52 protein-coding genes and 1 tRNA gene are annotated in these 55,906 nt (G+C 65.1%); 24 read left to right on the top strand and 29 right to left on the bottom strand.

The features are described from left to right. Nucleotides 1-131 precede the first annotated feature (131 nt). Nucleotides 132-2,123: a bacterio-opsin activator domain-containing protein gene (locus tag ACFQO4_RS18130; RefSeq protein WP_500262259.1), complete on the top strand. Its 1,992-nt coding sequence runs from the start codon at nucleotides 132-134 to the stop codon at nucleotides 2,121-2,123. Between the two features lie 27 nt (nucleotides 2,124-2,150). Here the strand turns inward: ACFQO4_RS18130 and hutH are convergent, their stop codons facing one another. After that, nucleotides 2,151-3,800, bottom strand: coding sequence for a histidine ammonia-lyase (gene hutH / locus ACFQO4_RS18125; RefSeq protein ID WP_500262263.1), 1,650 nt, complete (start codon nucleotides 3,798-3,800; stop codon nucleotides 2,151-2,153). A 94-nt stretch (nucleotides 3,801-3,894) separates the two neighbouring features. Between hutH and ACFQO4_RS18120 the strand changes: the two genes are divergently transcribed. Further along, on the top strand, nucleotides 3,895-4,248 hold the full coding sequence (locus tag ACFQO4_RS18120) for a DsrE family protein (protein WP_500262258.1): 354 nt from the start codon (nucleotides 3,895-3,897) through the stop codon (nucleotides 4,246-4,248). 77 nt (nucleotides 4,249-4,325) lie between these two features. Here ACFQO4_RS18120 and hutI read toward each other — a convergent pair whose 3' ends face one another. Genes hutI through hutU form a run of 3 tightly spaced genes read right to left on the bottom strand, consistent with a single transcriptional unit; the run spans nucleotide 4,326 to nucleotide 8,460 of the window. Further along, nucleotides 4,326-5,672 carry an imidazolonepropionase gene (hutI, locus tag ACFQO4_RS18115; protein ID WP_500262262.1) on the bottom strand — a complete coding sequence of 449 codons (1,347 nt, stop codon included), beginning with the start codon at nucleotides 5,670-5,672 and terminating at the stop codon, nucleotides 4,326-4,328. Continuing rightward, nucleotides 5,660-6,604 carry a formimidoylglutamase gene (hutG, locus tag ACFQO4_RS18110; RefSeq protein ID WP_500262257.1) on the bottom strand — a complete coding sequence of 315 codons (945 nt, stop codon included), beginning with the start codon at nucleotides 6,602-6,604 and terminating at the stop codon, nucleotides 5,660-5,662. The genes hutI and hutG overlap by 13 nt, the downstream gene beginning before the upstream one ends. Further along, nucleotides 6,601-8,460, bottom strand: a complete 1,860-nt coding sequence (gene hutU, locus ACFQO4_RS18105) for a urocanate hydratase (protein WP_500262256.1) — start codon at nucleotides 8,458-8,460, stop codon at nucleotides 6,601-6,603. Before hutU ends, hutG begins: the two co-directional genes overlap by 4 nt. An 83-nt stretch (nucleotides 8,461-8,543) precedes the next feature. Here hutU and ACFQO4_RS18100 point away from each other — a divergent pair, with 83 nt between their 5' ends. Then, nucleotides 8,544-9,224, top strand: coding sequence for a helix-turn-helix domain-containing protein (locus ACFQO4_RS18100; protein WP_500262255.1), 681 nt, complete (start codon nucleotides 8,544-8,546; stop codon nucleotides 9,222-9,224). Between the two features lie 313 nt (nucleotides 9,225-9,537). Here ACFQO4_RS18100 and ACFQO4_RS18095 read toward each other — a convergent pair whose 3' ends face one another. The 7 genes from ACFQO4_RS18095 to ACFQO4_RS18065 all read right to left on the bottom strand — a co-directional run bounded on the left by ACFQO4_RS18095 (nucleotide 9,538) and on the right by ACFQO4_RS18065 (nucleotide 16,927). Continuing rightward, nucleotides 9,538-10,608 carry a Gfo/Idh/MocA family protein gene (locus ACFQO4_RS18095; protein ID WP_500262254.1) on the bottom strand — a complete coding sequence of 357 codons (1,071 nt, stop codon included), beginning with the start codon at nucleotides 10,606-10,608 and terminating at the stop codon, nucleotides 9,538-9,540. 4 nt (nucleotides 10,609-10,612) lie between these two features. After that, nucleotides 10,613-10,816 (bottom strand): DUF8005 family protein, encoded by a 204-nt coding sequence (locus ACFQO4_RS18090; RefSeq protein ID WP_500262253.1) that lies wholly within the window; start codon nucleotides 10,814-10,816, stop codon nucleotides 10,613-10,615. Beyond that, entirely contained in the window at nucleotides 10,809-12,062 is a 1,254-nt protein-coding gene (locus ACFQO4_RS18085) for an ABC transporter ATP-binding protein (RefSeq protein WP_500262252.1), read from the bottom strand. Before ACFQO4_RS18085 ends, ACFQO4_RS18090 begins: the two co-directional genes overlap by 8 nt. A 28-nt stretch (nucleotides 12,063-12,090) precedes the next feature. Further along, the gene (locus tag ACFQO4_RS18080; protein ID WP_500262251.1) at nucleotides 12,091-13,119 is read right to left on the bottom strand and encodes a carbohydrate ABC transporter permease; all 1,029 of its coding nucleotides are present in this window, start codon (nucleotides 13,117-13,119) and stop codon (nucleotides 12,091-12,093) included. 1 nt (nucleotide 13,120) lies between these two features. Continuing rightward, the gene (locus ACFQO4_RS18075; RefSeq protein ID WP_500262250.1) at nucleotides 13,121-14,143 is read right to left on the bottom strand and encodes a carbohydrate ABC transporter permease; all 1,023 of its coding nucleotides are present in this window, start codon (nucleotides 14,141-14,143) and stop codon (nucleotides 13,121-13,123) included. Continuing rightward, the gene (locus ACFQO4_RS18070; protein ID WP_500262249.1) at nucleotides 14,140-15,627 is read right to left on the bottom strand and encodes an extracellular solute-binding protein; all 1,488 of its coding nucleotides are present in this window, start codon (nucleotides 15,625-15,627) and stop codon (nucleotides 14,140-14,142) included. The genes ACFQO4_RS18075 and ACFQO4_RS18070 overlap by 4 nt, the downstream gene beginning before the upstream one ends. 223 nt (nucleotides 15,628-15,850) lie before the next feature. Continuing rightward, nucleotides 15,851-16,927, bottom strand: a complete 1,077-nt coding sequence (locus tag ACFQO4_RS18065) for a TrmB family transcriptional regulator (RefSeq protein WP_500262248.1) — start codon at nucleotides 16,925-16,927, stop codon at nucleotides 15,851-15,853. Between the two features lie 123 nt (nucleotides 16,928-17,050). Here ACFQO4_RS18065 and ACFQO4_RS18060 point away from each other — a divergent pair, with 123 nt between their 5' ends. Then, nucleotides 17,051-17,956, top strand: coding sequence for a DUF8054 domain-containing protein (locus ACFQO4_RS18060; protein ID WP_500262247.1), 906 nt, complete (start codon nucleotides 17,051-17,053; stop codon nucleotides 17,954-17,956). 44 nt (nucleotides 17,957-18,000) lie between these two features. Here the strand turns inward: ACFQO4_RS18060 and ACFQO4_RS18055 are convergent, their stop codons facing one another. After that, nucleotides 18,001-18,609 (bottom strand): DUF6663 family protein, encoded by a 609-nt coding sequence (locus tag ACFQO4_RS18055; protein ID WP_500262246.1) that lies wholly within the window; start codon nucleotides 18,607-18,609, stop codon nucleotides 18,001-18,003. Between the two features lie 121 nt (nucleotides 18,610-18,730). Between ACFQO4_RS18055 and ACFQO4_RS18050 the strand changes: the two genes are divergently transcribed. After that, a complete protein-coding gene (locus ACFQO4_RS18050) occupies nucleotides 18,731-19,060 on the top strand; it encodes a transcription factor S (RefSeq protein WP_500262245.1) in 330 nt (109 codons plus the stop codon). Nucleotides 19,061-19,172: 112 nt separating this feature from the next. On the opposite strand, the gene ACFQO4_RS18045 is transcribed toward ACFQO4_RS18050, so the two are convergent. Next, the gene (locus tag ACFQO4_RS18045) at nucleotides 19,173-19,685 is read right to left on the bottom strand and encodes a hypothetical protein (RefSeq protein ID WP_500262244.1); all 513 of its coding nucleotides are present in this window, start codon (nucleotides 19,683-19,685) and stop codon (nucleotides 19,173-19,175) included. A 336-nt stretch (nucleotides 19,686-20,021) separates the two neighbouring features. Here ACFQO4_RS18045 and ppc point away from each other — a divergent pair, with 336 nt between their 5' ends. Both ppc and ACFQO4_RS18035 read left to right on the top strand, forming a co-directional pair. Beyond that, entirely contained in the window at nucleotides 20,022-22,712 is a 2,691-nt protein-coding gene (gene ppc / locus ACFQO4_RS18040; protein ID WP_500262243.1) for a phosphoenolpyruvate carboxylase, read from the top strand. A 133-nt stretch (nucleotides 22,713-22,845) separates the two neighbouring features. Next, nucleotides 22,846-23,301: an SRPBCC family protein gene (locus ACFQO4_RS18035; protein ID WP_500262242.1), complete on the top strand. Its 456-nt coding sequence runs from the start codon at nucleotides 22,846-22,848 to the stop codon at nucleotides 23,299-23,301. Nucleotides 23,302-23,454: 153 nt separating this feature from the next. Here the strand turns inward: ACFQO4_RS18035 and ACFQO4_RS18030 are convergent, their stop codons facing one another. Next, nucleotides 23,455-24,405 (bottom strand): AAA family ATPase, encoded by a 951-nt coding sequence (locus tag ACFQO4_RS18030; RefSeq protein ID WP_500262241.1) that lies wholly within the window; start codon nucleotides 24,403-24,405, stop codon nucleotides 23,455-23,457. A gap of 218 nt (nucleotides 24,406-24,623) precedes the next feature. On the opposite strand from ACFQO4_RS18030, the gene ACFQO4_RS18025 reads away from it, so the two are divergent. Next, nucleotides 24,624-24,708: transfer RNA gene (locus ACFQO4_RS18025), tRNA-Ser, on the top strand. 351 nt (nucleotides 24,709-25,059) lie between these two features. On the opposite strand, the gene ACFQO4_RS18020 is transcribed toward ACFQO4_RS18025, so the two are convergent. Both ACFQO4_RS18020 and ACFQO4_RS18015 read right to left on the bottom strand, forming a co-directional pair. Then, on the bottom strand, nucleotides 25,060-25,791 hold the full coding sequence (locus ACFQO4_RS18020; protein ID WP_500262240.1) for a universal stress protein: 732 nt from the start codon (nucleotides 25,789-25,791) through the stop codon (nucleotides 25,060-25,062). A gap of 1 nt (nucleotide 25,792) precedes the next feature. Continuing rightward, on the bottom strand, nucleotides 25,793-27,223 hold the full coding sequence (locus ACFQO4_RS18015) for an APC family permease (RefSeq protein WP_500262239.1): 1,431 nt from the start codon (nucleotides 27,221-27,223) through the stop codon (nucleotides 25,793-25,795). Nucleotides 27,224-27,683: 460 nt separating this feature from the next. Between ACFQO4_RS18015 and ACFQO4_RS18010 the strand changes: the two genes are divergently transcribed. Further along, on the top strand, nucleotides 27,684-27,899 hold the full coding sequence (locus tag ACFQO4_RS18010; protein WP_500262238.1) for a hypothetical protein: 216 nt from the start codon (nucleotides 27,684-27,686) through the stop codon (nucleotides 27,897-27,899). A gap of 22 nt (nucleotides 27,900-27,921) precedes the next feature. Continuing rightward, nucleotides 27,922-28,470, top strand: a complete 549-nt coding sequence (locus tag ACFQO4_RS18005; RefSeq protein ID WP_500262237.1) for a GNAT family N-acetyltransferase — start codon at nucleotides 27,922-27,924, stop codon at nucleotides 28,468-28,470. Between the two features lie 6 nt (nucleotides 28,471-28,476). Here ACFQO4_RS18005 and ACFQO4_RS18000 read toward each other — a convergent pair whose 3' ends face one another. The 3 genes from ACFQO4_RS18000 to ACFQO4_RS17990 form a co-directional block, all read right to left on the bottom strand. Next, nucleotides 28,477-29,157 (bottom strand): DUF7978 family protein, encoded by a 681-nt coding sequence (locus tag ACFQO4_RS18000; protein WP_500262236.1) that lies wholly within the window; start codon nucleotides 29,155-29,157, stop codon nucleotides 28,477-28,479. Between the two features lie 152 nt (nucleotides 29,158-29,309). Continuing rightward, nucleotides 29,310-29,924: a GNAT family N-acetyltransferase gene (locus ACFQO4_RS17995; RefSeq protein ID WP_500262235.1), complete on the bottom strand. Its 615-nt coding sequence runs from the start codon at nucleotides 29,922-29,924 to the stop codon at nucleotides 29,310-29,312. A 141-nt stretch (nucleotides 29,925-30,065) separates the two neighbouring features. Further along, nucleotides 30,066-31,721 (bottom strand): outer membrane protein assembly factor BamB family protein, encoded by a 1,656-nt coding sequence (locus tag ACFQO4_RS17990; RefSeq protein ID WP_500262234.1) that lies wholly within the window; start codon nucleotides 31,719-31,721, stop codon nucleotides 30,066-30,068. Nucleotides 31,722-32,073: 352 nt separating this feature from the next. On the opposite strand from ACFQO4_RS17990, the gene ACFQO4_RS17985 reads away from it, so the two are divergent. Next, entirely contained in the window at nucleotides 32,074-33,666 is a 1,593-nt protein-coding gene (locus ACFQO4_RS17985; protein WP_500262233.1) for a replication factor C large subunit, read from the top strand. A 107-nt stretch (nucleotides 33,667-33,773) separates the two neighbouring features. On the opposite strand, the gene ACFQO4_RS17980 is transcribed toward ACFQO4_RS17985, so the two are convergent. Beyond that, on the bottom strand, nucleotides 33,774-35,096 hold the full coding sequence (locus ACFQO4_RS17980) for an aminotransferase class I/II-fold pyridoxal phosphate-dependent enzyme (protein WP_500262232.1): 1,323 nt from the start codon (nucleotides 35,094-35,096) through the stop codon (nucleotides 33,774-33,776). 239 nt (nucleotides 35,097-35,335) lie between these two features. Here ACFQO4_RS17980 and ACFQO4_RS17975 point away from each other — a divergent pair, with 239 nt between their 5' ends. Both ACFQO4_RS17975 and trxA read left to right on the top strand, forming a co-directional pair. After that, on the top strand, nucleotides 35,336-36,202 hold the full coding sequence (locus ACFQO4_RS17975) for a hypothetical protein (protein ID WP_500262231.1): 867 nt from the start codon (nucleotides 35,336-35,338) through the stop codon (nucleotides 36,200-36,202). Nucleotides 36,203-36,264: 62 nt separating this feature from the next. After that, nucleotides 36,265-36,690, top strand: coding sequence for a thioredoxin (gene trxA, locus ACFQO4_RS17970; RefSeq protein ID WP_500262230.1), 426 nt, complete (start codon nucleotides 36,265-36,267; stop codon nucleotides 36,688-36,690). Between the two features lie 66 nt (nucleotides 36,691-36,756). Here the strand turns inward: trxA and ACFQO4_RS17965 are convergent, their stop codons facing one another. Further along, nucleotides 36,757-37,179, bottom strand: a complete 423-nt coding sequence (locus tag ACFQO4_RS17965) for a universal stress protein (RefSeq protein ID WP_500262229.1) — start codon at nucleotides 37,177-37,179, stop codon at nucleotides 36,757-36,759. A gap of 130 nt (nucleotides 37,180-37,309) precedes the next feature. On the opposite strand from ACFQO4_RS17965, the gene ACFQO4_RS17960 reads away from it, so the two are divergent. Beyond that, nucleotides 37,310-38,506, top strand: coding sequence for an AI-2E family transporter (locus tag ACFQO4_RS17960; protein WP_500262228.1), 1,197 nt, complete (start codon nucleotides 37,310-37,312; stop codon nucleotides 38,504-38,506). Nucleotides 38,507-38,697: 191 nt separating this feature from the next. Continuing rightward, nucleotides 38,698-39,567: a cytochrome c oxidase subunit 3 gene (locus ACFQO4_RS17955; protein WP_500262261.1), complete on the top strand. Its 870-nt coding sequence runs from the start codon at nucleotides 38,698-38,700 to the stop codon at nucleotides 39,565-39,567. Between the two features lies 1 nt (nucleotide 39,568). Here the strand turns inward: ACFQO4_RS17955 and ACFQO4_RS17950 are convergent, their stop codons facing one another. Both ACFQO4_RS17950 and ACFQO4_RS17945 read right to left on the bottom strand, forming a co-directional pair. Next, complete coding sequence (locus tag ACFQO4_RS17950) at nucleotides 39,569-40,252, bottom strand: hypothetical protein (RefSeq protein ID WP_500262227.1); 684 nt, start codon at nucleotides 40,250-40,252, stop codon at nucleotides 39,569-39,571. Nucleotides 40,253-40,254: 2 nt separating this feature from the next. Next, nucleotides 40,255-42,525, bottom strand: a complete 2,271-nt coding sequence (locus tag ACFQO4_RS17945; RefSeq protein ID WP_500262260.1) for a DUF6789 family protein — start codon at nucleotides 42,523-42,525, stop codon at nucleotides 40,255-40,257. 277 nt (nucleotides 42,526-42,802) lie between these two features. On the opposite strand from ACFQO4_RS17945, the gene coxB reads away from it, so the two are divergent. Further along, nucleotides 42,803-43,576: a cytochrome c oxidase subunit II gene (gene coxB / locus ACFQO4_RS17940; protein ID WP_500262226.1), complete on the top strand. Its 774-nt coding sequence runs from the start codon at nucleotides 42,803-42,805 to the stop codon at nucleotides 43,574-43,576. Nucleotides 43,577-43,580: 4 nt separating this feature from the next. Here the strand turns inward: coxB and ACFQO4_RS17935 are convergent, their stop codons facing one another. Both ACFQO4_RS17935 and ACFQO4_RS17930 read right to left on the bottom strand, forming a co-directional pair. Next, nucleotides 43,581-43,796, bottom strand: a complete 216-nt coding sequence (locus ACFQO4_RS17935; protein ID WP_500262225.1) for a DUF8142 family protein — start codon at nucleotides 43,794-43,796, stop codon at nucleotides 43,581-43,583. Nucleotides 43,797-43,894: 98 nt separating this feature from the next. Next, the gene (locus ACFQO4_RS17930; protein WP_500262224.1) at nucleotides 43,895-44,455 is read right to left on the bottom strand and encodes a metal-dependent hydrolase; all 561 of its coding nucleotides are present in this window, start codon (nucleotides 44,453-44,455) and stop codon (nucleotides 43,895-43,897) included. A gap of 136 nt (nucleotides 44,456-44,591) precedes the next feature. Here ACFQO4_RS17930 and ACFQO4_RS17925 point away from each other — a divergent pair, with 136 nt between their 5' ends. The 3 genes from ACFQO4_RS17925 (at nucleotide 44,592) to ACFQO4_RS17915 (ending at nucleotide 45,803) form a co-directional block, all read left to right on the top strand. After that, nucleotides 44,592-44,837: a DUF6684 family protein gene (locus ACFQO4_RS17925; protein WP_500262223.1), complete on the top strand. Its 246-nt coding sequence runs from the start codon at nucleotides 44,592-44,594 to the stop codon at nucleotides 44,835-44,837. An 8-nt stretch (nucleotides 44,838-44,845) separates the two neighbouring features. After that, on the top strand, nucleotides 44,846-45,121 hold the full coding sequence (locus tag ACFQO4_RS17920) for a DUF7410 domain-containing protein (RefSeq protein ID WP_500262222.1): 276 nt from the start codon (nucleotides 44,846-44,848) through the stop codon (nucleotides 45,119-45,121). A 352-nt stretch (nucleotides 45,122-45,473) separates the two neighbouring features. Beyond that, nucleotides 45,474-45,803 (top strand): DUF7344 domain-containing protein, encoded by a 330-nt coding sequence (locus tag ACFQO4_RS17915; RefSeq protein ID WP_500262221.1) that lies wholly within the window; start codon nucleotides 45,474-45,476, stop codon nucleotides 45,801-45,803. 131 nt (nucleotides 45,804-45,934) lie between these two features. Here the strand turns inward: ACFQO4_RS17915 and ACFQO4_RS17910 are convergent, their stop codons facing one another. Then, nucleotides 45,935-47,257, bottom strand: a complete 1,323-nt coding sequence (locus tag ACFQO4_RS17910; RefSeq protein ID WP_500262220.1) for an outer membrane protein assembly factor BamB family protein — start codon at nucleotides 47,255-47,257, stop codon at nucleotides 45,935-45,937. Between the two features lie 353 nt (nucleotides 47,258-47,610). Here ACFQO4_RS17910 and ACFQO4_RS17905 point away from each other — a divergent pair, with 353 nt between their 5' ends. Then, the gene (locus ACFQO4_RS17905; protein WP_500262219.1) at nucleotides 47,611-47,790 is read left to right on the top strand and encodes a DUF7501 family protein; all 180 of its coding nucleotides are present in this window, start codon (nucleotides 47,611-47,613) and stop codon (nucleotides 47,788-47,790) included. Nucleotides 47,791-47,839: 49 nt separating this feature from the next. On the opposite strand, the gene ACFQO4_RS17900 is transcribed toward ACFQO4_RS17905, so the two are convergent. After that, entirely contained in the window at nucleotides 47,840-49,504 is a 1,665-nt protein-coding gene (locus ACFQO4_RS17900) for a gamma-glutamyltransferase family protein (RefSeq protein ID WP_500262218.1), read from the bottom strand. A 227-nt stretch (nucleotides 49,505-49,731) separates the two neighbouring features. Here ACFQO4_RS17900 and dinB point away from each other — a divergent pair, with 227 nt between their 5' ends. Together dinB and ACFQO4_RS17890 are read left to right on the top strand one after the other, a co-directional pair. Beyond that, nucleotides 49,732-51,156 carry a DNA polymerase IV gene (dinB, locus tag ACFQO4_RS17895; RefSeq protein ID WP_500262217.1) on the top strand — a complete coding sequence of 475 codons (1,425 nt, stop codon included), beginning with the start codon at nucleotides 49,732-49,734 and terminating at the stop codon, nucleotides 51,154-51,156. 164 nt (nucleotides 51,157-51,320) lie between these two features. Then, nucleotides 51,321-52,676 (top strand): J domain-containing protein, encoded by a 1,356-nt coding sequence (locus ACFQO4_RS17890; protein WP_500262216.1) that lies wholly within the window; start codon nucleotides 51,321-51,323, stop codon nucleotides 52,674-52,676. Between the two features lie 27 nt (nucleotides 52,677-52,703). On the opposite strand, the gene ACFQO4_RS17885 is transcribed toward ACFQO4_RS17890, so the two are convergent. Next, the gene (locus tag ACFQO4_RS17885) at nucleotides 52,704-53,336 is read right to left on the bottom strand and encodes a uracil-DNA glycosylase family protein (RefSeq protein WP_500262215.1); all 633 of its coding nucleotides are present in this window, start codon (nucleotides 53,334-53,336) and stop codon (nucleotides 52,704-52,706) included. Between the two features lie 268 nt (nucleotides 53,337-53,604). Between ACFQO4_RS17885 and ACFQO4_RS17880 the strand changes: the two genes are divergently transcribed. Then, nucleotides 53,605-54,498, top strand: a complete 894-nt coding sequence (locus tag ACFQO4_RS17880; protein ID WP_500262214.1) for a bifunctional methylenetetrahydrofolate dehydrogenase/methenyltetrahydrofolate cyclohydrolase — start codon at nucleotides 53,605-53,607, stop codon at nucleotides 54,496-54,498. Between the two features lie 20 nt (nucleotides 54,499-54,518). Here the strand turns inward: ACFQO4_RS17880 and ACFQO4_RS17875 are convergent, their stop codons facing one another. Next, complete coding sequence (locus ACFQO4_RS17875) at nucleotides 54,519-55,247, bottom strand: DUF7117 family protein (protein WP_500262213.1); 729 nt, start codon at nucleotides 55,245-55,247, stop codon at nucleotides 54,519-54,521. A 191-nt stretch (nucleotides 55,248-55,438) separates the two neighbouring features. Between ACFQO4_RS17875 and ACFQO4_RS17870 the strand changes: the two genes are divergently transcribed. Then, nucleotides 55,439-55,810, top strand: coding sequence for a hypothetical protein (locus ACFQO4_RS17870; protein WP_312907800.1), 372 nt, complete (start codon nucleotides 55,439-55,441; stop codon nucleotides 55,808-55,810). Nucleotides 55,811-55,906: the final 96 nt, after the last annotated feature.

Genomic DNA, 55,906 nt, shown 5'->3' with positions numbered 1-55,906 from the left:
ACGCTGCCCCTCGCGTACCCCGTTCACGCTCTCGGGCGGGACGTATCGTCCGATAGCGTATCCGGCTACCGTCGCCGGAGGTGTACGCACCAAACGGTTACCGCTGCAGGCCCAACGGCCGTGATTCGACCATGTCGACCAACCCCGATTCACACGCAGTCCTCATCGCCTCATCGACGGACGCCGAGGCGCTCGTCGAAGAACTCGCGGACGGTCTCGACCGTCCGGTTCGAACCGTTGCCTCGAGCGAGGCGTGTCGTCGGCTCCTCGAGGACGGGGCCGAGCAGTTTCCGGTGGTCGTCGTCTTCGCTCGCGACGAGTCGTGGGTTCGGTCGATGCTCGAGACGCTGACGGACGGATTTGACCGTCGACGAACGATTGTTGTCTCGCCGGAGGGGTCCGACCGGCTCGCGACCGCCGCGATCCGGGGTGGCGCCGATGACTACGTTCCCACGGCGTCACTCGGCGCGATCGACGACCGGGTAGAGACCCACTGGGAGCGCGCTATCGAGGACACCGGTTCACCTCGACCCGTCACGACCGCTGCCGAGTTGCTCGCGACGACGTTGCCCGACGAGGTTTTTGTGATCGGAGCGGACGGAACCTACCTCGACGCGAACGTCCGACCCGATGCTGCCGATCTCTACACCGTCGCTTCGACGGAGTTCGTCGGACAGACGTTGTGGGACGCGTTTCCGGACCCGCAGGCGAATCGCTTACACGAGGCGGTCACGGCAGCTCTCGAGAACGACGCCATCGAACACGTCGAGTACGAGACGAACACGACCGAAGGCGTGCGGCTGTACGAGGCGCGGGTCGCCCCGATCGACCTACGCTCGGACGATCAGCGGGCCGTGATCTGGCTGGCGCGCGACGTCACCGAACGGGCCAATAGAGAGGAAGCGCTTCGGCAGCGCCGAGATCAACTCGAGTTGCTCAACCGGATCAACGCCGTCGTCCGGCGCATCATCGAGACGCTCGTCGAAGCGCCGACGCAGTCGACCGTCGAGGACGCCGTCTGCGAACAGCTCGTCGCCTCCGACCTCTACTGCGGGGCGTGGATCTCCCGGCCTTCCGGGAAGGACGATGTCGTCTACCAGACGGGGTGTGGCGACGTCGAGTCCTATCTCGAGCGAATCCAGGAGATCGACCTCGACGCGGATCCCGACCGGCCCATCGTCCGTGCGATGCGGGAGAACACGATTCAGTCGAGCAACAACCTGTCGGAACGCTCGAGCCTCCCAGATCCTCTCAAAGAGGCTGCCCGCGAACACGACATCGAATCGGCCCTGGCGGTCCCGCTCACCCACGGTGACAGCGTGTACGGCGTGCTGACCGTACTGGCTCGTCGAGCGGACGCGTTCGGCGAGCGTGAAGAGGACGCCTTTCGACTCCTCGGCGAGACGATCGGCTTCGCCATCAACGCGATCAAGAACCGCCGACTGCTGTTCGCCGACGCCGTGACGGTCCTCGAGTTCCGGATTGGGGGCGGTGACTCGTTCTCGTTCGACCTCTCAGAGCAGTACGACTGTACGTGTACCCTCGAGTGGTCGGGGACGACGGCCGCCGGTCGAACCTACCAGTACGTGACGGTCGATGGGCTCGACGGGAAGACGGTACACGACGAAGCGACCGCCCACCCCACCGTCGAGGAGTGTCGGCTCATCCACGACGGCGACGACCAGGCGACGATCGAAATCCGGCTCTCGGAGTCCGCGGTTCGAACGCTCACCGGATACGGGGCGACGGTGCGCGACGTCAGCGTCCAGGACGGCGTCGGGCACCTGACGGCCGAGGTCTCCCGGGAGACCGATACGCGAGAGATTGTCGAGGCGATGAAGCGGATCTACGCACAGACCGAACTCGTCTCCAAACGCGAGGCCGACCGGCCGGTGATGACCGCCCGCGACCGACGCAATCGAATCGCCGACCGGCTCACGGATCGCCAGCTTACGGCGCTTCGACTGGCGTATTACGGCGGGTACTTCGACTGGCCGCGGGGAAGTACGGGTGAAGAGATCGCCGAATCGATGGGAATCGCCGCGCCGACGATGCACCAGCACCTCCGGCGGGGCTTACAGGAAATTCTCCGGGACTTCTTCGACGAGGACGGGACCGACTAGGCGGAGCGCTCGGCCTCGAGCACCGCGTTACTGTTCGTCCCCGGCCTCGAGTACCGAAAGCACTACGGAATCGATCCCCCCGGAGGCGATGGCGTCGGCGACCGCGTCGAGTTCGCCGTCCAGGACGCGGTCGTCCTCGAGCGGCGGGACGAACTGCCCGACGTGTTCGTAGAGCGCCCCGGTTCCGGTCCCGAGGGCGGCTGCCGTCGCCGCCCGATCGGCCGACGGCGAGAGGACGTCGACGTCCTCGGCGTTGCCGACGTAGTCGGCCGACTGCGTCGCACAGACCGCCTCGGTTGCCACGATCCGACGGACGTTCTCGAGCACCTTCCGGGCGTTGAGCGCCGACTGCGAACTCATGCTGACGTGGTCCTCCTGGCCGCCACTGACGGGCGTGTTGTCGCTCGAGGCCGCGCCGATGGAACGACACTCGTTGAGGAGCGCGGCGGCGGTGTACTGGGCGATCATGTAGCCCGACTGCAGGCCGCTCTCGGGGGCGAGAAACGGTGGGAGGTGATCCTCCTGGAGGTTCGGATTGAGGATGCGATCGATCCGGCGTTCGGCGATCGCTCCCAGGTCGGTCAGTGCGAGGCGGGCGTACTCGAGACGTAAGGCGAGGGGCTGGCCGTGGAAGTTCCCCCCGGAGATGACGGCCGCACGGTCGGTTCCGGAGGCGCGGTCGTCCGCGTCTGCGGCGGAGAAGACGAGCGGATTGTCGGTTGCGCTGTTGAGTTCGACCGTCACGGCCTCTCGGAGGTGGGCGACCGCGTCGCGGACGGCCCCGTGAACCTGCGGGAGACACCGCAGGGAGTAGGCGTCCTGGACGCGGTCGCAGTTTCGATGCGCCTCGACGACGTCGCTGTCGGCCGTCAGGGCGCGAACCGCCGCGGCACTCCGTTGCTGGCCTGCGTGGGGACGCACGTCGTGAATGGCCGCGTCGGACGTGGCCGTCGTCCCCAGCGTCACCTCCGTCGTGAGCGCGCCTGCGGCGTCCGCGGCCCGGAGCAGCCGTTCGCCGTCGACGACGAGCATCGCGGCCAGTCCGACCGTCAGCTGGGTCCCGTTGATCAGCGCGAGCCCCTCCTTCGGTGCGAGCGACAGGGGCTCGAGCCCGACTGCCTCGAGGGCCACGTCGCCGTCGACGCGCATCGACCCCTCGTCGTCGCGGAGGATCGCTTCCCCCTCGCCGATGAGGACCAGCGAGAGGTGGGCGAGCGGCGCGAGGTCGCCACTGGCTCCGAGGCTGCCGCGCGAGCGGACGACCGGCTGGACGTCCTCGTTGAGCAGCGTCACGAGGTGATCGACGACGACCTCGCGCACGCCCGAGTAGCCCGCGACTAACGCGTTGATTCGCGAGACCATCATCGCCCGAACCTCCTCGCGGGTACACTCTCGACCCGCACCGGCGGCGTGGCTCCGCAGGAGGTTGGTCTGGAGGCGTTCGATCTGGTCTGGCGGGATCCGTTCGTCGACCAGTTCGCCGAAGCCCGTGTTGAGGCCGTAGACGGGCTCGCCGCTCTCGATCACGTCCTCGACGCGCTCGCGGGAGACGCGAACGCGCTCGCGGGCGTCCGTCGTGATCGTAACCGGGGCGCCGTCTCGAGCGACGGCGACGACGTCCTCGGGGGTGAGCGATCGGCCGTCGAGTTCGACGGGGGCGCTGTCGGCCTCAGGCATGCTGCCCTCCGTCCCGCCGTCCTCCGTTCGTTCGTGGGCCACCTGCACACGAGCGCACAACCGTCCTTTCCGTCCGCCGTGAACGGTCGACCTCATGCCAAAGACCGCGATCATCGTTCTCGCTGGCACCGAAGCACCGTCCGACCTCGGCCGCGTCGTCAACGCCCTCCAGACCGCCAAGGAGCTCGACGACCACGGCGACGAGATCGAACTCATCTTCGACGGCGCTGGAACCCAGTGGGTCCCCGAACTCGCCGACGAGGGTCACGACTACCACGCCCTCTACGACGCCGTCGAGCACCACGCGCAGGTCTGCTCGTACTGCGCCGACGCCTATGACGTCGACGACGAGGTCGAGGACGAACCCGTCGAGGAGGTCGCCGAGTTCGAGGGGCATCCGAGCGTCCGATCCCTCGTCGCCGATGGCTACGAAATCATCACCTACTGAGGTCGCCACACTGGTATCACGTACTGATCCGAACGGGGAGAATTCGCTCTCCCAATCGGACTCGAGCGCAGCGACGCTCACGACGAACGCACCTCCTCGAGCGCCGTGCCGTTTTCGACGACGACCTGCCCCCGCTTCAGCACCGTCTCTACGGCCGTCGTGTCGAATCGATAGGCGAGGTGGGCGTATCGCGGCGCCTCGAGCACGAGTGCGTCCGCCGGAGCGCCGACCGCCAGGGTGCCCGTCCCGTCCGTCGCGCCGACCGCTCTGGCCGCGTTTCTGGTCGCACCCAGCAGTGCCTCCGCGGGCGTCATGCCCATCTCGACGCACGCGAGCGTCTGGACGAACTCCATGCTCCGTGAGTGGCAGTTCGGGTTGAAGTCGGTCGCGATTGCCACCGGGGCGCCGGCCTCGAGCATCGTCTCGGCGTCGGCGTAGGCCTCCCCCAGCCCGAACGCGGTACCGGGAAGGAGGACGGGAATCGTTCCGGCCTCGAAGAGCGCATCGACGTCCTCGCGGGTTGCGTAGAGCAGGTGGTCTGCGCTTGCAGCCTCGAGGTCGGCCGCGAGTTGCGTCCCGCCCAGGTGGGACAGTTCCTCGGCGTGGACCTTCGGCTCGAGACCGTACTCCAGGCCGGCCTCGAGCACCCGTCGCGACTGGTCGACGGAGAACGCGCCTTCCTCGCAGAAGACGTCGCAGAAGCGGGCGATTCCCTGCTCGGCCACCGCGGGTAGTTGGTCGTCGACGACGGATTCGATGTAGTCGTCGGCGTCGACACCCTCTGGAACCGCGTGGGCGCCGAGATAGGTCGGCACGAGATCGACGGGGTGGCGTTCGTTCGTGGCGTCGATGGCCTCGAGCATTTGCAACTCGGTCTCGGTCTCCAGGCCGTAACCGGATTTGACCTCGACGGTCGTCGACCCGTGGGCGAGCATCACGTCGAGGTGGCCGAGCAGGTTCTCGACGAGACGCTCGAGACTCGCCTCTCGCGTGGATCGAACGGTTCGAAGGATGCCGCCACCCTGCGCGAGCAGTTCCTGGTAGGTCGTTCCCTCGAGCTTGGCCTCGAACTCGTCGGAACGATCCCCGGCGAAGACCGCGTGGGTGTGTGGGTCGACGAATCCGGGGACGACGGCTCGGCCGCTCGCGTCGATGGCCGTGTCGGCGTTCTCTGGTGGGTGTTCTCGAACGATGTCGTCAGTGGACCCGACGGCGACGACCTCGCCGTCGACAGCGACGAGCGCACCGTTCTCGACGGTTTCGAGGGGCGCTCCGTCGTCCTCGCTACCGCTCCGGTTCTCATTTCCGTCCTCGCGCGCGGCTTCGCCCGATGCCGGGCCGACCACCAGTTCGCTCGCGCCGTAGACGACAGTGGTGTGTCCCTCGGACTCGAGAGCGCCCGTATCGCGACTCACGCCGACCACCCCGCGAGCACGTGCGCGACGGCTCGAGCCGCCGCGTCGCTCGTCTGCCCCCCGCGGTCGAGCGGCGGCGCGCACTCGACCACCTCGAACCCGGCGACGCGCTCGTCGGCCGCGATTCGGCTGAGGAGCGCGTACAGCTCGGTCGTCGTCAGCCCGCCCGGCGTGGGCGCGCTCACACCGGGCGCAAACGCCGCGTCGAGCACGTCGATGTCCAGGCTGAGGAAGATCCGATCGACGCCGTCCATCGCCTCGAGCGCCCGGGTCGCCGCGGCCTCGAGGTCCCGGCGAGCGGTTTCTGCGGTGACGACCGTTCCACCCTGCTCCTCGACATACTCAGCATACGCGCTCGAGGTCTCGAAGTGACGCGCGCCGACGACGGCGAAGGCGTCCAGGCCGCGCTCGTGAAGCTGGTAGTAGGGCGTGCCGCTCGAGGGGCCGTCGATCGGCTCCCGACAGTCGAGGTGGGCGTCGAGGCTGACGACGCCGACCGAGCCGTCGGCGAGCAGGGGCGAGACGTTCGCCACGGTCAGAGAGTTGTCGCCGCCGAGGAAGACGGGACGAGCGCCGGTCTCGTAGACGGCCTGGACGGTCGCTTCCGCTCGGTCCTGGACGGTCGAAACGTCGGCGTCGGGGAGGTCGAGGTCGCCGAGGTCGCCGATTGGGGCGGCCGAGCCGTTCGCGCCGTTCGAGCCGACTGAACCCACCTCGAAGTGGTGGGTCTTCACGCTGGCCATCGACTCCCGGATCACTCGCGGCCCCTCCCGGGCCCCGCGACGGCCGATGACGGCGACGTCGGAGGGCTCCCCGACGAGCACGGCGTCGTACTCGTCTGCGTTCTCGAGTTCCACCGCGGCAACCACGTCGCCGAACGTCTCGTCGTTGGGGTCGCTCGAGGGACTCACCCACTCGACCGGACTGGTGAACGCGGTCACCGCTCGTCACCACCCATCGGGATCGTGACGTCCGACTCGCGGGCTTCCTCGAGCGCCTCGTCGTAGCCAGCGTCGGCGTGGCGCACGACGCCCATACCGGGGTCGGTGGTGAAGACGCGGCGCGCCTTCTCTGCGGCAAGTTCGCTCCCGTCCAGGACGACGTGGTTGTTCGCGTGCAGCGCGTTCCCGATGCCGACGCCGCCCCCGTCGTGGACGCTGACGATGTCGGCGCCCGCGGCGCAGTTGAGCAGGGCGTTGAGGATCGGCCAGTCGGCGACGGCGTCCGTGCCGTCGGCCATCGCTTCGGTCTCCCGGTTCGGGCTGGCGACCGACCCGGCGTCGAGGTGGTCGCGCGTGACGACGATCGGCGCCGCGATCTCGCCGTCGGCGACGAGTTCGTTGATGCGGAGGGCGAACCGCGCGCGTTCGGTGAGGCCGTCCTCGTCGCGGGCGAACCCTAGCCAGCAGACCCGCGAGGGGAGTCCCTGGAACTCGACGTGCTCCTGGGCGAGGTCGATCCAGCGAGCGAGGTGTTCCTTCTCGGGAAACAGTTCGCGAACGGCGTCGTCCGTGCGGTGGATGTCGGCGGGGTCGCCCGAGAGCGCCGCCCAGCGGAAGGGCCCTTTCCCCTCGCAGAACAGCGGCCTGACGTAGGCGGGGACGAAGCCTGGGAAGTCAAAGGGTTGTCGCTCGCTCGAGTCGGCGCCCGACACCGGCCACGGATTACCGCTCTCGTCGGCGTCCCTGCTGGCGGTGCCACCAGCACTGTCACCGTCCGCGCGCTCCCGGTAGTCCTCGACCTGTCCCCGAATGTTGTTCCCGTACTCGAAGGCGATGGCCCCCTCCGCCTGTAATTCGAGAATGCCGTCGACGTGGCGCTCCATCGTCGCGAGGCTCTCCTCGACGTACGCCTCGGGGTCTCGCTCCCGCAGGGCGTCGGCCTCCGCGACCGAGTAGTCGGCGGGGTAGTACCCCTCGAGTTCGTCGTGGGCGCTCGTCTGGTCGGTGATTACGTCCGGGACGAAGCCGCGCTCGAGCATCGACTCGAGCATGTCGGCGGCGTTCAGATGGACGGCGACGCTGTAGGCCTCGCCAGCCTCGGCAGCGTCCTCCGCTCGTTCGATGGCCGTCTCGAGGTCGGGGGCGCGCTCCTGACAGTAGCCGGTCTCGAGGCGGCGCTCGATCCGCGTTTCGTCGACGTCGGCGGCGATGCAGACGCCGTGGTTCATCGTCACGGCCAGCGGCTGGGCGCCGCCCATACCGCCGAGGCCCGCGGTGACGACGATTCTTCCCTCAAGGCCATTGCTCTGGGGGAAGTGCTGGCGACCTAGCTCGGCCAGCGTCTCGTAGGTGCCCTGGATGATCCCCTGGGTCCCGATGTAGGCCCACGATCCGGCGGTCATCTGCCCGTACATGATCTTTCCGCGGGCCTCGAGTTCGTGGAAGTGCTCCCAGTCGTCCCACTTGCCGACCAGGTTCGAGTTCGCGATGAGCACCCGCGGGGCGCGCTCGTGGGTCGTGAACCGGCCGACGGGTTTGCCGCTCTGGACGAGCAGGGTCTCGTCGTCGCCGAGGTCCCGCAACTGGTCACAGATCGCGTCGTAGGCGTCCCACGACCGGGCCGCCCGGCCGGTGCCGCCGTAGACGACGAGCGACTCCGCGTCCTCGGCCACCTCGGGGTCGAGGTTGTTGTTCAGCATGCGGAACGCCGCCTCCTGGCGCCAGCCGCGACACTCGAGGTCGGTGCCGGTCGGCGCGCCTCGATAGGATCGCCACTCCTCACTCGGGTCGCCGACGCCGTCCCACTCGGTCGTCCCATCTCGGTCGTGCTCGTGGTTCGAAGACGAGTTTGCCATATGTACGCACACGTTCCGGGGCGGCAAGTGTTTCGAGTCGCCACACGCCGGGTATTATATACGTGGCCGCCCTTCGCCCCTTCGTGTACGAAGCGACGTTCCGCCTCGCCGGTTCTGAATCGGGGGCCGAGTTCGGCTCCTACGATGCGATCACCGCGGCGTTCGACGCGCGGCTCTCCCTGTGGTGCAACGACCACAGCGACCTGTTGCTCCTCGAGTGCGAGACCGGTCGTCTCGAGGCCGTCCTCGAGGCCATCGACGAGTTCGCTGGGGTCGAGGACGCCATCGTCGACGAGTCGGACGCCGTGGCGGTCACCGGAAACTGCGTCAAGGCCCTCGAGACGACGGTCGTCGACGGCATTCTGGACGACCACGGCTGTCTCCTGTTGCCGCCGATTCGATACGCCGACGGGGCGCGGTCGATTCGCCTCCTGGCGCTCGAGTCCGCTCACCTCACCCACTGCTATCACGACCTGCTCGAGGACTTCGACGTGACCGTCGAGTCGAAGCGGGACCTCTCCTTCGACAGTCTCGACCGCAACCGGACGCCGGACGGGATCGGCGAGCCGTTGCCGGCGCTCTCGCGAAGACAGAGCCAGGTGTTCGCCACAGCTTACGAGCGCGGGTACTACGAGGTCCCTCGAGAGACGTCGATGGCGGCCATTGCCGAGTCGGTAGGCATCGATCGGCGTACCGCCGACGAACACCGTCGGCAGGCCGAGCGGAAAATTCTGGAATCGGTCGCCGGGCGGTACCTCGAGTAGCCTATAACCTGTCGCCCGTTTTCGCAGCGCCCCGTCCCTCGAATAGCGGTCAGCCGACGTACACACGATCATCGTCGTCGACGGCCGCGGTATCACGAGGTCCTGGCTTCTGTGGCCCAATACTATAAAATATATATTTTAAGGTTCGGATCACTGTTATCTGACCACTGTTGTCTAACCACCACTGTCCGACCTCCATCGTCCGACCACTGGTAGCTGACTGCCGTCAACCACTGGTGACCGATACACCGGAGACCTCGTTTCGAACACGAGTTTCGAGCTCGACCCAGTCAAAGCGGTATCCGTTACTTGCTCAGGACTGTTCGAGCGTGATCGGGTGCCCCTCGCCGCTCGAGCGGTAGATCGAATCGATGACCCGCTGCACCGCGAGCGCCTCCTCGACGCTCGCGCCGACGGCGTCTTCCCCACCTCTGATCGCCGCCAGAAACGCCCGCTGCTCGTCCGAGTGTGCGTCGTTCGCTGTCGGCTCGAGCGTCGAGTCCACGAAGTGGTTCGCCCCGTCCGGACTCGCGGAGTGAATCGTCACCTGATCTTCGAGCAGGTCGAACCGCGCGGCGGCCTCGGTCCCCTGGACGACGAACTCGTGGGTCGGCGGGCGGTTCGTCGCCCAGGCGACCTCGAGCGAGATGGTCCGATCGTCCGCGCATCGAACGAACGCACTGGCGGAGTCGTCCACGTCGAACCCCTCCGGCCCGGCGTCCTCGCCCCACATCTCGAGGTAGGCGTAGTCCTCGCGAGAGCCGAACTCGCTTCTCGTGACCCCCGAGACGTCGCTGACGGCGGGATCGTCGAGCAGGTAGAGCGCGAGGTCGATGGCGTGGACGCCGAGGTCGATCAGCGCGCCGCCGCCGGCGATGTCTCGACGGGTGAACCAAGAGCCGCGACCGGGAACGCCTCGCCGGCGGACGTAGTTCGCTTCGACGTGGGTTATCTCGCCCAGGTCGCCGCGTTCGATCCGGTCGGCGACGAGGCGGACGGCATTTCGAAACCGGTTGTGGAAGCCGACCGTGCAGGTGCCCCTACTCTCTCTCGCCGCCGCGGCGATGCGCTCGGCGCTCTCGAGGGAGTGTGCCAGCGGTTTCTCGAGCAGGACGTGCAGGCCGTGCTCGAACGCGTCGACCGCGTACTCCTCGTGGAACCGATTGGGCGTAGTGATCACGACTACGTCGATCGCGTCGTAGAGCGCGTGGTGATCGTCGTATGCGTCGACGCCGTAACGTTGGGCGAACCGGTCGCGCGCCTGCGTCGAGACGTCCATGCCGCCGACGAGGTCGGCGCCGAGTTCCTGGAGGCGGTCGGCGTGGTACTGGCCGATGTTGCCGCAGCCGACGATTCCGGCTCGAATGGGTGTCTCGTCGATCATCGATTCAGTACAGTTGTTCCTCACGCTCGGATCGTTCGCGTTCCTGCTCTCGACGTTGTTCACGTTTGGCGCGTCCGCGGCGGTACTGGGCGATGCCCGGGAGGATCCTGTTCTTGACGTCGAGGGCGAACGAAACGATCCCGTATATCCAGAAGAAAAACAGGATCGTTAGCCCGCCGTAGTAGACCACCGGAATCAGGCTACTCACGTCGACCACCCGATTCGGAGTCGGCTCGAGCGACGTCGACAGCCCCTGGCCCGGCCCCGGTTTCGGATTCTGCTTCGGCCCCGGCTCCGGACGTAGCCCGAGCCAGCGACTCGATCCCGTGAGCGATCGCGTTCCCCGTCCCAGTATCGAACAGGTGCACCTTCGACCGGTCGAGCACCACCGAAATCGACTGATCTTCGTCGATGTCCGTGTCCGGATCGACGCTCATCAGGAGCTGGTTTGAGGCCGCCGACGCCTCGTCGCTCGTCATCATCTCGGTGCCCGCGTCGTCGAGCGACAGGTAGACGAAAATCTGATCGCCCATCGGCTCGAGGACGTCTGTCCGGGCCTCGACGACCTCGGAGGCGCTGGTCGCCGAGTCGACGTTTTCGGTCAGGTAGATGTCCTCGGGCCGGACCCCCATCGTGATCGCCTCACCCGACGGGACGTCGACGGCGTTGGAATCGAACTCGAGGTCGAAGTGGTCGGTCGAGAGTCCCCCGGCGGTGATCTCTCCTTCGACGAAGTTCATCGACGGCGAGCCGATGAATCCGGCGACGAACCGGTTGGCAGGTTCGTTGTAACAGACCAGCGGCGGATCGATCTGCTGGAGTTCGCCCGCGTTGATGACGGCGATACGGTCGGACATGGTCATCGCCTCGGCCTGATCGTGGGTGACGTAGATGATCGTCGTCTCGAGCTGTTTGTGCAACCGTTGTAACTCGGTCCGCATGTGGACCCGGAGCTTGGCGTCGAGGTTCGCCAGCGGTTCGTCCATCAGGAAGACGTCCGGCTCGCGGACGATCGCCCGCGCGATGGCCACCCGCTGTTGCTGTCCGCCCGAGAGCTCGTTTGGCTCGCGCTCGAGCATGCCCTCGAGCTGGACGATGTCGGCGGCCTGATCGACCCGGCGGTCGATCTCGTCCTTGTCGTACTTCCGGAGTCGAAGGCCGAAGGAGATGTTCTCGTAGACGTTCATGTGCGGGAACAGCGCGATGTTCTGGAAGACCATCGACACCCCGCGATCCTTCGGCGGGAGTTTCGTGACGTCCCGGTCCCCGATGTGAATCGTCCCCTCCGTGGGCTTCGTGAGGCCGGCGATCGTTTCCATCGTCGTCGACTTTCCACACCCCGAGGGGCCGACGAGGCAGACGAACTCCCCGTCTTCGATCTCGAGGTTCATGTCGTCGACCGCGGTGACGTCTTCGTAGCGTTTCGTGACGTGTTCGAGTGTTACGCGTGCCATTGGTAGTGATAGTGGGTGCTGCGTGTGGTCATTCTTTGAGTGCGCCGGCGGTCAGTCCGCTGACGATGCGTTCCTGGGCGACGATGACGAGGACGACGACGGGGAGGACCCCGACGATGCTCGCCGCCGCCATCAGGTTGAAGTCGGTCGTGTACTGGGTCTGGTAGCTCAGGATCCCGCCGACCAGCGGCGACCAGTTCTGGGGCTGGTTCTCCAGCGCCATGATCGAGCTGAAGAAGTACTCGTTGTAGACCGAGATGAACGTCAACACGGCCGCAGTCGCGATTCCGGGCGCCGACAGCGGCATGATGACCCGGAACAACGCCCCGAGCCGGGTCGTTCCCTCGACGCGTGCCGCGTCCTCGAGGCCGTCGGGAATCTGGGCGTAGAACGTCGTCAGGATGAAGATCGCCAGCGGCAAGAACAGCGCGCTGAACGGCATGATCATCGATCCCGGTGTGTTCACGAGTCGGGGAGACTGGAACAGTTCGACGCCCAGGAACGGGATCACGACCGCGTTTCCGAGGAATGCGTCGAACAGCGGAATCAGGAACGCTGCCGGCGGAAAGTACGAGATCACCAGCACTGCGAGCATGAGCGCGCCGCGGCCGGGGAACTCGAGGCGCCCGAAGACGTACCCGGCGAGCGTCGCGACAGCGAGGACGATGATCGTGGTCGTCGTCGCCAGCACGAAACTGTTGAAGACGAAGAGGTGGAACGGCACCTCCTGGAACACCTCGACGAACGCGGTGACGTTGAACCCCTGTGGGTGCGGGAACTCGATCCCGATCACTGGTAGTGACCAGTCGCCGGTGAGAATCCGGCTGTTCGGCGTCAGCGCGAGCACGAGCAGCCAGTAGAAGGGAAACAGCGTCGTCACGAGGAAGAACGCACAGGCGGTCCAGAACAACGCCCGGTAGAGGCGCTGGCGCTTCGCTTCTTCCTCGAGGACGCCGCGCGTCCAGCGGCCGAGTGGCCCCTGTTTTCGCTCACTGTCGTCGGCAGCGTCCGTCGCGTCTGGTTCCACTTCCGATTCCGTCGTAGATGGCGTCGCCATGTCAGATCCCACCCTCCTTGTACTGCTGGTAGATGACGCCGATCACGACCACGCCGATGATGCCCGCCGTGACGAATGCGACCGCCGAGGCGAGCCCGCGGTTCGAGTAGAAGGTCTCGACGACCATGCACGAAAGCGAGGGGACGGTCGTACAGCTCGAGACGGAGTCGATCAGCCCGTAGACGCGCATGGCGTCGATCATACGGAAGAGGATGGCGATGCCGAGAGCCGGCAAGACGAGCGGGAACGTGATGAGCTTGAACTGCTGCCAGCGCGTGGCGCCCGACACCTTCGCGACGTCGTAGAGGCTCCGGTCGATGCTCTGGAGGCCGGCGAGGATGAGCAAGGCCATGAACGCGGTCGTCTTCCAGATGTCGGCCACGGTGACGATCAGGAACGCGCTCGAGGGATCGTTGAGCGTGTTCGTCGGGGCGACGATGCCAACCGACGAGAGGTACTGGGTCAGGAACCCGGTGCTCGGGTGGAACATGAGGTAGAAGATCATCCCCTGGATGACCAGCGGGATCGCCCACGGGATGATGATCGCCGCACGGACCCACCGACGGCCCCGGAAGTCCTTGTCGAGGACGAGCGCCTGACCGAATCCGATGATCGTCTCGAAGAAGACGCTGATGGCGGCGAAGAGTATCGTCACGACCAGGGTACTCCGTGCCCAGCCCTCGACGTGGACGAACGGGAAGTTCCCGCTCGTGGTTACATCGGGGAGGAAGGTCACCGAGCCGGGGAGTTTCGGGTTCGCGTCGCCGCTGAACAGGTCGACGTAGTGCTGGAGGCCGACGAACTCCTGCTCTGAATTGCCCAGGATCCCCGTGTACAAGGACAGTTCGAACGTCCGTAACAGCGGATAGAGCGCGATCGTCCCGAGCAGGACGAACACGGGTGTCAACAGGAGGTACGCGAACGCGGTTTCCCCGAGGTTCTCGAGCCACCGCGTAGCCGCGACGAGCGGCCCCGACCGCCGCGATTCTCGAGCGGTCCCGGCCGCCTCACCTTCGGTGCTCATTGTGAGGATTCGATGTCCTCGATGGAGGTCTGGAGTTCGGCGGCGGCCTCCTCGGGGCTCTTCTGGCCAGCGACGGCCTGGTTAGCCTGTTCGGCGATCGCGTTCGCCTGGGAGGGCCACGCCGTGGTGACCGGTCGCGGCATCGCCCCCTCGCCGGCGACCTGGAGCGTGTTCATGTAGTTGGCCACGACGCCGACGGCGTCGGGATCGGTCGCTTCCTCGGAATCGAAGAGGTCCGGTTTCGGCGGGAGCCAGGCGATGGCCTCGAGCATGCCGAGGTTGAAGTCGTCCTCCGTCATCGCGGTGAGCACCTCGAGGGCCTCCTCCTTTCGCTCGGTGTTGGGGTTCATGCAGATGTGCCACCCGCCCTGGGCCGAGGTCGAGCCTCCCGTGCCGGGGTGGGCACCCTCGCCGTCCTCGACCGCGTAGGGGAGCGGCATCGTTCCGAGGTCGTCCTCGTCCTCGAAGTCGTAGTCGCCGCTGAGCGTCTCGACGATCGAGTAGGGCCAGTTGCGGTGGAATGCGGCCTGTCCCTCCGTGAACGGAGAGAGCGCCGGATTCTCGTCCCACTGGGTGATGTCCGGCGATGCCACGCCGGTCGGGTACTCGTCGAGGGTATTCTCATCTTCCTCCTGAGCGGCGAGCGTGTACATCATGCTGAGCGCCTCGATGAACTCCGGTTCGTCGATGGTGACCGGGCGATCCCCAACCGGGCCGCCCAGGTTCTCCTCGCCGCCGAAGTACGCGCCGCCGAAGGAGGTCATGACCTCGTTGAGCGTACAGCAGGCGGTCCCCTCGTAGATGTCCCACTGGGTCGAGAAGCCGAACTCGGCATCCGACGCCTCGGTGACCTCCTGGGCCGTCTCGGCCCACTCCTGCCAGGTCATCGGTTCGGTCTCCCACTGATCGAAGTCGTCGTCGGAGTAGCCGGCTTCACGCGCGTACTCCTTGTTGTACAGCATGACCGCGTAGTCTGGGAACAGCGGGATTCCGTAGAGGTCGCCGCTTTCGGTGTCGCGAACCGTGTTTGTGAACGCCTCGAAGTAGTCGCTGTCGATGCGGTCGAGGGTGTCGTCGTCGAGTTCCTCCGAGAGGTTGGCGATGTAGCCCTGTTCGATGAATACGTTCGCCCACCCGGTGTCCATCATGAACAGGTCGGGGCTGGACTCCTCGGCCTCGAGCAGCGAGATGTACTGGTCTCGCTGTGCGCCGGAGTCGTCCTCCTGGGAACTGAAGTCGATCTCGACGTCGTCGCTCAGCCCGTTCTCGTGGAGTAGGTCCGGGAGGTTGTCCTCGATGTCGGAGATGGTCGTCGACCCCATCGCGATCGTTATGGTGTCCCCGGAGCCGCCATCGCCTTCGTCGCCGTAGATACACCCCGCGAGACTCACCGCGGCTCCGCTCGCCCCCGCTGCTTTAACGAACGTCCGACGCGAGACGCTCGAGTCGATTCCGTCGCTCCCCTGTGAGTTTCTCTCACTCATAGCAGGAGATAACAATGTCGTTCGTATTTATAACTACTGGATCAGGTACAACAGGTGTTGTAAATGAGACAAAGATAGTCGTCGAGCGGTATGGGTTCCGAAGAAGACGGCGTCTACACTACGATCACCGACCCCATCCGGCGATTTCGAAGTGACGGCGTTGCTCGACAATAACACCCGAACGTAGTAATAATTCGTGAAGATATAATACTTCAATAACTCATCAGGCACTCGAGTCGATCGTAATACGAGTCGCCTCGAGGTCCTCGAGCATCGCGCCCCAGCCGCCGACGGTAACGGGTCCGTTCTCGGTCTCGAGGGTGATCGACGCCTCGCCCGCGAGCTGTGCCAGCGGGGCCGGGTGATCGGCTTCCGTCGTGACGCCCGCGTAGGTGGCGTCCGTCACCGTCCCGGACCGCGTGACTTCCAGTCCCGAATCGGTCTCGATTCCCTCGACCGTCGCCTCAATCGCCACCCCGTCCTCGAGCAGGGGGATGACGTCACGCAGGCAGTGCCGGAGGTCGACGTAGGTGACGGGGAACTCGTCGTTTCGGGCCGAGTAGATCGTCTCGTGGACCTCCCAGAGGCTGGTCAGGAAGTACCAGTGGAAGACGAAGGTGTGGGTCCGGTCGTTGACGATGACGCCGTACTCGTTCGTCGAGTACCCGTGCGGGGAGAAACACGTCCAGGTTCGATCGACGAGTGCGACGAACGGCGAGGGGATCGGTCGACGTCGGGCCTCCGTACAGGTCCGCGCCAGCGACTCCATCGGCGGGAGATCCATCTCGGCGTCGACCGACGGGAACAGACACACCTTCACGTCGGCGCCCCGTTCGAGTGCCGACGCGAGCGCGTCCTCGAGTTCGTGGTACTGCTCAACGGTCAAACCGACTTGCACCTGCGTCGTCGCCTCCCGGATCAACTCCTCGGCCTGTGTGAGCACCGTGTCGAGTCGCTTGACGATGCTGACCTTGTGGTCCTCGATATCGGGCCGGTTCCAGCGCTCTTCGATCTCCGTCGCGGCCGTCTCGAAGCGACTCGCCCGCGAGCGAAGGTCGGCGAGGACCTCACCCGGGTCGTGGGCGCGGGCGTGCAAGCTGTCCTGTTCGTAGGTTTCGATGTATCCGTCGTCCTCGAGTCCGCGCAGGACGTCGTAGATTCGTGGATCGGGGACAGAACTCGCGTGGGCGATGTCGGTCGCCGACGCGGCGCCCAGTTCGAGCAACGTCACGAAAGCGTCGGCCTGGTACGGCGAGAGGCCCGCATCCTCGAGCGTCGCGATCAGTTCGTCACCGTCCATGTCGAACCACCAGCCCGCTTGACTGTGGAGGGCGCACGTTCATTCCAGTCGACGTATAACACCCGTTGTAAAAAGCCTGTCTCCAGCGCCACACTCAAGCCGTCCCACCAGAAACTGCCCCGCATGGCTTCGCTTCTCGAGCGCATTCGGCGCCCGGAATTCACCGGGGAGAATCGCTGCTGGCCGTGTACGGTGACCAACGTCGCACTGCTCGTCGCGGCGGTCGGCATCCTCGCTCTCAGGGGGCGGCGACGGACCGCGATGGGGGTTACGCTCACCGGATTGGCCGGGATCGGCCTCCGGGGCTACCTCGTTCCGTACACGCCGCACGTGGCACCGAAGCTCTTCGCCAGGCTACCGGTCGATCCGTTCGGCCACGAGCATCGGGGCTCGACGAGCGGATCGCTGGCCGAGGCTGGCGGGCTCGGAACAGTCGAGGAATCTGGATCGACGACGAGTTCGACCGCGGCCACGGATACGGCTGCGAACGCGAACGCGAACGCGGGCGCGGGCTCGAGCGACGACACCCCACCGGCCGGGGAAGCGGTCCTCACCACGTTGCTCGAGGCCGGCGTCGTCGACCTCGAGGCCGAGGACGTGGTGCTCGACCCGGACTTCCGCGAGGACTGGCGTCGCGAGATGGCGTCGCTTCGTCACCTCGACCTCGAAGCGCTGGCCGACGTGGCCGACGAGGTGACGCCGGCAGACGTCGACACGCGCACGCGCCGGCAGTGGGGTCGCCCCGTCGTCATCCTCGATCCGGCCGAGGGCGCGCCCGTGACGCTCCACCAGGGAGTCGCCATCGCCGAACTCGCCGCAGCCCGCGCGCTCGAAGAGCGGGTCGACGACGCGGTCGCCCGCGCCGCGGGGCGCCCCCTGCGGTCGCTACTCGAGGAGTGCCCGCTCTGTGGCGGCGAGGTGACCATCACGCGCGCGAGTTGCTGTGGCGAAGCGACGCCAATCGGCAAGACACCGCAAGAAAAATTGGTCTGTCCGTCCTGCAACGTCCGATTTTTCACCTACGAGTGAGCGACCGAGTCGGGTACTCGCCCCACAACTGAAAGGGACGGTTCCTACCCAGCATCTCCGTACGTCTCGTGCATCTTCTCCTCGAGCAACCCGTCCGGATCGAGGACGATGGTCACGAGCACGAACGGCTCGGCCACGTCGAGCACCCAGACCGAAAACGGCGGCTCGGTCGACTCGGCGGCGCGCTCAAGCAGGGGCTCGAGGGGCTTCTCGCCGTCGCGAAACTCGGCGTAGAGGTCGCGCTGACCCGGCTGGTCCGCGAACGTGTACACGACGCCGTTCGGTCGGCCGTCGGTGTCGTGAATCACGCGGGCGTTCATCGCCTCGCCCGTCTGTCGGGCCTCCTCGAAGCAGTGCTGGGCGGCCTGGAAGACGGGGGCGTCCGTCCGACGGAAGCGGAATCGCGTCGGCTCGGGAACCGTCCAGTCGGCGAGTCGGGGTTCGCCGTCGTCCCACTCGAGCGTCGCCTCGATCCGGTTACCGTGGTCGAGGTCGGGGCCGTTTCGATCCGCGTCGTCGCCCGAATCGGGGTCGTCGTCCAGGTCGGGTCGCTCGACGTACGTCGGATCGGCCGTGTCGACCTCGAGGAGGAGCCACTCGTCCGCGGTTCGCCCCGGGAGGACGCGGGCCGTGGTCTCCGTGGTCTGGTTCATACGCGACACTCGCGGCTGTGGGGCGAAATAGGCTCCGTCTCGAGTGTGGAAAGCCATCCTCGGCGGGCCTCGGTCGGGCCGCTGACGCATCGTTTTTCCCCCTCGAGCCGATACCTCTGGTATGCAGTTCTGCGACGACTGCGGTTCGATGATGAAAGCCGATGGGGACCACATGGTCTGTACCAACGACGACTGCGGGGCGTCGACGGCTCGAGACCGGGAGGAAGAGGCCTCGTTTGTCACCACCGAGTCCCAGACGTTCGACGACGTGATCGAGTCCGACGAGAACGCGAACTTCGAGGGCAAGCCAATCGCGACGGACGTCCGCTGTGACGAGTGTGGCACCGAGGAGGCCTGGTACACGATCAAGCAGACGGCCTCGGCGGACGAACCGCCGACGAGGTTCTTCAAGTGTACCGAGTGCGGCTATCGCTGGCGCGAGTACAACTGAAGGTGTGCGGTCGTCTCGAGGGTGCCGTTGAACGTCGAATTGCTGTGCTGTTCGAGTGAACGCAGCGAATTCGCCGACGCTACCGACGGGACGAAAAACAGAGATGGGGGACTCACTCCACGCTGGGAGTCGATGCGCGGATGCTGAGCAAGGCCAACACGGCGCCGATGACGAACACGATCGCCGCGAGGTAGATCGGGCCGAGGTGGGTCACCCAATCGTGGGCGAACCCGCCGGTGTAGTGCATCGGGAGGGCGATGACCAGTCCGAGAACGGCCGCCGTGACCGCCGTCGCCCACGCCCACAGCTGTCCGCTGCGGACGCCGTACCACGCCAACGCCGTGACGGCGATCCCCGTCGTTAGAATGAATCCGGCGAGGGCGACGTGAGCGTGGGTGATGTAGTACGCCACTTCGGGGTACGTTGCGGCCAACTCTACCCGGGATACCCCGTCGAGGGTCGCCACGCCGAGTTCGAATCCGGTTCCAGTCAGTGCGCGGACGAGGAAGACGATGCCGTAGCCGACGAACCCCAATCCGGCCAGCGCCATCAGGAGTGAACCGTTCCGCAAGCGAGCGTCCGTTTCGATTTGCGTTTCGTGTACGGTCGATTGTTCTGTTGCCATATCCATCACCAATTATCATGTACTACTCGTGAGAGCATATACCATTCTTCTAATAAATTGGTCACTCTCTCGAGGAGGGGTGTGGCCCTAGATACAGATGCAGAAATTGCAGAAGACAAATCTATACTGATATGATAGGGGGAGGCTTCGACTCTGACAGGAGGACACGAGCGGGCCGAACGGAACCGAATCGAGGACGACCAACGAACAGACTAGTCTCGAGGATTCGTTCGCTTCGTTAGTTCCCGGAACCCACAACCTTCACGAAAGACGATTCACGTGGCAAACTTTCGCGCTGTACGGAGTTTTTAGCAATAGGCCGCGTAGAGTGTTGGTATGCGACTGCACAACAGGGAAGTCCGACAGGACGTTCGCGAACTCGGGGCCCTCCTGGGTGACGTTCTCGAGGACCAGACGTCGCGTCGCGCCTTCGACACCGTCGAATCCTGTCGAACGGCCGCCATCGACTACCGCGCGGGAGACATCGAGTCCCGGGAGCCACTGGCCACCGAACTCGAGGGGCTGTCGCCACACCAGCAACGCGTCGTCGCCCGTGCGTTCACGACGTACTTCGAACTGATCAACCTCGCCGAGGAACGCGAGCGCGTCCGGTCGATTCGACAGGACTCCCAGGACGGAACCCTCGACGACAGCCTCGAGACGGCCGCCGAGGAGCTGTCCGAAGCGGATTTAGAGACCGTCTCGGGCATCCTCGACGACGTGCTCATCGAACCGACGTTCACGGCCCACCCGACGGAAGCGCGCCGAAAGACCGTCAAGTCGAAACTCCGAACGGTTGCGACCCACCTCGAGACGCTCGACGAGCGCCTGCTAACCGACAAGGAACGCGAGCAGGTCTGGCGGGACGTCGACGCCGAGGTGACGAGCCTCTGGCAGACCCCACAGGTCCGCAAGCGCCAGCCCGAACCCGAAGACGAGGCCCGGAACGTCCAGTGGTACCTCGAAAACACGCTCTTCGACGTCGTCGGCGAGGTGTACGACGAACTCGCGGACGCGCTCGACGACGAACTCGACGGGGCCATCGACGTCCCCAAACTCTTCGAGTTCCGCTCGTGGGCCGGGAGCGACCGCGACGGCAACCCCTACGTCACGCCCGAGGTGACGGCCAACACCCTCGAACGCCAGCGCGAGGTCGTGATCGATCGCTACCGCGAGCAACTCAAGCGGCTCTCGGGCGTGCTCAGTCAGGACGGCAGTCGGATCACCACCGGTAACACGTTCGACGCCTCCCTCGAAGACGACCGGGAACGACTGCCGGGCAGTGCGAAGACGGCGAAGGAACGCTACCCGGGCGAACCCTATCGCCAGAAGCTCAAGCTCATGCGCGAGCGCCTCGAGCGCGTTGGCGACGTGCGCCCCGGTGGCTACGACGACGCCGACGAACTCGTGGAGGACCTCGAGATCATCGCCGACAGCCTCCGGGAGAACGGCGGGGAGACGGTCGTCGAGGCCCACGTCGACCCCCTGCGCAGGCAGGTCGCCACCTTCGGGCTCTCGCTGGCCAGCCTCGACCTGCGCGATCACCGCCAGAATCACACGGACGCCATCGACGAGGTCCTCTCGCGGGAAGGCATCGAGTACAAATCCCTCTCGGAGGACGAGCGCGTCGAGTTGCTCACCGACGCCGTTCTCCAGGATCAGCCGATCGTCGACCTCTCCCGGACGGAGGACCTCTCGGACACGTCGAGTCGGGTCGTCACCCTCTTCGACAGCCTCGCCGACTGGCAGGCCGAGTACGGCAACGAGGCCATCGACACCTACTGCATCTCGATGAACAACGAGCCGTCCCACGTCCTCGAGGTGCTGTTCCTGGCCGACCAGGCCGGCATCATCTCCTTGCCGGAACACTGCGGTATCGACATCGTGCCGCTGCTCGAGACGGAGTACGCCCTCTCGGGCGCCCGGCGCATCATGGGGACGCTGTTCGACAACGAAGCTTACTCGCAGGTGCTCGAGGCCCGCGGGCGGACCCAGGAGATCATGCTGGGGTACTCCGACTCGAACAAGGAAAACGGCTTCCTGGCGGCGAACTGGTCGCTCTACAAGAACCAGCGCCGACTCGGTCAGATCTGCGACGACTACGACGTGACGATGCGCCTGTTCCACGGTCGTGGGGGGTCCATCTCCCGCGGCGGGGGCCCGATGGGCGAGGCGCTGCTGGCCCTGCCGAACAGCACCGTCACCGGCCAGGTCAAGTTCACCGAGCAGGGGGAGGCCATCGCCGAGAAGTACGGCAACCCCCGCATCGCCGAGCGCAACATCGAACAGATGCTCAACGCCCAGTTACGAGCGCGAAAGCAGGCGATCGAGCAACCCGAGGAGCGCATCGAGGAGGAGTGGGTCGAGGCGATGGACACCATGGCCGATGCGGCCCGCCAGGAGTATCGCGACCTGCTCGAGACCGACGGCTTCGTCCAGTACTTCGAGCAGGCGACGCCCATCACCGTCATCGAGGACCTCGACCTGGGCTCGCGGCCGGCCTCCCGGAGCGGCGAACGGACGGTCGAGGACCTGCGGGCGATCCCGTGGGTGTTCTCCTGGACGCAGGCGCGGTGCATCCTGCCGGGCTGGTACGCCGTCGCCGACGGCATCGACGCCTACCTCGAGAACGGTGGCGACGTCGAGACCCTGCAGACGATGTACGAGGAGTGGCCGTTCTTCCGCACGACGCTCGACAACGCGGCGCTCTCGCTCTCGCGAACGGAACTCGAGATCGCCGAACAGTACGCCGACCTGGCGACCGAGGACTTGCGAGAGCGGTTCTTCCCGCGAGTGACCGAGGAGTACGAGCGCGCGGTCGACCTGGTCAAGACGATTGGCCAGCGCGAGACCCTGCACACGCGCGACTGGATGGGCGAGAATCTCGAGCGGCGGAACCCCTACGTCGATCCGCTCAACTTCCTCCAGACGCATCTGCTGGGGCGAACCCACCGAACCGACGTCGAAGAGAGAACGCTCAGGCTGACGGTCAAGGGGATCGCCGCCGGGATGAAAAACACAGGGTAACGGTCCCTGACGTCGCGCCACCGAGCATAGCCTTATTACCTCAGCGCACCTATATTAGGTGAGTCAGCCGTCGTCGTACCCGATTCCTTCGAGAGGTAAGTGCGTGATTCGAGTTGACACAGAGATGATATAGATGCCCAAGTTCGAGCACACGATCGAAATCGAAGCGCCCGTAGACCGCGTCTTTCAGTTCGGGATCGACCCCGAGAACTGGCGCCGCACCATGCCCAGCCTGACTGACGTCGAGATCGTCGAGGAGACCGACGACGGCCTCCGGATGAACGCCACCTACAGGCTGCTCGGCACCTCGATGGACGGTGAAATGGAGATGCGGATCGTCGAACCGAACGAACACACGATCACCACGTTCGAGAGCCCCGGTATGACCGGGGAGCTACACTACCACTACTCGGAGACCGATTCCGGGACGAGAGTCGTCCAGCGGGCCGACTACGAGTTCGGCGACTCGCTGTTCGAGCGCGTGCTCGAACCCGTCGCGAAGCGGTACAACAAGCGCCAGTTCAGAAACTCGCTCCGGACGTCCAAAGAGCTCGTCGAAGCTGAGGGTGCGCCGGAGATGGAAGCCTGAGCCGACGCCGTTCACGTCTTTTTTGGCGATATTGAAAACCGCAACGGAGAGGGGTCGAGACGCTCCGATAGCTCGCGATAGCGTTCTCCACGCGGTGAGGTCGTCCGATGTCTCGCAATACCGTTCACCCGAGTCTCGAGTCCGCCGTTCCCGTCACTCGAGCGTCGGCACCGGCACCGAATCCAGCACCGCGTCGACGATCTGGGACTTCGAGACCTCGTTGACCGTCGCGTCGGGCGTGAGCACGAGGCGGTGGGCCATCACCGGGTGCGCGACGCGCTTGATGTCGTCTGGGGTGACGTACTCCCGGCCCGCGATGGTCGCGTAGGCGCGAGCGGCCTCGAACAGGCGCTGGGTCCCACGGGGAGAGACGCCGACCTCGACGCGACCGTCGGTCCGGGTCTGTCGGGCGAGGGCGACGACGTACTCGAGGAGGTCCTCGTCCACCGTTACGGTCTCGGGGACCTGTCGGAGCGCCTCGACGTGTTCGGGTTCGAAGACCGTCTCGACGGAGGGACTCATCTCGTCGCGACCCGCCCGTCGCTGGAGGAGTTCGATCTCCCCGCCTTCGTCGGGATACCCCATCGAGGTCTTCACGAGGAAGCGATCGACCTGCGCCTCTGGAAGGGGGAACGTTCCTTCCTGCTCGACGGGGTTCTGGGTCGCGATGACGAAGAACGGCTGCGGTAGCTGGCGGGTCTCGCCGTCGGTCGTCACCTGCCCTTCCTCCATTGCCTCGAGCAGCGCGGCCTGGGTCTTCGGCGGCGCACGGTTGATCTCGTCGGCGAGGACGATGTTCGCGAAGATGGGGCCTTCGTTGAACTCGAACTCGCGGTCCTGCTCGTTGAAGACGTGTGTGCCGGTCACGTCCGATGGGAGGAGGTCCGGGGTGAACTGGATACGCGAGAACGACAGTCCGAGGGCGGTCGCGACGCTGCGGGCGGTGAGGGTCTTCCCCGTGCCGGGGACGTCCTCTAGCAGGACGTGCCCGCGTCCGACGACGCCGAGGAGGACGGTCTCGAGAAATTCACGGTCGCAGATGACGGCCTCGCCAATCGCGTCGAGTACCGTGTTGCACTCTTTGCTGGCCTGAGTGACGTCCATGGCGTCGGACTCGAGGTGGTCGCCCATATTTCTTCTGTTATTGTCACGTTCGGGGTGGTGGCAAGCAGGTAGCGCTCGAGTAGCGGGTGATAGCTCCAGACAGCGGTCTCGATGCTGGTTCCGGTCCTGAACTCGGGCCGGTCGCGACCGTGGTAACCGACCCCGCGGCTGCGAGAAACCGAAACGGCTAAAATCACCACCCGGCTACGTACGAGTGAGCCGAGATAGCCTAGCCCGGCCAAGGCGGCAGATTCGAAATCTGCTGTCCCCACGGACACGGGAGTTCAAATCTCCCTCTCGGCGTTTTCACGGTCCAACTTGTGAGCGTAGCGAGCGTCCGGATCGTGAAAACCAGACCATGGAGATTTGAATCAGAGGGAAAACCGAACGCAGTGAGGGACGACCGTGGTCCAAATCGCCCACTTGCGTTCTTCCGCGAACAATATCGCGCACAGTGATTGTTGGGACCGCTCTCGACGACGCCGGCCTCAAACGTTGCTACGTTTTCTATATCCACGTACGTCGAAACTCATAATTCTGCACAACCACACGAGGATTGCTACTACCGTGGTCTGAGGCAATCTCGTCGCCACCTTCTCCGCAAAGCCTCCTCCGCCGGACACCTATCCTCCACGTCTATGGTATTCGGCCATCTCACTCGTCCCTTTCGTTCGCAAGTTCATGCTGGACGACGAGAACGGGGCCGAGAAACCGGTCGGCAACCTGGTCGGCCGGCATACCGAACACGTACGTTACGAGGGACGGATCCGTCTCACCCATCACGACGGCATCGAACGCTTCAGATGCGTCGACGATCGCATCGAGAGGCTTCTGATCTCGCTCGACTCGTGTCTCGATCTTCGACTCGTCGACACCGAGCTCTCCCAGTCGATCGACCATCCCATCGAGAAGTGTCCCAATGTCCTCGTCCGTTTCCTCCGTCTCGACGACGTGGTACAGCGTTATCGAGGTGTCCATCGCACCGAACACGCCGGCGACGACGCGGGCGAGACGGTCGATTCCCACGGTCCCGCGGACGGCGACGAGCACATCGTCAACCGTCCCGGTGGCGTTCGGGACGAGAACTGCCATGCAGTCGTGCTCGTGGATTGTGCGGTCGATCGTCTTCTGTCCGTCGTGCGTGAAGACGAGTCGCCGTTCGACAATCGCTCCCGCCTCCTCGAAGATCGTCTCGTATTCGTCGAGACGTGCCGTGGCTCGCTCCTCGAACTGCATCTGTGCCTGTCCCGGTGCGGTCTGTTCGGGAACGACGTGATATCCCAGCAAGACGACGTGGGCGTTCGCGAGGAGACCGGGAACTCCCTCCGGAACCGACTCTCCTTCGAGCACGCGAATCGGAACGAGTATCGATGGTCGGTCCGTCATTTCAGATGTCTCCCTTGAGTATGACGTCTCCAGCGTAATAACGATACCACAGGTACGACACGACCATGACTCCGATGCCGATAGCGATCGACGCAGGTTGCATGAAGGCGATCAGGCCGAAGCTGGCGAGCGCACCGACGCCAGGCAACACTGGATACCCCGGGACACGGTAGCTGGGCGAGTACCACTCGGGATTCCGGCGTCGCAACACGATCAGTGCGACACACATCAGACCGTACATGATCAGGTGGAGAAACGACGCGACCTCCGCGAGCAGTTCGACCTGTCCGGTCGCCACGAGCGCGAGAATCGGGCCACCGGCAGCCAGCAGCGCGACGTGTGGAGTCCCATACCGGAGGTTGACCTCGCTCGCTTTTCGGGGTAGCAAGGCGTCCCGACTCAATGCGTACACTGCCCGGGAGGCGCTCAGAATCGACGCGTTCGCACTCGAGAACGTCGCCAACAGTCCGGCACCCAGGATAGCGACCGCGCCAGGTAGTCCGAGGAACTCGCGGGCCACTTCGACCATCGCCGTCTCACCGAATTGACCGAGCCGGTCCGCTCCGAACGCGCTGGTCGCGACGAAAATCGTCACGACGTAGAACACGGTGACGACAAGCACCGACCCGACCATCGCCAGCGGCAGATTCCGCTCCGGCCGCTTGATCTCACCTGCAACGGTTGCGACCTGGGCGAATCCCAGATACGATGTGAACACGAGCGCAGCCGTCGTCAATACCGGGAAGTAGCCTCTCGAGAAGAATTGCTCCGGGACGCTGGTCCGACCGAAAACCCCGAAAGCGTCGAGGACGCCATACGAGAGAAATCCCGTAAGGACGACGAGGAGAATCCCAACGACAATATTCTGCAGCTTGGCCGTGTTTTCTGTGCCACCGATACTCAACGCCGTCAGCGCTACGCCGAACAGTAATCCAATCCCGATGACGGGGCTGAACGGGAACCCGACGCCGAGTTCGGCGAACACGGCGCTCGCGTAGTGACCGAGGCCGACGAGATAGAACGCGGAGGCAAACATTAACCCCAACCAGAGCCCGAGACCCACGATTGCACCGTAGGCGGTACCCATCCCCCGCGAAATGAAGTAGTATCCGCCCCCACTACGGGGCATGGCTGTGGCGAGTTCCGACGTCGGAAGCGCCACGAGCAACGCGATCAGTCCGCCGATACCAAACGAGACGGTGGCAGCGAGTCCTGCGTTGCTCGCCGCTAACCCGGGGAACACGAAAATCCCCGCTCCGATCATCGTCCCGATTCCGATTGCCAGGCCGCCGACCAATCCAATCGTTCGCTCGAGTTCGACATCGTCGTCGTGGACCGTCGTGTCATCGGTGACCGCTTCCGGCTCCGCTGCAGGCGCCTCACCTGCGACGTTCTGCCCCGCCGTTTCGACGTCGACGGGCTGTTTGACCATAGTGATGCTATTTTCAACAGTAAAATAAAACCGGCGATGAGCCGGGTTGGATGACGTCGACCGTGAGGTGCAACGGCTACGGTCGTCGGTGAGAATCACGATGTGAACGGCGAAAGCCGTGCATACCGCGTGGTGATACTTGCATCTGCGAGCGGAAACCGACAACCTGGAAATGGAACTCGACGCTGTTCGACTACCCCTCTCGACAACGCCAGCCTCAAAATTCACTACGTATTCTATACCAATTCGCTTATATATCTATAATATTGGGTATGAGCGTCGGTACTCGAGCACATCGCTCGAGCCCAATTCCGATCGTTCGACGGTGGGATCTCGACGATACGAATGAGATCAGCAGGGCGTTCGCCTCCGCGTTCGAGCACGCCGTTGACCACGAGACCATCAAGAATTGCGCGTGCTAAACGGGACCTTGAAGTACGCCTCGAGACCATACTCGAGTATGAACCGTCGTCAGCGGACGATCACCGCCGTCCTGTGGATCGGCGTCGCGGGCGTGATGGCGATTACGCTCGAGCCGACGATCCCAACGGATCTGGCGGGAGTCGCCCGCCTGTTCGTCGTCGTCATGGCGCTCGGCCTCGCGGGCGTCTACCTCTTCGATCCCTGGGGGCTGATCAGCCGAACGCACCAGGTCGGGAAATCAGGTGAGCCTTAGTCCCTCGCGACCATCGGCAGGTATGGACACGACCGTCGAGCCGACGATCCGACCGTACGATCCGGCGACTGACGCGGACGAGCTCTGGGCGCTCAAACGAGCGTTCGAACTGGGACTCGGCGAGGGAACAGGCGACGACGGCAAATCCGAACGATACGAATCGAAGCTCACCGACGCGTACCGCGAGGGCTACCTCGAGTGGGTCGAGCGCTGCCTGGGCGAGGAGCCAGAGGCGGTGACGGTCGCCGCCGTCGGAAACGAGGACGGGCCCGAGGACGACCGAGATGGATCCTCGACGCTCGTCGGCTACGTCTTCGTCCTCCCGGAGTCGCTCGCGTACATCTGGGACGCGGCGATTCTCAACGAGATCTATATCGCTCCCGACGCGCGCGGGACGGGCGTCGCCGACGCGCTGATGGAACGAGCGCTCGCGACCGCCCGCGATCAGGACCTGCCGCTCGAGCGACTCGTGCTAGACGTCGACCGCGAAAACGACCGGGCGCAGGCGTTCTACGAGCGTCACGGATTCGCCCACTGGGGGGAGATGGTCGCTCGAGGGCTTGGAGAATAACGGCGGTCACGAAGCTCGAACTGCACCGCGAGCGCGGAGCCGAACGAGGGCGACGGCCCCGAGCGCACCGAAGACGATCGGATAGCCGATGCCGGCGACGAGTATGGACTCGAGCGGCGAGGGCCGGATTACCGCGCCCTCGATCGCGACCGTCGAGACGAGCACGGCGACGATCGTGACGGCGAGGTAGCCGATGGCGACCATCGCGCCGTCGATCGCCGCCTCGGTGATCGACTCCAGACGCTCGAGTTGATCGTAGGCACAGTACGCGCCGGCCAGTGCGATGACGAGCGGCGGCACCAACAAGAGGAGCCACTCGGCGCCGCTTCCGTCGAGGACGACGTTCTGCTCTGCCGGTAGGAGCCTGAATAGCCCGCGCCGCGGCACCTCGGTCGCCACCCCGTGAGCGTTCAGGTAGGTCCAGGCGACCAGTTCGGCGGTGAGCGTCTCTCCTGCGGCGGACTCGAGGACGTCGGTTCGGAGGTCGGCGCGGATCGACTCGCGAGCCAGCCCGTAGGTGAGTGCGTAGCCGACGACCCAGGCGAGTGCGCCAGCGACTACGCCCAGAAACAACGGCCGGAGGTCCCCCGCTGCGTCCGGCTCGTTGGCACTCGCCTCGCTCTCGTCGCTGGTCGCGTCGTTCTCGCTCGACGCCTCGACGCTCGAGTCCGGTATCGCGTTCGTCATCTCGAGTTCCCTGACGGGTACTGTCTGTGGGAGTGACCTAAAGCTTCCTTCGTCCTTCGTCGACCCTTTCGGTCGTCCTGGCTGGTGTCTTCGACGTCACTCACTCGGTCATCGTCACTCACTCGAGCAACGACGTTCACTCGAGTACCACCTCACTCGCGACCCGTATACGCCGTCTCGGGCCGATTCGCCTCCCAGGCCTCGGCGGTGATCGTGTACCGGTGCAGGTCGCGGACCTCGCCGTCGAGTGGCACCCAGTTTCGCAACACGCCGTCGTACATCCCCCCGTAGCGCTCGACGTACTTCTCGATCGCCCGTTTCGACTTTGCATTGCCCTCGAGGTAGCCAACCGAGACCACCTCGAGGTCGAGTCGGTCGAACGCGACGGCGATGGTCGCTGCGGCGCGCTCGCTCGAGTAGCCGCGCCCCCAGAACGGTTTGCGGAGCCAGACGCCGAGGCGAGCGGTCCGCTTCTCCCAGAGCGGGATGAGGCTGGCGACGCCGGCGAACGCCCCGGCGGCGGGTTCGCCCTCGAGCGGGTAGATCGCCCAGTTCGCTCGCGTGGCGTCGTTCCACCCTTTTTCGGACTCGAGGAGGTACTCGCGGGCGTCGTTCGGCGTCTTGTGGACGTCGGTCGTGAGGTGCGTGGCGACCGCCCCGAAGTCAGTGGCCGGGTTCGTGTACTCGTACAGCTCGAGAGGCGTGATCGTCTCGGTCGTCAACGGCTCGAACCGAAGCCGATCGGTCTCGAACGTCTCGGGGAACATTCGGCGAGACGTTCCGCGACGAGGACCGTCACTCTTTGGGCGCTGTGTGAGTGCGTGACGTTCCTGGTCTGGTACACGACGTTTCAGAACGGGGGGCTGCCGATTCCAGCGGACAGGTCCGTGCAGTCTAGCTGACGAGAACTACTGCTCCGAGTCGTTCGCGGGTATTCGACGACGGAGCCACTCGAGGACGAGTCCCCCGCTAACGAGTCCAGTACCGACGGTGAACCCGGATGCGCCGTCTTCCTCGCTTGACGAGTCGTTCTGGACGTCCATCTCGTGATCGGTATGGTCGAATGTGGTGGCCTCGGTGTCGTCATCGCGCGTCTCGTTGTCGCTTTCAATGGCATTCAGCGAATCGTCGTCGGTGTCGCTGTCGCCGCTTTCGTCCGACGCGATGCCCTCGTCCGGCCTCGATTCGTGTTCATCGTCGGCGTCGTCCGCCTCGTTGCCGTCCATAGTGTCGTCACCGGCCGCGTCGTCTTCGTCCTCGCCGGCCTCGTTCGCGCCAACCTCCGCCGCTGGCTCGAGCGCGACGAGGCTCCCGCCCCCCGACAGGTACACCATTCCGTCACTGATCGCATACGTGAGGGTGGGCCACCTCGTCTCGCGAGGGTCGGGGAGTCCAATGGCCGCCAGCGGGAACGACCACTGCTCGAGGCCCGTCTCGATGTCGACTCCAAAGAGGGCGGGGCTTCCATCGGTAGGGTGGTACGGAACGACGACCGTCCGGCCCCCGATGGATGGCCGCCCCCACGCGTCTATCGACCCGCCGACGGTCCAGCTGTGGTCGGTTTCGTAGTTGTACGCGTTGACACCGTGTCGCTCGGCGGTGACTCTGACGATGTCGGTCGCCGCGAGTGGGAACCGCAACTCGACTCGCTCGAGGACCGCCCCGTCGTCGGCGTCGAGGACCAGGCACAGTTCTTCCTCCCCCTCGTCGCTGTCACCGTCGACGCCCTCGTCGTCACCGTCGTCGACGTCACCATCGCCGCCGTCGCCGAGCCACGCCACGTAGAGGCGGTCTTCGGTCGCCACGATTGAGGGAAGTCCCTCGCCTCTCGAGGGAGTCTCCTCCTGGACGGCCCACACCGGCTCCCCCGACTCGGCGTCGAGCGCGACGAAACCGGCGTCGCCAACGGCGGCATACACGAGGTCGTTCGCGACGGCGACTGGAATCGAAGCGAACGAAGCCGCGTCGGCGCCCCGCCGCTCGAGGTCGACCGCACTCCGTCGCCACTGGGGACTCCCGTCGTCGGCGTCGAGCGAGCGAAGGGCGCCGTCGACGACGACGTAGACCGACCCGTCGAGGACGGTCGGGCTCGGAATCCGGCCGTCCGTTCCGAACGACGTCGACCAGACGGTATCGCCGCTGTCGGCGTCGAGCGCCGTTACCCGGTCGCCGGTGACGTAGACGGTATCGTCAACGACGGCGGGCGTTCCGTCGGCGCCGACGTCCTCTCGCACCCACTGGAGGGATCCGTCGCTGGCGGAGAGGGCGTGGACGCCAGCACCCGTCCGGAGATAGACCGTGCCGTTGGCGACCGCGACGTCGCCGTCCTGCTCGTATTCCCAGGCGACCGTCTCGGGCGCTGGAAACCGACTCGAGCCCGAGATGGCGGCGGTGTTTCCGGGGGTGCCGTGGTAGGACGCCCAGCTATCGGTGTCCGCGGGTATCGCCATCGGCACCGTCGACTTCGCGTCGGCCCCGTTACTCGTCTCGGCCGCACCGAGGAGACTGCCGATGACGAGCGATGCGCCGAGAGCCATCGCGGTCCGCCTGGGCCAGAGGGACATACTGATCCCGGCACCACCGAACCTCTTGCTTATTCTGCGTGTAAGCTCAGTTTCGGCGATGAAACGATGGTAATCGTCCCCTAGACTGCTCGAGAGACTGTTTCCTGTACCAACCAGACGATCGTCCGAGATTCGGAGCGTTCGCCGGGTGAGGAGCCGTAACGTACGGTTTCGAGCGGGCAAGAATCGGGTCCGACAGTCGCACCACCTGCAAATGTCGCCATTCATCGGACCGAGCATCGTCTCGAGCGACGACGCTTCCGAAAGGAGGTGACGTCTCACCTCGACTGGAGACGCTCGTCAAGGGTGACGCTCCGCAACCACTAAACGCGACTCGTCCCTACCTCCGACAATGAGCGACTGGACGGAAACGTACCGCCCGACGACGCTGTCGGAGGTACGGGGAAACGACAAGGCCCGCAACAAACTCGAGGAGTGGGCGAGGACGTGGGACGAGCACCGAAAGCCCGTCATCGTCCACGGGAGTCCGGGTATCGGGAAGACCTCGGCCGCCCACGCGCTGGCCAACGACATGGGCTGGCCGGTGATGGAACTCAACGCCAGCGACGACCGCCAGGCCGACGTGATCAAGCGCGTCGCCGGCGAGGCCTCGAAGAGTGGCACGCTGACCGGCGGCAGCGGCGGTCGCCGCCTCGTCATCCTCGACGAGGCCGATAACTTCCACGGCAACGCCGACTATGGGGGCTCTCGAGAGGTTACTCGAATCGTCAAGTCGGCCAGCCAGCCGATCGTCCTCGTGGCCAACGAGTTCTACGACATGAGCAACTCGCTGCGAAACTACTGCCAGACTATCGAGTTCCGCGACGTCTCGGCGCGCTCGATCGTCCCCGTCCTCCGGGACATCTGTCGACGCGAGGGCATCGAGTTCGAGGACGACGCCCTCCGCAAGATCGCCGACGCGACGAGCGGCGACCTTCGGTCCGCGGTCAACGACCTGCAGGCGGTCGCGGAGGGGAGCGAGCGCCTGACGGTCGACGACGTCGTGACGAGCGAACGCGACAGCACTGAAGGAATCTTCGACTTCCTCGATGCGCTCATCAAAGAGAAGGACGCCCACGGCGCCCTGCTGGCTGCCTACGACACCGACGAGACGCCCGACGACCTGCTCAACTGGGTCGAGGACAACGTCCCGAAGGACTACTCGGGCGGCGAACTCGCCGACGCCTACGAGTTCATGAGCAACGCCGACCGCTGGCTGGGTCGGGTGCGCTCGACCCAGGACTACTCGTACTGGCGCTACGCGACCGATAACATCGCCGCCGGCGTCGCCGCCTCGAGGCGCGAGCCCAAAGGCGGCTGGACCCGGTACGGCCCGCCGAGCTACTGGTCGAAACTCGGACGAACGCGCGGCACCCGCGACCGGCGCGACGCCATCGCCCAGCGGATCGCCGACCGGGAGGGCGCGAGCATCGGCACCGTCCGCCGGGAGATCATGCCGTTCCTCTCGAGCATGACCCACCTCTGTCGAAACCGGGAGTTGACCGTCGCGATGGCGGCCGCCTACGACCTCGACGAGAAGGAGGTCTCGTTCGTCACCGGGAGCGGCGCCGACACCAACAAGGTCGAGTCGATCGTCGAGGACGCCGCCGAACGCCAGGCCGAGGAGACGGTCTCGCACTCCGGATCCGCGTTTTTCGGTACCGCGGACGCCGACGACTCGAGCGACGCGGACGCCGGGAGCGACGACGGTTCGAGTGACGGGTCGGACTCGAGCGACGAACCCACGGATTCGGCGAACGCGTCGCTTCTCGACGTGGGATCCTCGGCCTCGGACGCCGACGATGGGGCGACTTCGGGGACGGATGGCGACTCGAGCGCAGAGGCCGACGATGGTGCGTCGGATGAGGACGTGAGCGCCGAGGGCGAGGCGAACGAAGAGGCCGAGGACGACGATGGACAGTCGGGCCTATCCGACTTTTTCTAGCCGCTAAACCGCTCGAGTGTGCGGGTTTCGAGTGTGTGTATACAAACCTCGAGGACGAACGTTGACCTTCGAGAGCGATAGTTCGAGACTCGAGGACGAAAATCCGTCTACAGGAGGTCGAGGGATTCGCCTGCACCCTGGAACGCCTCGAGACAGGCGACGAGATCGTCGCGAGTGTGTGCGGCCGTCGGAAGCGCGTAGACGTACCCCTCCCGAACCGCGTTCCTGGACGCGTGTCCTCCGGAATTCGGACGAACGGGAGCGGAAACAATCACGCCCCGGTCGCGGAGGTCGTCCGCCAGGGTTCGGGCCGCGTCTCGCGTCTCGACGTAGACCGGCAGGATCTGCGAATCGCCGTCGACCTCGTAGCCCATCGTCAGCAGGCCGTCGCGGAGACGCGTAACGTTTTCCCAGAGGGATTCGCGGTGGTCACCGTGTTTCGAGAGGTGGAGCGCCTCGCTCGCCGCTGCGGCCGCCATCGGGGTCAGTCCCGTCGACTCGACGAACGGCGGCGCACGAGCGGCCAGCCACTCGATTAACGCGTCGTCGCCTGCGACGTAGCCGCCCTGGCTGGCGAGCGCCGTCGAGAGCGCGCCCATCTGAATGTCGACGCGGTCGGCGAGGCCTTCGGCCTGGACGATTCCACCACCGCGGACGTAGAGGCCGGTGGCGTGGCTCTCGTCGACCATGACCCAGGCGCCGACCGAGTCGGCGACGTCGCAGAGTTCCTCGAGCGGAGCGACCCACCCGTCCTGGCTGAAGACCGAATCGGTGACGACGAGCCAGGATTCGTCGTCGGCGACGGCGTTGGCGTCGGTGACGGTGGTGGCGTCGGCGTCGGCCTTGGTATCGGCGACGGCGTCGGCGTCGACGTCGGCTGTTACTCCACCGATAGCACGCCGCTCGAGGGCATCGTCCACCGCCTCGCGGAGGGCGTCGGGATCGCAGTGGCCGTACGGGACGACCTCGGTTCCGGAGAGCCGACAGCCATCGAACGCGCTCACGTGGGTGTACTCGTCGACGAAGACGACATCGGGCTCGAGGGCAGTGATCGTCCCGACGTTCGCCGCGTAGCCCGAGGAAAACGCGAGCGCGCGATCCGTCTCGAAGGTCTCGGCGAGCAGTCGCTCGAGGTCGTGGTGGACCATCGTATCGCCGGTCGCGACTCGACTCCCGCCGGATCCGGTCCCGACGGTGGCGGCGGCCTGTCGCGCGGCGTTCTGGACCCGCTGGTTCGCGGTCAACCCCAGGTAGTTGTTCGAGCCGAACACGAGGAGTTCGTCGGCCTCGAGGACCGGAAGGCCGCCCCTCGGTGGCTCGGAGACGTAGCCGCGGGAATCGATTCGGTCGGTCGGCGCGAGCGAGTACCGTCGGTCCGCGTCGGCCAGGGACGTCAATTGCTCCTCGAGGTCGAACCCGCGGTCTGCCATCTGACTGAACCGTGACGACCACCGGATTTTACTCTCACGATTCCCGATTTGGTCCGTCAGGTGCGCCAACTGCGTTGCGCACCTTGATTTCCCGTCCGTTTCCGCACCTCGTGTAGCGATACGTATACTTCTGAAATCGAGCGCTGACGTTCGAAACGAAGATCGAATATCACACTTCAGTGACTGTTAATATTCCAAAGCTTAATGCCGATTGATATTCTATTCGGAGAGAAGAGGACATGACCGATAGTACGACCGATGAAAAATCGAGGGAGGGGGATTTCGATATCGGTCCGAGCATGGACGAGCTCTTCGGGGAAATCGAAGATGACTCGGCCGACGAGGAGCCGGTTGACCCCGACGAGACGGCACACGGTGACGACGTCGAGGACGTGACTGCTGCTGACCTCTTCAGTCAGCTTCGCGACGAGGCCGCCGACTCCGGAATGGACGAAGTTCTCGAAGACGAGAGCCCCGAGGAGATCATCGCGAGCGCCGACGAGGACGACGAGCCCGATTACGATGTCGACGACGAGCTGGTCGACGAGGGTGCGCTCGACGACCTGTTGCTAACCGGTCGGACGCGATCCGACGAATTTCTCTGGGTCGATAGCGGTGACGACTCGTCTTCCGCGGGCGACGGCGATTCGGGAGCGACGGAGGCTGATTCGGTCCCGGAAGCGAGTGGTCTCGAAGGCGATTCCGAGTCCGAATCTGATCCCGAACACATACCCGAATCCGAATCCGAATCCGAATCCGAATCCAGGTTCGACGACGAGACAAGGGGCGAGGACGGAGACGAGCCTGATCGGGTGGCGGACTCGGTCGACGAATCGGAGAGCGCTGTCAGTGAGGCTGGCGACGACGGCGGCGACGGCGGCGACACCGACGAACGCGCCTCCGAACCCGACACCACCCCTCGGGGCGGACGGGTCGACTACTCCCTCGAGTCGACCGCGTCGGACGAGGAGCCGGCATCAGGCGAAGAGTCTGCACTCGTCGTCTCTGACGCCGAAACGGCGGAGACGGACCTCGTTCCGACGGACGACGGAGACGAGGACTCGAGCGGCTTCCTGAGCTGGCTCCGTTCGAAACTTCCGTTTTGACGAGTGCCTCGGCAGCTCGAGCACAGCGAAATCGCTTTTGACGCGGCGAACGAACGACATGTATGAGCACGGACGATGAGACGAATCCGGGGGAAGACGACGAACTCGAACGTATACGCGAACGCAAGATCGAGGAACTGAAGTCGAAAGCCGAGCAGGACCACCAGCGCGCGTCGTGTCCGGACCAGCCGATCGCCGTCGAGAGCCAGTCGCACTTCGAGCAGGTGCTCCAGGAGTACGATCGCGTCCTCGTCGACTTCTACGCCGACTGGTGTGGTCCCTGCCAGATGCTCGCGCCCGTCCTCGACCGACTCGCCGCCGACACGCCGGGAACGATCGCGAAAGTCGATACCGAGGCGCTTCCGGGAGTCGCCCAGCAGTACGGCGTCCGCGGGCTCCCGACGCTGATCCTCTTCGAGAACGGTCGGCCCGCCAAACAGCTGGTGGGGATGCAGGAGGAATCGACGTTACGGGGATTGCTCGAGTAGTCCTTCTCGAGTAGCTCAGGGTGGTGTTCAGGGGCTCCCGCTCCAGGCGGACAGAAGACCCGGCGACTATCGAACGACCGTCACCGGGACGTTCGCTCGCTTGACGACGATTTCGGCCGTACTCCCCATCTGTAGGCCGGCCGCACCGCCGCGTCCGCGACTGCCCATGACGATCTGATCGGCGTCCGCGTCCTCGACGTGAGCCACGATCGACTGGGCTGGCGACCCGACGGCAGTCGCGGTCTCGATCGACACGTCGCCCTCGAGCGACGCCGTCGCTTCGGCGAAGAGATCGGCGGCCTCCGACTCCTGGTCGGTGAGCCAGGCGTCGGTCAGGGGCGAAAGCTGTTCCTCGGTCGGCGTCACCTCGAACGGATCGATCGCGTGAAACAGGACGATCGAGGCGTTCGGAAACGTTTCGAGGGCGTACTCGAGGGCCGCCTGTGCGTGCGAGGATCCGTCGTGGGGGACGAGAATCGAGCGTGCCATACTGGTTCGATTCGACGGGGGGAACCGTAAAGCCACCTCGAGTATTCAGCGACGAGTTCCCACGTTCGGCCGGTGAGCAGCCAACGTTATGCCAATGGAGTGAAATACCGGTACGTCGTAGCACGGGTCGATGGAACGCGACCGCGTACTCGGCCGTCGGATCGCCGTCGGATCGATCGTCGCTGCCTTGCTGGTGGTGGTCGCCCACGTCGCCCTCTCGTTTCTCGGCGTCCTCGTCTTCGCGGTTTTCCTCTATTACGCCGTACGTCCGATCTACCGCACCCTCGAGCGGTTCAACCTCCCGCGACGACCGCGGGCGATTCTCGCGCTCGTGCTGTTCGGGGTGCCGTTCCTCGTGCTCATCACCTACACGATCGCGATCATCGTCATCGAAACCCAGGCGTTGCTCGAAGCCTACGGCGTTCAGGATCGGTTTCTCAACGAGGTGATCGCGGAGATCGACGTGACCGGCCTCGATCTCGACGAGATTCGAAACATCGTCACGGATATTTCCTCGCAGGCCTCCCTCGGCGTCGTGGTGTTGAGCCTCGCGGGGACGGTCAGCGTCGTCAGCGGCGCGGTCGTCCAGTTGATCATCATGGTCACGCTAGCGTACTACATGCTCATCGACGGGCCGCGATTCGTCTCGTGGTTGCTCGAGACCTACGACGAGTCGGGCGTCCTCCGTGCTTACGCACGCGCCGTGGACCCAGAACTCTCGATGACGCTCTTTGGCAACATCGTGAACGTGTTCGTCACGGCCATCGTCGGCGTCGTGACGTTCTACACGTACAATTTCTTCGCTCCAGCTGCCGTCGACGTTCCGTTTCCGGCGCTGATCGGCGCGCTGACCGGCATCGGGAGCCTCATTCCGGTCGTCGGCATCAAACTCGTTTACGTCCCCGTCATCGTCCTCCTCGCGGCGAACGCGTGGGCGACCGGCGACCTCTCGCTGCTCGTCCCGGTTGGCGCGCTGGCAGCCGTCAGCGCGGTCGTCGTCGACTTCATCCCAGACTTCTTCATCCGGGCGCACATCAGCGGCAAGCAAACCCACACGGGCATGCTCCTGGTTTCCTACATCGTTGGACCTCTCGTCTTCGGCTTCTACGGACTGTTCCTCGCCCCCATCCTGCTGATCCTCGTGATCAACGCCGTCTCCATCCTCCTCCCTTACGTCCTCACCGGCCATCCGCCAGGGGTTCGACAGGCCCGGCTCACCGAGTACCGTGGCGAACGACCCGAGGCCTCGAGGGTGGAACGAACCGAGGCCGAAGATTCCGGGGCCGAACCAGCGATCTCGAGCGAGGGGCCGGCCGATCGCCAGTAACGATTCGTTCGGCCGGTCGGCTATGGAAACGCGCGAGATACTCACACAAACCGACTGGCTGTTAGCTACTTGGGACTGCCTCGAGTGGATACCTCTGTTGCGCGAACGCTGTGTCGCTCGAGCCCAGTGAACGCGGCACCGTTCGAATCCAGCGAACGCGACGCCACGTTCGAGCCAAGCAGGTGATCCACATCACGTCGACACCGCCGCCGCCACACTCGCGATCGGACCCCCCGAACGCGCCCGACACGTCCGGTGACGGAGACGGGGGCGATCATGCCCACCATCGAAGCGGCTGGCCCATCGTGAGCGCCGCAGGCGCAGCCGTGCTGTACGTCGGATTCGCGCTTCTCGCCCTGGCGTTCGGCGTCGGGACCGTCCCGGCTCTCCTCGGTCTCGTGGTCGCGTTCCTCGGCGGCGGACTCCTGCTAACCGGGCTGTTCGGCTGGCTCCGACAGGCATTCCTCCACCACCAGGACCGTTCCGTAGCCGACCCAGAGGCGCGACGCACCTACGTCACCACCATGATTCTCTTTCTCGCGACCGATCTCGGCACTTTCGGCGCCGGCTTCATCTACTACGCGTTCGTCCGCGTCGGAACGTGGCCCCCCGCCGACCTCCCGCCGCTGCTCGGTTCTCTCGTCGTGGTCAACACCGCGCTCCTGCTCGTCAGCAGCGTCACGTTCCACGTCGCCCACAGTTCTCTCGAGCGCGGACGAAGTCAGGCGTTCCTCGGCCTTCTCGGCCTGACCGTCCTCCTGGGCGCCGTCTTCCTCGCCGGCCAGGCGATCGAGTACTACGAGTTCGTGGTCCACGAGGGGTTCTCGATCACCGACGGGGTGTTCGCGAGCGCGTTCTACGGATTGACGGGACTCCACGGCATTCACGTCGCCCTCGGCGTCGTGTTGCTCTTGATCGTTTTCGTTCGCGGCTTGCGCGGGCAGTACGCCCCCGAGCGAGACACGTCCGTCGCGACCGTGGGGCTATACTGGCACTTCGTCGACGCAGTCTGGCTCTTCCTCGTGGCCACGCTGTACGTCGGGGCCGTCGTTTCGGTGTGAATCAGCGCTCGCGTCGGTCCCATCGCCGCTGGTCGGCGTCTCGCATCTCTTCCTCGTCGGTTCCGTCTCGTTCGCCGCTCGCGTCTCGAGTTCCCTCGTCCTCGCGCGCAATTTCCCGCCGGGGCGACCACCGGAACTCCCACGGATAGTTCTCGACGCCGACGAGCGTGAACGCGCCGACGCCGACGAGCAACGAGATGAGCCCCAGCGGGAGGGCGACCGGATCGACGCCGAGACACCGACTCTCGGAGCGAAGGGTCGCGTACCGCGCTTCGCCAACTTCGCTGCCGCTGATCACGACGCCCCGCTCGAACGCCTCGCGGTGGTCGAACGACCCCTCGACGGTTCCCTCCTGATGGGGATCGTCGATGGCCTCGAGAACGGCGCGCCGTTCGGCCTCGGTCAGCGACTCGAACTCGAGCGTCTCGACGACTGGGCCGACGTCAGAGAGTCGCTGCTCGGTTTCCTCGGGTGTCGACATGCCGATGACGGGATCCCCACAGCCGCCGATCGCGGGCTGGACGATGGACCAGCCGCCGAGGACGGTTCCTGCGATCCCGAGCGCGAGAAAGAGCGCGGCGAGAAACGGGAGCGCGTACGAGAAGAGTCGGGACTCCTCGCCCCGGCTTCCGTTTCCGTTCTCGGCGTCCGTTTCGCGCGTCGATCGATCGTCTCGAGCCATCATCGTCACACCTCCACGTCCCACCTGAACGAGGCGTAGTCGAGCGCGGCACCCAGGCCGACCCCATAGGCCCAGTGGGCGAGTATCGAGAGGCCGACGTAGCCGACGAGGGCGAGCCCTGCCTGACCGGTGTAGAACGCGAGCAGGAACCCCGAGGTGACGATGGTCGCGAACGAGAGGCCGCGAGCGATGGGCGTCCGGCCGGGGAGGTAGCGAGCGATGGTGAGGAACAATAGCGGCCAGACGGTCGACCCGGCCAGGACGAACAGCGCGTATCCGACGGACGCGCGGTCGGGTGCGCCGATCAGGCCCGCCAGTTCCGAGAACGCCTGCAGGTGGAAGACGCCGATGGCGACGCCCACGGCCAGCACGACGGTCATCAGGAGGGTCCCGACCAGTCCCGCGACGGCCCCGACGAACACGTTTTCGGTGACCGATCCCATCAGCGGACGGATTTGCCTCGATATCGACGGACTGCCTATTGCGGGATCGGTAGTCGACGCCGGTCTCGTGGTCGCCGGTTCGCTCGGTTCGATCCCGTACTCGACCTCGAGGCGGCGCTCGAACCACTGCCACTCGCGGGTGAACTGCTCGGATCGTTTGAGGTCCCAGACGTCGGCGTCGTCGACCGGCGGGCCGGCCCAGTACGACCAGAGCATGTTGTAGAGCCACAGCAGGACGCTGATGCCGATCAGGTAGGCGCCAATAGTCGCGACCTGTTGGAGGGGCGCGTAGGCCGGCGGGTAGTCGGCGTAGCGACGGGGAAGTTCGAGCACGCCGAGGATCACGAGGACGGTGAAGGTGGTCGTCGAACCGACGACGAGCAGGGTCGCCTGGAAGCGGGCCAGCCGTCGGTCGAACAGCCGGCCGGTGATGATGGGGTACCAGTAGTAGCTCGCAGCGAACATCATGAACGGGATGATTCCCATGACGATCAGGTGGAAGTGGCCGACGACGTAGTAGGTCCCGTGGTAGGTGACGTTGATGGGAACCACGGCGAGGAAGATACCCGTGACACCAGCGATGACGAAGGTGAGGATGGAGGCGACGCAGAGGATCATAGGCGCCGTCAGGCGGACGTTCCCGTCCCAGATGGTCGTCATCCAGTTGAACACCTTGATCGCGCTCGGGACGGCGATGGCGATGGTCGTGATCATGAACCCGGCGCGGAGGCGGGGATCCATTCCCGTGACGAACATGTGGTGGGCCCACACGCCGAAGCTGAGGACGCCGATGGCCAGCGTCGAGTAGACGACGAACTGGTAGCCAAAGAGCGTCCGTCCGCAGAACTTCGGTAAAATGAGGCTCATCAGGCCCGCCGCTGGGAGGAAAATGATGTACACCTCCGGGTGGCCGAAGAACCAGAAGAGGTGTTGCCATAGCAACGGCCCGCCACCCTCGATCGCGTAAAAGGTCGTGCCCACGTTCCGGTCGAGCAACAGCAAGACGATGGCGCTCCCCAGCAGCGGGAACGCGAAGACGACGAGCGCACTGGTCGTGAGAATCGTCCACGAGAAGATATCCAGACGCGCCCAGGTGACGTCCGCAGCGCGTTCGTAGAAGATGGTGACGATGAAGTTTATCGCCGCGAGCGTGGTCGCGATGCCGCTAAGGTGCAACCCGAGGAGCAAGAGGTCGATCTGCGGATTTGCTGTCTGGACCGACAGCGGCACGTACAGCGTCCACCCCAGACCGGGTTCGCTCAGCGCCCCGAAGAAGCGGACGAGTGAGTTCTCGCCGAGCAGCAATCCGAGGACCTTCGCCATCACCTCCGAGATGAGTCCCGCCCGAGCCAGCAGGAGCGCCGGTGGGAGCATCCAGAACCCGATGGCGTTGAGTCGAGGGAACGCCATGTCGTCGGCTCCCAGCAAGAGCGGCAGGAAGTAGTTCCCGATGCCGAAGAAGATGGGCGTCACGAAGAAAAACAGCATCGTGATGCCGTGGGCCGTAAACAGCTCGTTGTACGTCGGCTCGTTCCAGACCGACGCAGCGGGGACGAGCAGCTCCGTCCGCATCATCATCCCGTCGATGCCGCCCCAGATGCCGGCCAGGGTACCGAATGCGATGTACAGCAGACCGATCTCGCGGTGGTTGGTGGTCGTCGTCCAGCGCTCGAGGCCGGCCCGAACGGTAGCGATGTCGATCGTCAGATCGCGACTCACGTGGGTCCCGCCGTCAGGGCGGGCGCCGCGTTGGCTCGCGCGGTTAGCGATGGCGAGACAGCCGAGGAGAATTGCGACGAACAGTGCGACCCGCAGGAGGGCAGGGTCGGGCATCACGGTGGGGACCTCCCGAGCGGTGCCACCCTCGTGACGGAACTCGAGCGGTCGCTCCTCGAAGGGCACCACCCCCGACTCGAGGGCCGCCATTCCGTCGCTCGTCGGCCGCTCGAGCACGGAACGCAGACTCGGGCCTCGACGTTCGGCCGACTCCTCATGCGTCGATCTCACCACGCTACCACGAACTCCATAATGAAACCCTGCCGACGCAACCTCTCGCTACGCTGACGCCACCGTGGTGGTTATTTGGTTTCGAGCGTGGTCGATTGCCGGGATGGAGGGGCGTTACGTCCGTCTCGTCCGGTGGCTGATCGTCGCGACCGTCGGAGCGGTCGCCATGACGATGTCCGTCGCCGCCCAGTCGGTCAACCGCGACCTCATCGACGGCCTCTACGTCCAGTTGCTCTACGTTGCGCTCCCGCTGACGCTGTTCGTCCTGGTCATCCTCTCGTACGCCGTCCTCCGATTCCGGGACAACGAGGACCCACGGCCGACCGCAGAAGATCCGGCCCTCGAGATCACCTGGACAGTCGCGACGGCGGTTATTCTCCTGTTCGTCGGCGTCTCGGCGTACGCGGTGCTCGCCAGCCCGTACCTGTCGCCGGGCGTCCTCTCCGACGAGGATCTGGCCGGGACTGGCGACAATCCAGTCGAGGTCGCCGAGAGCGACATGGTCGTCGAAGTCGTGGCTTACCAGTGGGGCTGGCAGGCCACCTATCCGGACGCGAACGTGACGACCCAGGACGTGATCGTCGTGCCCACGGATCGAGATGTCGCGTTCGTCATGACCTCGAGGGACGTAATCCACAGCTTCGCCGTTCCCGGTCTGGGCCTGCGTCAGGACGTCTTCCCCGAACAGGAGAGCGCCGTTCGGACCAACGTCTACGAACCCGGCACCTACCAGGTCCAGTGCACGGAGTTCTGTGGTGCCCAGCACGCACACATGCGGGCGACGATCGTCGTCGTCGACGAAGAAACGTACCAGACGTGGCTCGTGAACCACGAAGGCGAGGAAAACGTGACTGACGCGCCGGCGGCCAGAGACTAGTGGACTAACTCGAGGATGCGGGTCGAGACCGGAACGCGATCCAGACGAGCGCGATGAAAAACGAGACGGGAAGTGCGACGACGAACCCCCAGAGGTAGTTCGCTCCCCAGAGCACTACCAAGAGAATCGCGAAGAGACCGACGGCTACCAGCGGGGCGACGGCGATAGCGGCCTGCTTCCGATCGATATCCTCGGGGGATGAGCCTCCGCGAGCGCGCATACGGATACGGATACGGGTTCGACACTCCCGAGGGACAAATATCCCCAGTGAGATGCCTCGAGGCGCACTCGAGAAAATCACGGCGAGCAGACGTACGGCTACGACCCGACGCTCCACCGAGTTTCGTAGGGGTAGCGCTCGGCGCGGTACAGTGCCACGTGGGTCACCAGAGCGACGACGACCAGTCCCACGTTCACCGGCGTCGAATCGTACGCGACGACGTTGATGACGATTTCGCCGGCGTAGATCGGCCAGAAGGGTTCCATCGCCGCATCCGGCGCCGACGAGAGCAGGTCGACGAAGATGTGACTGAGGCCACCGGCCCAGAACGCGCTCGTCGTGAAGACGAACGTTGTCTCGGGAGAGATCGAGTCGCTTCGTATCAGCCGATGAGCGTTCAACGCCCCCGTGAGTGTTCGTGCGGCCACGGCCCCGAAAACGAGGCCGACTACCAGGACGAACGTAACGGTGTGTGTCACACCGTGGTGTTGGAGTTGAGGATGTGAAAAATAGGACTCGAACAGGAGGTCGACGTCCGGAAGCAACGCCGTGACCTGTGTGAGCGCGGTAAATGTTAGCGCCGGTCGACGACCCCACAGTATCCAGGCGGGAACGGCGAACAACAGCGCCATCGCACCGTGACCGATTGGCTCGACCATTTGCCCGCTTCTATAACGTACGCGGTAAAATACCCACCCACTCGCCCAGACTGGTCGCTCGTCCCACCGCTTCGATACGATCGGAGGCGGCTACTTCCCGACGGATTTTACCCACTCCTTTATCATCGTTGGCGGTGTGCATCGACGGACCATGCCGACGCTCGGTCTCTCCAGGGAGTCGATTCGAGATATATCGGGAAACCTCGTGCCCCTCGGCGTGCTGCTGTTCTTCGCCGGGTGGTTGCTCATCGAGCGCCCGTGGGGGTGGGACCTGCTGTCGCTGGCCGTCGTCTACGGGCTCATCTTCTCACTCGTGGGGACGCTGTTTCTGGTCACATACGTCGTCGCCGTCCGGTTTCAGGAAGCGACACCCGAACGATGACACCGAGTATGATCGCAGATTCCGACGACGAACCGACCTGGAGCGAACCGACGGCTGCAGCCTCACGCTGTCAGGACTGCGGTCGTCCGTTCACGACCGAAGAGCGTCGCCTGCTCCATCGGGGACTCGAGCATCCGGATCGACTCAGCGCTCGAGAGCGCGAGACGTACGCGACGGTCGCAGCGGCAGAACGCGGCGCTCACAGACGCTACGTGCTAGGTGCACTGCTCGTACTTGTGGTGACGTACTTCGGGTTCCTGTTCGCGTACGCGATCGTCGCGTGAGCGGGGTCGCGCGGGGGACACCGCCCTCAGAACGTGATGAGGACAATGCCCGTCACGAAGAGCAAGACGACGACGACGCCGAGAAACAACCCGAAGAGTGCTTTTTCGGACATGAGCGTTCGTCATCGAGCGAGATGATAAAACTCGTGTCGGGTGAATTCAGGTTCAGGTGTGTATGTGCACGCGACGAACGTGCATTCGGACACCCGCGTTGGAGACGCCGGGGCCAGTGCGCCGGTCAAAACCGTACGGAAGGTCGACTGTCACTCGTTTCGACCGGAGAAATTCACGTCGAACGGGCTACAACCCACCACCGCGCAACTTATGCTCGTTCGAAATCTCCATTCGGTCAATGGTAACGGTTGACAATGTTCTGGGTCTTCTCAATGAGAAGCGCCGCCGATACGCACTGTACTATCTCAACGAACAGGATGGTGCAGTGCCAGTCGAGGAGGTTGTGGAAGCGGTGGCGGACATGGAAACGGACGATGGGGCCTCATCCCGCCCGGACGAGAAGTGGAACAACATCGAACTCTCGCTTCATCACAACCACCTCCAGAAAGCCGACGAGTACGACTTCATTCACTACGATTCGGAGGCGGGCGTCGTCGAACTCGTCGAATCCCCCACCGAACTCGATATCATCCTCACCGTGGCAAACGTACTCGAACGGACGAACTAAATCGTTCCCGATAGCCGTACGACCACATCGCAAAACAGTGCTCGAACGCATCCTCGAGCAATCGCACAATCCGTATCTGTCAGCAGTCGCACAATCCGGGTCCTCGAGGGTTCACCTCTCTCCTCAACCCGCTACTCGTCCTCGACCAGACAGTAGGCGTGGCCCGGTGCCTCGAAGACCGCCTCCTCGCTGTCGCTCCAGTAGTTCGAGATCCTGGCCCGCTCGGCGTAGTAGATCCGGCCGTCGCGCGGAATCGGTTCGCTGGTCACGTAGCCGCGGTTCAGCACCTTCCATCGAACGTCGCCGGTATCCTTCTCGAGCGCGTAGAGGTGGCCATCGTAAGAGCCCACCAGCACCGCGTCGGCGGTCACCGTCAGGGATCCTAGCACGTTGCCTTCGACGTGGGTCGACCACCGCTCCTCGCCCGTGTCCGCATCGAGCGCGTAGACGTTCCAGTCGTCGCCGCCCGTGTAGACGACGTTCGTCTCGGGGTCGATTCCCGGATTCGACATGACCACTTCGCCGATCTCGAACGACCACTCCTCGGTGCCGTCCTCGAGATCGAGGCGGTAGAAGTAGCCGTCCCAGGAGCCAACGAATGCGCCGCCGTCGTAGGTTGGGATCGTCCCCTTGACGTGGTGGCCGGTCTCGAACTCCCAGGCGAACTCCAGCGAGGGAAACTCCCAGGCGTAGACGACGCCGTCGTTCGACCCGGTGACCATCCGCTCGGTCTCGGGATCGATGGCCGTCGAGGGGTGAGGCATCCCCCACAGGCGGTCGTCCTTCCACAGCGGCTCGCCGGTGCCGGCGTCCAGCGCCCACATCGTCCCCGCGTTCGGGTTCGAGTACTCGGTGACGACGTAGATGACGCCGTTCCAGTAGGCCGGGCTCGAGCCGATGGCGATCGAGCCGTCGAGCTGGCCGCCCGTCGTGTGCCAGACCTCGTCGCCGGTTTCGGGATCGAAGGCGTACATGTCGCCGTCGTAGCCCCCGAGGTAGGCGACGTCGCCGATGACGGTCGGCGTTCCGTGAAAGCCCAGGGATCTCGAGGCGCCGGTCATCCGCGTCCACCGGTGCTCGCCATGGGGGGTCACCGCGTGGATGCGGCCCGTGTCGGACGGGATCAGGATTGTCTCGCCGTCGGGTGTCGGCAGGGGACTCGACTTCGCCGCGGTGTGGCCGATGTAGTTGACCGGGAGGGACCAGTTGACCGACACCGACTCCGGCACGGTCTCGTTCGGGTAGTATCCGAGTCGACGGAGCCCGCGGCGAAACATCGCCGCGTCGTCGCGGTCCGGATACGTTTCGTCGTAGGGCAGGATCTCGGGGTCGAACGAGTGCTGATCCCGCGAGTAGGTGCCGTACCCGGGGAGCGCACAACCGGCGAGTCCCGCCAGAGCCAGGCTCCCCCCGGCGAGGACCTGTCGTCTCGAGACGCGCGGTGGACGGGTCATCTGTCGTCGAGCCAATTGGAAGGGTTCCGGTATAGTTCCGCCGGTTCGGAGGATGCCCACGCCGACGTCTCGAGTCAGATTCCTTCTGCCGGGGTACGAAACTCGTTGCTCGAGGAGTCGTTGCCAGGTCCTGAGATTCGTCGTCGAGTCGAGGGATTCGGCGGTCGAACGCGGGTCGCTCGGGCAAGCGTCGCACGCCGATTAGGCCCCTGCTACGATTCGGTACTCTGACGGTGATAGTCTCCCCATCTCGAAAGTGGCCGAACGAAGATGTGTATGTACCTTATCCCCATAATAGGTATTTTATACGTATGCCGGATAGAACTAAATACAGGTTTGTGGACGATCAGCGTATGTCAACGCACGCAACACACTGGAACGACACCGCGACCTGCCCGTTCTGCGGCGGTGAACTGAGCGACCCCGGTGCCGGGTTCGTCGACCACATCGGCGTCAACCCCGAGTGCCAGACCGAGTTCGATAGCTGGCGCGACAACGTCGCCGACGACCTCGGCGGTACCTGGAGCGGGTAGTCGATAGTCGAGGTCTATCGTCGACCCGAACTCGAGCGCCGTTCGATCCCTAGAACCCGACCGCCTGACCGTCTTTTCGCGGTTCCGTTGCCCCGGTAAGCACGTCTCCGGTGCGGCGAACGAGTTGTGCACCCCCGAACATCACGGGTGGAAGCACCTGTACGTCGTGGCCTTTGCGGACGAGTCCGGTCTGGTTCGGGAACCGTTCCTCGACGCCGAGCGCCCCCTCCTCGCGGTAGCGCCAGCGCGGCGCGTCGAGCGCTTCCTGGGCGCCCATTCCGTAGTCGACCAGGTTCGAGACGACCTGGACGTGGCCCTGGGGTTGCATGTATCCGCCCATCACGCCGAAGGCCGCCCAGTCGTCCTCGTCGAACTTCGCGATAGCCGGCACGAGAGTATGAAACGGCCGCTTTCCTGGCTCGAGGCGGTTCGGGTGCTCGGGATCCAGCGAGAACGAGGCGCCGCGGTTCTGGAGGGCGATACCGGTGTCCCCGGCGACCAGGCCGCTCCCGAACCCGGCGAAGCGGGAGTTGATGTACGAGACGAGATTTCCTTCCTCGTCGCCGACAGTCAGGAGTACGGTGTCGGCGTCCTCGGCCGCTCTGGTCGGCACGCCAACCTCGGGGTCCTGGATCGCCCGGTCGCCAATCGCTGCGGCGCGCTCTCGGGCGTAGGCCTTCGATCCCAGCGGCGGCACCGTCTCGTAGGTGGGGTCGGTGATGTAGTGGTGGCCGTCGACGAACGCGAGCTTCGTCGCCTCCGCGAACGCGTGCACCCGCTCGGGGGAGTCGTACGCGTGTTCGCCCGCGCCGATTTTCTCCGCGATGTTCAGCGCCTCGAGCGCGATCAGCCCCTGGTTGTTCGGGGGCAGCTCGAAGATCTCCGCGCCGTTGTACGTCGTGTGCACGGGCTCGACGAACTCGGGTTCGAAGGCGGCGAGGTCCTCGAGGGTCAGGAAGCCGCCCTTCGACTGCACCTCGTCGGCGATGGCCTCGCCGATCTCCCCCTCGTAGACGACGTCCGCGCCCTCTTCGGCGATCGTTCGCATCGACTCACCCAGGCGCTCGAGCGTCACGACCTGACCTGGATCGGGCGCTTCGGCGTCGAACAGGTAGGCCTCGCGGGCGTGGTCGTCGGTAAAGAGCCGGGGTGCGCCCTGCCAGTAATAGGAGATGACCTCCGAGACGGGGTACCCCTCGAGGGCGTAATGGATAGCCGGCTCGAGGACGTCAGCGAGCGGCAGCGTCCCCAGTTCTTCGACCGTGGCCTCCCAGCCGCGTGCCGTCCCGGGAACCGTGACTGCGTGGGGGCCGAGGAACGGCATCTCGAGGTCGTCGCCCGTGGTGTCGTCGACGGCGTAGCCCCTGGATTCGGGGTACCAGTCGGCGGCGTCATCTCGCTCCTGGACCGAGCGCGTGACGTTCTCGATGGTCGCCTCGGCTGGGGCGCCACCGCAGGCGCGCATGGCGCCGACCTCGCCGTCGGCGGTTCGGTAGAGGGCGAAGACGTCGCCACCGAGTCCGGTCGACGTGGGTTCGACGACGTTCAGCGCGGCCGCGGTGGCGACGGCCGCGTCGAAGGCGTTCCCGCCGTCCTCGAGGATCGAGAGGCCGGCCTGGGCCGCCAGGGGCTGACTCGTGGCGACCATCCCGCCGGTGGTGTGGACCGAGGAGCGTCTCGAGTCGAATCGGTCGAGGTCGTAGTCGGTGCTCATGACGGGGGCTTTCGCTCGGGGGTCAAAAGTGCGGGCGTTCCGGCAGCCCAGGACGGGGGTCGAGCGACGCCGTTTTTAACTATAATATCTATAGTATAGGCGTGGTCGGGAACGGAATCTGCAAAGCAGCTTCGCCGAGTGAACTCGAGCCGTCGGGCGCAACCTTCACGGCTACCGGGTCGAAACGTCCGGTACGAAAGGGGTAACGAACCCGCCGACACCAGCCCATGGCCAACGAACCGTACCTCCCCGGCGTCAACCACACCGACGAGAGCGAGGACCGCATCGTTCTCCACGTCGACGCCGACTGCTTCTACGCTGCCTGCGAGCGCCTCCGGGAACCCGACCTCGAGGGCGAACCGGTCGTCGTCGGGATGGGGTACGAATCCGGCGACTCGGTCGGGGCCGTCGCCACCGCCAGCTACGAGGCGCGCGCGTTCGGCGTCGAGAGCGCTCAGGCCATCTCGACGGCGCTCGAGGCGCTGCCCCGGCGGGTCGACGCCGAGGCCGATCCAAACCTCGCAGTCGAGGAAACCGGCCACTACCGCCCGGTCGACATGGACTACTACCAGTCGGTTGCCGCCGATGTGAAAGAGATCCTCCACGATTGCGCCGACGTCGTCCGCGAGGTGAGCGTCGACGAGGCCTACCTCGACGTGACCGAACGCACCGCCTGGTCGGTCGTCGACGGCTTCGCCCGCCACGTCAAAGACCGAATCCGTCGCGAGGTCGGTATCACCGTCAGCGTCGGCGTCGCACCCTCGATGAGCGCGGCCAAAATCGCCAGCGACTTCGACAAACCGGACGGCCTGACGGTCGTTCGTCCCGGCGAGGTTCGCGAGTTCCTGGCGCCGCTCGACGTCGACTTGCTCCACGGCGTCGGCCCCGTGACGGCCCGCGAACTGCGGTCGATGGGGCTCGAGACAGCGGCGGATGTCGCTGCCACCGACCCGGAACCGCTCGTCGACCGATTCGGTGAGCGCGGACGGGAACTCTACGAGCGCGCACGAGGAGACGACGACCGCCGCGTCGAACCGAAGGGACTTCCGAAGAGCTTCTCGCGGGAGTCGGCGTTCGACGGCCCCGTCGAGGAGCGCGAGCCGAAGCTCGAACTGGTGGAGACGCTCGCGGCGGCCGTCGCCGACCGTGCCCGCCGCGAGGGCGCGCTGTACCGGACCGTGGGCGTGAAGGCCGTCCGTCCGCCCTACGAGGTCAACACGCGCGAGCGGTCGTTGCCCGGACCGGTCGACGAACCCGATCTCGTCCGGGAGATCGCCCTGGACCTGTTCACCGAGTTCGAGTCCGAACCCGTGCGAAAACTCGGCGTCAGGGTGGCGAACCTCGAGTTCAGCGAGGCAGACCAGACGAGTCTCGATGGTGTCGACTGGGAGGATCGAACGGGATCGGACGGGGCGGACTCGAGTACCGACGACGGCGATGACGGCGAGAACGACGCACTTGGCGGAGCAGACTCGAGTTCGCCCACCGAAAGGGTGACCAACGCCGTAGAGCAACTCGACCTCGAAACCGCTCTCGCGTCGGATTCGGGCGGTCGGGACGAGGCCGAACGATCTACCGACGACGAGGAACAAGCGAACCGCGAGACGTCGGTTCGGGGGTCCGGACAGGTCTCTCTCGACGAGTTCGAGTAGAGGCCGCTGAACGCGGTGAAGACGTCGTCGGCCGAAATACCCATGCCAGTTCGTCCACGATGGGCAGATACGTCGCGGAGACAATCAGCGATATTGAAAGTATAAGTTGTCGCAGGAAAACGGTCTAACAGACCAGTCCCGGGGCTATAGACGACCGATCTTCCATGACCGACGATATCGACTTCTACGACCTTCTCGACATCTCATCTGACGCCTCTCAGGACGACGTGAAGCAGGCGTTTCGTGAACAGGTCCGGGTCTACCACCCGGATCTGAACGACGACGACCGGGCACAGGCGCAGTTTACGGCACTCAAGAAGGCCTACGACATTCTGGGCGATCCGGTCGAACGCCAGGCCTACGATCGCCTCGGGCACGAAGATTACGTCGCCAAGCGAACGTCGGGACTCCCCTCACCTGACCTCTGGAAGTCGGCTACGGACGCGGACACAGATACAGACGCGGACGAAAACGAGGGAGACGACTCCTCGAGTTCGAAATCGGATTCGGATCCGAGGTCGAAATCGGGCCCGAAGTCGCGTTCGTCGACGACCCGAACCTCGAACGCGACCTCGAGCGCTACGTCGGCAGGCGGGACGACGGACTCGCGAACCTCGAGTGCGAGTGCGAGCGCCGGCGCGGGATCGGCCAGTGCGTCCACCTCGACTACGAGCACTGGCACCGGAACGGGGGCCGGCACCGGGAGGAACGCTCGCTCGAACACGACCGCCTCGAGTACCACCGCGGGCGGGACGACGACCGGCACCGCCGGTACGTCGAGTGCCCGGACCGAGTCGACCCCGCACGCTCACGCTCACTCGAGACCGGGTCGACTGACCGACAACGCGCTCGTCCGGTGGTGGCGCGACCAGAACTTCGCCTGGCCGCTCATCTGGACGTCGATCCTCGTGTATCTCGCCGGACTCGTCCACTTCGGACTCGAGCACGAGAACGCGCTCTCGAACCTGGCGCTGGAACTCCAGTCGATCGGCGCCGACGCGAACGCGCTCTGGACGTTCCTCTCGACCAGTCGGCACGGCATTTCGACCCCCATCGCGTTTGTCTCGAGCGTCGAGCTGGTCGCCCCGCCCTCGCTCCTCGAGCCGATCCAGTGGTACGGCGTCCTGGCCGGAGTCGTCGGCCTCTCGTTGCTCTTCGTGCTCGCTGCACGGGTCGCCTGGCGCGAGGAGACCTGGGGGCCGATCTCGCTCGACGAGACCATCGTCGTCGGGGTCGCGCTCACTGCGGCGACGATGGTCGTCGGCGGTCCGCTGCTCGCGGGAAGCGTCCTCATGCCGCTGCTGATCGGCGTCGTCGTTCACCGAACTCACCAGCTCCCCGGGTGGTCGCCCTCGTACCTCTACGTCCTGGGCGTCCTGGCCCCGCTCGTCGGGTTCGCCGTCGCCGCTGCCGGGTACGCGACGCTTCCAGCCGATCTGGCGCTGTTCGTCGTCGTTCCGCTGCTCGGCGCGCTGGGGCTTCCGCTCCGCGTGAGCGTTCGAAAACGGTTCGGGCGGTAGTTACCTATTGTGCCGGTTTGACCCGCTTCACCCGATCCGCGTCGCCACACCCTTCGTCTGCCGATAATCCGAATCGAGAATCGCCTCGAGTCGCTCGAGCAACCGCTCTCGGTCCCCGGCTTCCCACTCGGCCGGGTCGAGAATCGGGACGACCATGAACCCGCGACCGCGGATCTCCGTCGCGTGGAGGGCGGGCATCTCGAGGTCGATTCGATGGCGCTGGGTCGTGTACTCCTGGAGAACGTGATCGGTCGCCCTGGCGCCGACTGGCAGGAGGATGTGGGCGTTGATCGCGCGCAACTCCGCGTCGAAGTAGCGCTCGAGTTCGTCGTACTCTTCGGTGGTCGGCGGTCGGCCGCCGGGAAGGGTGCACATGTGGAGGTAGTCGGCGAAGAAGTTCGAGAAGACCGGCTCGCTGGCGGGACCGCTGACGAATCCGACGGTGCGGAAGACATCCAGGAGGCGCTCGCTCGTCTCGAGTTCGGTGAACGGGATACCAGTGGTCTCGCCGCCGTGGATGCCGGGATGGTCTCCGATGAGGTGGAAGTCGGCGTTGGCGTCGCCGTAGCCGAACACGGCGGGGACGTTACCGGGGTCGTGCTTCTGGAAGGGCGGTCGCATCCCAAAGGGGTTGCTCGTTCGGTCAGTGACGTTCTCCACGAGGGTACGGAGGCATCGAAGCGAAATAACGGCATTGAACCGCTCCGAGGGGGAGTCGAGTCGGCCTTGCCCGAGTGGCTCGTTCTCGAGAGCGATGGCTGGCGACGCGAAGAGTCCGACGAATCGCTCGTTCCGGGGTACGATGACCGAGGGTGAAGGGGAGACGAGTCGATCGGAAAATGCACGAACGTGAATAATACACTCGAAACGAGAGAAAAGATGGGCACGAACCCGAGCATTGAATAGGCTCGCGGTGTCGGGTTCCGGTATGACGACGATCATCGACGGGAAGGCGGTCGCGAGCGAGATACGAGCCGATCTGACTGGAGCGATCGAGACGCTCGCGGACGCCGACGCCCGTCCAGGGCTGGCGACCGTCCTGATGGGCGACGACCCGGCGAGCCAGACGTACGTGAACATGAAACAGCGCGACTGCGAGGAGGTCGGCATCGAGCCCCACCACGTCGACGTCCCCGGTGACGCTGCCCCCGAGGACCTGTACGAGGTCATCTCGGAACTCAACGACGATCCCGATGTCCACGGCTACCTCGTCCAGTCACCGGTCCCCGACCACGTCGAGTATCGGGACGTGATCCGGCGAATCGACCCCATGAAGGACGTCGACGGCTTTCACCCCGAGAACGTCGGACGACTGGTCGCTGGCGACGCTCGCTTCCGGCCCTGTACCCCCCACGGCGTCCAGAAACTCCTCGAATCCACCGGGGTCGACACCGAGGGGGCGGACGTGACCATCGTCGGACGCTCGGACATCGTCGGTAAGCCCCTCGCGAACCTGCTGATCCAGAAATCCGGCGACGGCAACGCGACGGTGACCGTCTGTCACTCTCGAACCGACGACCTCGCGGCCAAGACGCGCGCGGCGGACGTCGTGATCGCTGCCGTTGGCGTCCCCGAACTGATCGACGGCTCGATGATCGACGAGGGCGCAACCGTCATCGACGTCGGGGTCAACCGCGTGGACGCGGACACCGAGAAGGGATACGAACTCGTCGGCGACGTTGACTTCGAGAGCGCGAAGGAACGAGCTGGTGCGATCACCCCCGTCCCCGGCGGCGTCGGCCCCATGACGCGCGCGATGTTGCTCTACAACACGGTCAAAGCCGCCAGCCTGCAGGAGGGAATCGACGTCGAGTTGCCCTGATCCTGACCTCGAGTCCGGTCCTACAGCGTCTTCGCCAGCGACTCGAGGCCTTCTCGTGCGGCCTCGAGTTCGGCCACGTCCCCCTGTACGCCGTTCGCCAGGTGTCGAGTCGTCTCGAGCAGTCGTTCCGCGATCGTCGGCTCGACGTCGCCCTCCAGCATGCGCAGGCGGGTTTCGTGATCGATCAGGTTCTCGAGCGTGCTCTGGGCGTCCTCGAGTTCGAGTTCCTGGTCCGTCTCCTCGACCCAGAGGCGGAGATCACGCCGATAGGTGCGCACGGCGTCGGCGACGGCGAGGCCTCGAGCCTCGTGAAAGGACGGCGGGACCGTCTTCGGGTCGGGGCGCGTGCCGTCGTCGGCATCGCGCAACAGCGAGAGGAAGTACAGCTCTTCGTCTTCGGTCAGTTGGGAGGTTCGGGCGACGATGTCGGCGGCGTGGCGGAGTTCCATCGCGGCGAGGTACGTGTCGTCGAGCGGGCGAAGGTCCCCGTCGGCGACGAATCCGCGGTTACGAACGTACTCGCGACAGACCCCTCTGGCGCGGTCGGCGAGTTCGTCGTTGGCCGCCTCGTCGACGGCCCCGCGGACGCTCGTGAGGTCGAACGACGCGGGCCGGTCGGTGGTCGCCGTGCGCTCGCCGGTACCGACGCTCTTGAGGCTCCCGCAGGCTGGACAGCCGACGCTTCCCGTCTCGGCGTACGACCAACGGGTCCCACAGGACGTACACTCGCGTTCGCCGCGGACGTTCATTGCCGTTCGTACGCGCGCGAGCCCAAAAGTCCCGTCGATGCACGACACCGGCGGCCTCGAGCCGACCGAACGCCTCGTCGATCCTGTAATTCAGATCATATTAGTTCGGCGAGTGCTTACCCACCGGGGGATGAAGAGGCGGCAATTGCAATGCGTATACCCAGAAGCTCGAGTGAAATACCCGGATTCGCATGTCCCAAGACAGATTCAGCCGACGGAAGTTCGTCGTTGCAGTTGGCGCTGCTGGTACGGCCGCCCTCGCTGGGTGTACCGACGAGGGCCCGGGCGACAACGAAACCGACGACGGAGTGGACGACGGTGTCGGTAATGGGGACGACGACGGAATGGGCGACGACGAGAACGAGACCGACGTCGGCGACGACGATGAGACCGACGACGGAATGGACGACGAGGAAGACGACAACGAGACCGACATCGGCGACGACAACGAGTCGGACGACAACGAGACCGACATCGGCGACGACAACGAGTCGGACGACAACGAGACCGACGTCGGTGACGACAACGAAACGGACGACGAGGAAGACGACGAAGACGTATAACGAGTCCCTCGCGACTCGTCTCGCTCACTTTTCGAACAGCGTCACCACACGCGTCGGGTCGACGGATCGTCGAGCTCGAACGTCGTGGAGTCGCCC

It is taken from the genome of Saliphagus sp. GCM10025334, assembly GCF_042663485.1.
GTDB lineage: Archaea > Halobacteriota > Halobacteria > Halobacteriales > Natrialbaceae > Natronosalvus.
The sequence above is the reverse complement of the archived record's forward strand: the minus strand, read 5'-3'. Positions and strand labels throughout refer to the sequence as shown.

Coding starts and splice junctions, on each gene's coding strand:
- ACFQO4_RS18130 (WP_500262259.1), top strand. CDS start 132: ATGTCGACCAACCCCGATTCACACGCAGTCCTCATCGCCTCATCGACG.
- hutH (WP_500262263.1), bottom strand. CDS start 3,800: ATGCCTGAGGCCGACAGCGCCCCCGTCGAACTCGACGGCCGATCGCTC.
- ACFQO4_RS18120 (WP_500262258.1), top strand. CDS start 3,895: ATGCCAAAGACCGCGATCATCGTTCTCGCTGGCACCGAAGCACCGTCC.
- hutU (WP_500262256.1), bottom strand. CDS start 8,460: ATGGCAAACTCGTCTTCGAACCACGAGCACGACCGAGATGGGACGACC.
- ACFQO4_RS18095 (WP_500262254.1), bottom strand. CDS start 10,608: ATGATCGACGAGACACCCATTCGAGCCGGAATCGTCGGCTGCGGCAAC.
- ACFQO4_RS18085 (WP_500262252.1), bottom strand. CDS start 12,062: ATGGCACGCGTAACACTCGAACACGTCACGAAACGCTACGAAGACGTC.
- ACFQO4_RS18080 (WP_500262251.1), bottom strand. CDS start 13,119: ATGGCGACGCCATCTACGACGGAATCGGAAGTGGAACCAGACGCGACG.
- ACFQO4_RS18075 (WP_500262250.1), bottom strand. CDS start 14,143: ATGAGCACCGAAGGTGAGGCGGCCGGGACCGCTCGAGAATCGCGGCGG.
- ACFQO4_RS18070 (WP_500262249.1), bottom strand. CDS start 15,627: ATGAGTGAGAGAAACTCACAGGGGAGCGACGGAATCGACTCGAGCGTC.
- ACFQO4_RS18065 (WP_500262248.1), bottom strand. CDS start 16,927: ATGGACGGTGACGAACTGATCGCGACGCTCGAGGATGCGGGCCTCTCG.
- ACFQO4_RS18060 (WP_500262247.1), top strand. CDS start 17,051: ATGGCTTCGCTTCTCGAGCGCATTCGGCGCCCGGAATTCACCGGGGAG.
- ACFQO4_RS18055 (WP_500262246.1), bottom strand. CDS start 18,609: ATGAACCAGACCACGGAGACCACGGCCCGCGTCCTCCCGGGGCGAACC.
- ACFQO4_RS18050 (WP_500262245.1), top strand. CDS start 18,731: ATGCAGTTCTGCGACGACTGCGGTTCGATGATGAAAGCCGATGGGGAC.
- ACFQO4_RS18045 (WP_500262244.1), bottom strand. CDS start 19,685: ATGGCAACAGAACAATCGACCGTACACGAAACGCAAATCGAAACGGAC.
- ppc (WP_500262243.1), top strand. CDS start 20,022: ATGCGACTGCACAACAGGGAAGTCCGACAGGACGTTCGCGAACTCGGG.
- ACFQO4_RS18035 (WP_500262242.1), top strand. CDS start 22,846: ATGCCCAAGTTCGAGCACACGATCGAAATCGAAGCGCCCGTAGACCGC.
- ACFQO4_RS18030 (WP_500262241.1), bottom strand. CDS start 24,405: ATGGACGTCACTCAGGCCAGCAAAGAGTGCAACACGGTACTCGACGCG.
- ACFQO4_RS18020 (WP_500262240.1), bottom strand. CDS start 25,791: ATGACGGACCGACCATCGATACTCGTTCCGATTCGCGTGCTCGAAGGA.
- ACFQO4_RS18015 (WP_500262239.1), bottom strand. CDS start 27,223: ATGGTCAAACAGCCCGTCGACGTCGAAACGGCGGGGCAGAACGTCGCA.
- ACFQO4_RS18010 (WP_500262238.1), top strand. CDS start 27,684: ATGAACCGTCGTCAGCGGACGATCACCGCCGTCCTGTGGATCGGCGTC.
- ACFQO4_RS18005 (WP_500262237.1), top strand. CDS start 27,922: ATGGACACGACCGTCGAGCCGACGATCCGACCGTACGATCCGGCGACT.
- ACFQO4_RS18000 (WP_500262236.1), bottom strand. CDS start 29,157: ATGACGAACGCGATACCGGACTCGAGCGTCGAGGCGTCGAGCGAGAAC.
- ACFQO4_RS17995 (WP_500262235.1), bottom strand. CDS start 29,924: ATGTTCCCCGAGACGTTCGAGACCGATCGGCTTCGGTTCGAGCCGTTG.
- ACFQO4_RS17990 (WP_500262234.1), bottom strand. CDS start 31,721: ATGTCCCTCTGGCCCAGGCGGACCGCGATGGCTCTCGGCGCATCGCTC.
- ACFQO4_RS17985 (WP_500262233.1), top strand. CDS start 32,074: ATGAGCGACTGGACGGAAACGTACCGCCCGACGACGCTGTCGGAGGTA.
- ACFQO4_RS17980 (WP_500262232.1), bottom strand. CDS start 35,096: ATGGCAGACCGCGGGTTCGACCTCGAGGAGCAATTGACGTCCCTGGCC.
- ACFQO4_RS17975 (WP_500262231.1), top strand. CDS start 35,336: ATGACCGATAGTACGACCGATGAAAAATCGAGGGAGGGGGATTTCGAT.
- trxA (WP_500262230.1), top strand. CDS start 36,265: ATGAGCACGGACGATGAGACGAATCCGGGGGAAGACGACGAACTCGAA.
- ACFQO4_RS17965 (WP_500262229.1), bottom strand. CDS start 37,179: ATGGCACGCTCGATTCTCGTCCCCCACGACGGATCCTCGCACGCACAG.
- ACFQO4_RS17960 (WP_500262228.1), top strand. CDS start 37,310: ATGGAACGCGACCGCGTACTCGGCCGTCGGATCGCCGTCGGATCGATC.
- ACFQO4_RS17950 (WP_500262227.1), bottom strand. CDS start 40,252: ATGATGGCTCGAGACGATCGATCGACGCGCGAAACGGACGCCGAGAAC.
- ACFQO4_RS17945 (WP_500262260.1), bottom strand. CDS start 42,525: ATGCCCGACCCTGCCCTCCTGCGGGTCGCACTGTTCGTCGCAATTCTC.
- coxB (WP_500262226.1), top strand. CDS start 42,803: ATGGAGGGGCGTTACGTCCGTCTCGTCCGGTGGCTGATCGTCGCGACC.
- ACFQO4_RS17935 (WP_500262225.1), bottom strand. CDS start 43,796: ATGCGCGCTCGCGGAGGCTCATCCCCCGAGGATATCGATCGGAAGCAG.
- ACFQO4_RS17930 (WP_500262224.1), bottom strand. CDS start 44,455: ATGGTCGAGCCAATCGGTCACGGTGCGATGGCGCTGTTGTTCGCCGTT.
- ACFQO4_RS17920 (WP_500262222.1), top strand. CDS start 44,846: ATGATCGCAGATTCCGACGACGAACCGACCTGGAGCGAACCGACGGCT.
- ACFQO4_RS17915 (WP_500262221.1), top strand. CDS start 45,474: ATGGTAACGGTTGACAATGTTCTGGGTCTTCTCAATGAGAAGCGCCGC.
- ACFQO4_RS17910 (WP_500262220.1), bottom strand. CDS start 47,257: ATGACCCGTCCACCGCGCGTCTCGAGACGACAGGTCCTCGCCGGGGGG.
- ACFQO4_RS17905 (WP_500262219.1), top strand. CDS start 47,611: ATGTCAACGCACGCAACACACTGGAACGACACCGCGACCTGCCCGTTC.
- ACFQO4_RS17900 (WP_500262218.1), bottom strand. CDS start 49,504: ATGAGCACCGACTACGACCTCGACCGATTCGACTCGAGACGCTCCTCG.
- dinB (WP_500262217.1), top strand. CDS start 49,732: ATGGCCAACGAACCGTACCTCCCCGGCGTCAACCACACCGACGAGAGC.
- ACFQO4_RS17890 (WP_500262216.1), top strand. CDS start 51,321: ATGACCGACGATATCGACTTCTACGACCTTCTCGACATCTCATCTGAC.
- ACFQO4_RS17880 (WP_500262214.1), top strand. CDS start 53,605: ATGACGACGATCATCGACGGGAAGGCGGTCGCGAGCGAGATACGAGCC.
- ACFQO4_RS17875 (WP_500262213.1), bottom strand. CDS start 55,247: ATGAACGTCCGCGGCGAACGCGAGTGTACGTCCTGTGGGACCCGTTGG.
- ACFQO4_RS17870 (WP_312907800.1), top strand. CDS start 55,439: ATGTCCCAAGACAGATTCAGCCGACGGAAGTTCGTCGTTGCAGTTGGC.